Source organism: Gordonia tangerina (assembly GCF_021556435.1).
Lineage (GTDB): Bacteria > Actinomycetota > Actinomycetes > Mycobacteriales > Mycobacteriaceae > Gordonia > Gordonia tangerina.
In genome coordinates this window covers 1-57,671 of record NZ_JAKGCU010000017.1, presented here as the reverse complement: position 1 = coordinate 57,671, position 57,671 = coordinate 1, and the positions used below count along the sequence as shown (strand labels likewise).

General features: G+C 67.0%; 47 protein-coding genes and 3 pseudogenes (1 of these 50 running past the window's edge). 33 read left to right on the top strand and 17 right to left on the bottom strand.

Features of this window, described 5'->3' with window-relative positions; all coding sequences use genetic code 11:
- The 9 genes from prcB to L1892_RS17010 all read left to right on the top strand — a co-directional run.
- Window positions 1-279 carry the end of a proteasome subunit beta gene (prcB, locus tag L1892_RS17050; protein WP_235724817.1) on the top strand. It extends 603 nt beyond the left edge of the window, so the window shows 279 of its 882 coding nt (coding positions 604-882); its start codon lies off the left edge, out of view; the stop codon is at window positions 277-279.
- Complete coding sequence (gene prcA, locus L1892_RS17045; protein ID WP_235724815.1) at window positions 276-1,109, top strand: proteasome subunit alpha; 834 nt, start codon at window positions 276-278, stop codon at window positions 1,107-1,109. The genes prcB and prcA overlap by 4 nt, the downstream gene beginning before the upstream one ends.
- Before the next feature lie 91 nt (window positions 1,110-1,200).
- Window positions 1,201-2,559, top strand: a complete 1,359-nt coding sequence (pafA, locus tag L1892_RS17040; RefSeq protein ID WP_235724813.1) for a Pup--protein ligase — start codon at window positions 1,201-1,203, stop codon at window positions 2,557-2,559.
- Window positions 2,560-2,574: 15 nt separating this feature from the next.
- On the top strand, window positions 2,575-3,570 hold the full coding sequence (locus tag L1892_RS17035; RefSeq protein ID WP_235724812.1) for a helix-turn-helix transcriptional regulator: 996 nt from the start codon (window positions 2,575-2,577) through the stop codon (window positions 3,568-3,570).
- Window positions 3,567-4,526: a helix-turn-helix transcriptional regulator gene (locus L1892_RS17030; protein ID WP_235724811.1), complete on the top strand. Its 960-nt coding sequence runs from the start codon at window positions 3,567-3,569 to the stop codon at window positions 4,524-4,526. The genes L1892_RS17035 and L1892_RS17030 overlap by 4 nt, the downstream gene beginning before the upstream one ends.
- 73 nt (window positions 4,527-4,599) lie before the next feature.
- Window positions 4,600-4,857: a Sec-independent protein translocase subunit TatA gene (gene tatA / locus L1892_RS17025; protein ID WP_235724810.1), complete on the top strand. Its 258-nt coding sequence runs from the start codon at window positions 4,600-4,602 to the stop codon at window positions 4,855-4,857.
- Between the two features lie 33 nt (window positions 4,858-4,890).
- Window positions 4,891-5,895 carry a twin-arginine translocase subunit TatC gene (gene tatC, locus L1892_RS17020; RefSeq protein ID WP_235724808.1) on the top strand — a complete coding sequence of 335 codons (1,005 nt, stop codon included), beginning with the start codon at window positions 4,891-4,893 and terminating at the stop codon, window positions 5,893-5,895.
- Window positions 5,892-8,747, top strand: a complete 2,856-nt coding sequence (locus L1892_RS17015; protein ID WP_235724807.1) for a DEAD/DEAH box helicase — start codon at window positions 5,892-5,894, stop codon at window positions 8,745-8,747. The genes tatC and L1892_RS17015 overlap by 4 nt, the downstream gene beginning before the upstream one ends.
- Before the next feature lie 230 nt (window positions 8,748-8,977).
- The gene (locus tag L1892_RS17010) at window positions 8,978-9,892 is read left to right on the top strand and encodes a DUF4333 domain-containing protein (protein ID WP_235724806.1); all 915 of its coding nucleotides are present in this window, start codon (window positions 8,978-8,980) and stop codon (window positions 9,890-9,892) included.
- Between the two features lie 82 nt (window positions 9,893-9,974).
- On the opposite strand, the gene L1892_RS17005 is transcribed toward L1892_RS17010, so the two are convergent.
- Complete coding sequence (locus L1892_RS17005; RefSeq protein WP_235724883.1) at window positions 9,975-10,961, bottom strand: 5'-3' exonuclease; 987 nt, start codon at window positions 10,959-10,961, stop codon at window positions 9,975-9,977.
- Between the two features lie 95 nt (window positions 10,962-11,056).
- Between L1892_RS17005 and L1892_RS17000 the strand changes: the two genes are divergently transcribed.
- Window positions 11,057-12,169: a M24 family metallopeptidase gene (locus L1892_RS17000; protein WP_235724805.1), complete on the top strand. Its 1,113-nt coding sequence runs from the start codon at window positions 11,057-11,059 to the stop codon at window positions 12,167-12,169.
- A gap of 20 nt (window positions 12,170-12,189) precedes the next feature.
- On the opposite strand, the gene L1892_RS16995 is transcribed toward L1892_RS17000, so the two are convergent.
- Window positions 12,190-12,591: a PPOX class F420-dependent oxidoreductase gene (locus L1892_RS16995; protein ID WP_235724804.1), complete on the bottom strand. Its 402-nt coding sequence runs from the start codon at window positions 12,589-12,591 to the stop codon at window positions 12,190-12,192.
- 37 nt (window positions 12,592-12,628) lie between these two features.
- On the opposite strand from L1892_RS16995, the gene dprE2 reads away from it, so the two are divergent.
- Genes dprE2 through L1892_RS16975 form a run of 4 tightly spaced genes read left to right on the top strand, consistent with a single transcriptional unit; the run spans window position 12,629 to window position 16,143 of the window.
- Complete coding sequence (gene dprE2, locus L1892_RS16990; RefSeq protein ID WP_235724802.1) at window positions 12,629-13,396, top strand: decaprenylphospho-beta-D-erythro-pentofuranosid-2-ulose 2-reductase; 768 nt, start codon at window positions 12,629-12,631, stop codon at window positions 13,394-13,396.
- Window positions 13,375-14,586, top strand: a complete 1,212-nt coding sequence (cbiE, locus tag L1892_RS16985; RefSeq protein ID WP_235724801.1) for a precorrin-6y C5,15-methyltransferase (decarboxylating) subunit CbiE — start codon at window positions 13,375-13,377, stop codon at window positions 14,584-14,586. Before dprE2 ends, cbiE begins: the two co-directional genes overlap by 22 nt.
- On the top strand, window positions 14,583-15,350 hold the full coding sequence (locus L1892_RS16980; protein ID WP_235724799.1) for a cobalt-precorrin-4/precorrin-4 C(11)-methyltransferase: 768 nt from the start codon (window positions 14,583-14,585) through the stop codon (window positions 15,348-15,350). The genes cbiE and L1892_RS16980 overlap by 4 nt, the downstream gene beginning before the upstream one ends.
- Complete coding sequence (locus L1892_RS16975; RefSeq protein WP_235724798.1) at window positions 15,343-16,143, top strand: cobalt-precorrin-6A reductase; 801 nt, start codon at window positions 15,343-15,345, stop codon at window positions 16,141-16,143. Before L1892_RS16980 ends, L1892_RS16975 begins: the two co-directional genes overlap by 8 nt.
- A gap of 125 nt (window positions 16,144-16,268) precedes the next feature.
- On the opposite strand, the gene L1892_RS16970 is transcribed toward L1892_RS16975, so the two are convergent.
- Genes L1892_RS16970 through L1892_RS16960 form a run of 3 tightly spaced genes read right to left on the bottom strand, consistent with a single transcriptional unit; the run spans window position 16,269 to window position 19,631 of the window.
- A complete protein-coding gene (locus tag L1892_RS16970; RefSeq protein ID WP_235724797.1) occupies window positions 16,269-17,756 on the bottom strand; it encodes a precorrin-2 C(20)-methyltransferase in 1,488 nt (495 codons plus the stop codon).
- 2 nt (window positions 17,757-17,758) lie between these two features.
- The gene (locus tag L1892_RS16965) at window positions 17,759-18,382 is read right to left on the bottom strand and encodes a precorrin-8X methylmutase (protein WP_235724795.1); all 624 of its coding nucleotides are present in this window, start codon (window positions 18,380-18,382) and stop codon (window positions 17,759-17,761) included.
- A 13-nt stretch (window positions 18,383-18,395) separates the two neighbouring features.
- Window positions 18,396-19,631: a ferredoxin-like domain-containing protein gene (locus L1892_RS16960; RefSeq protein ID WP_235724794.1), complete on the bottom strand. Its 1,236-nt coding sequence runs from the start codon at window positions 19,629-19,631 to the stop codon at window positions 18,396-18,398.
- Between the two features lie 217 nt (window positions 19,632-19,848).
- Here L1892_RS16960 and cobN point away from each other — a divergent pair, with 217 nt between their 5' ends.
- From cobN to L1892_RS16935, 5 genes are all read left to right on the top strand, one after another.
- Window positions 19,849-23,469 (top strand): cobaltochelatase subunit CobN, encoded by a 3,621-nt coding sequence (gene cobN, locus L1892_RS16955; RefSeq protein WP_235724793.1) that lies wholly within the window; start codon window positions 19,849-19,851, stop codon window positions 23,467-23,469.
- Window positions 23,470-23,602: 133 nt separating this feature from the next.
- Window positions 23,603-24,106 (top strand): FxsA family protein, encoded by a 504-nt coding sequence (locus L1892_RS16950; RefSeq protein ID WP_235724791.1) that lies wholly within the window; start codon window positions 23,603-23,605, stop codon window positions 24,104-24,106.
- Between the two features lie 36 nt (window positions 24,107-24,142).
- Window positions 24,143-25,783 carry an amidohydrolase gene (locus L1892_RS16945; RefSeq protein WP_235724790.1) on the top strand — a complete coding sequence of 547 codons (1,641 nt, stop codon included), beginning with the start codon at window positions 24,143-24,145 and terminating at the stop codon, window positions 25,781-25,783.
- Window positions 25,784-25,815: 32 nt separating this feature from the next.
- Window positions 25,816-27,462 carry an apolipoprotein N-acyltransferase gene (lnt, locus tag L1892_RS16940; RefSeq protein ID WP_235724882.1) on the top strand — a complete coding sequence of 549 codons (1,647 nt, stop codon included), beginning with the start codon at window positions 25,816-25,818 and terminating at the stop codon, window positions 27,460-27,462.
- A gap of 87 nt (window positions 27,463-27,549) precedes the next feature.
- Entirely contained in the window at window positions 27,550-28,374 is an 825-nt protein-coding gene (locus L1892_RS16935) for a polyprenol monophosphomannose synthase (protein ID WP_372475154.1), read from the top strand.
- Window positions 28,375-28,477: 103 nt separating this feature from the next.
- On the opposite strand, the gene ltrA is transcribed toward L1892_RS16935, so the two are convergent.
- Window positions 28,478-29,860 carry a group II intron reverse transcriptase/maturase gene (ltrA, locus tag L1892_RS16930; protein ID WP_235724789.1) on the bottom strand — a complete coding sequence of 461 codons (1,383 nt, stop codon included), beginning with the start codon at window positions 29,858-29,860 and terminating at the stop codon, window positions 28,478-28,480.
- A gap of 495 nt (window positions 29,861-30,355) precedes the next feature.
- On the bottom strand, window positions 30,356-30,700 hold the full coding sequence (locus L1892_RS16925) for an RNA polymerase-binding protein RbpA (RefSeq protein ID WP_160902307.1): 345 nt from the start codon (window positions 30,698-30,700) through the stop codon (window positions 30,356-30,358).
- A 176-nt stretch (window positions 30,701-30,876) separates the two neighbouring features.
- Here L1892_RS16925 and L1892_RS16920 point away from each other — a divergent pair, with 176 nt between their 5' ends.
- The 8 genes from L1892_RS16920 (at window position 30,877) to L1892_RS16885 (ending at window position 37,775) form a co-directional block, all read left to right on the top strand.
- Window positions 30,877-31,209 carry a hypothetical protein gene (locus tag L1892_RS16920; RefSeq protein WP_372475152.1) on the top strand — a complete coding sequence of 111 codons (333 nt, stop codon included), beginning with the start codon at window positions 30,877-30,879 and terminating at the stop codon, window positions 31,207-31,209.
- Complete coding sequence (locus L1892_RS16915; RefSeq protein WP_235724788.1) at window positions 31,206-32,372, top strand: DUF475 domain-containing protein; 1,167 nt, start codon at window positions 31,206-31,208, stop codon at window positions 32,370-32,372. The genes L1892_RS16920 and L1892_RS16915 overlap by 4 nt, the downstream gene beginning before the upstream one ends.
- 57 nt (window positions 32,373-32,429) lie before the next feature.
- Complete coding sequence (locus L1892_RS16910; RefSeq protein ID WP_372475151.1) at window positions 32,430-33,284, top strand: adenylate/guanylate cyclase domain-containing protein; 855 nt, start codon at window positions 32,430-32,432, stop codon at window positions 33,282-33,284.
- Window positions 33,285-33,520: 236 nt separating this feature from the next.
- The gene (locus tag L1892_RS16905; protein WP_372475150.1) at window positions 33,521-33,769 is read left to right on the top strand and encodes a DUF3263 domain-containing protein; all 249 of its coding nucleotides are present in this window, start codon (window positions 33,521-33,523) and stop codon (window positions 33,767-33,769) included.
- Between the two features lie 130 nt (window positions 33,770-33,899).
- Entirely contained in the window at window positions 33,900-34,865 is a 966-nt protein-coding gene (locus L1892_RS16900) for an oxygenase MpaB family protein (protein ID WP_235724787.1), read from the top strand.
- A 97-nt stretch (window positions 34,866-34,962) separates the two neighbouring features.
- Entirely contained in the window at window positions 34,963-35,370 is a 408-nt protein-coding gene (locus L1892_RS16895) for a hypothetical protein (RefSeq protein ID WP_235724786.1), read from the top strand.
- Window positions 35,367-36,026, top strand: coding sequence for a VOC family protein (locus tag L1892_RS16890; RefSeq protein ID WP_235724784.1), 660 nt, complete (start codon window positions 35,367-35,369; stop codon window positions 36,024-36,026). The genes L1892_RS16895 and L1892_RS16890 overlap by 4 nt, the downstream gene beginning before the upstream one ends.
- A 102-nt stretch (window positions 36,027-36,128) precedes the next feature.
- Complete coding sequence (locus tag L1892_RS16885) at window positions 36,129-37,775, top strand: NAD(P)/FAD-dependent oxidoreductase (protein ID WP_235724877.1); 1,647 nt, start codon at window positions 36,129-36,131, stop codon at window positions 37,773-37,775.
- On the opposite strand, the gene L1892_RS16880 is transcribed toward L1892_RS16885, so the two are convergent.
- The 7 genes and pseudogenes from L1892_RS16880 to L1892_RS16850 form a co-directional block, all read right to left on the bottom strand.
- Window positions 37,772-38,950: an FAD-dependent oxidoreductase gene (locus L1892_RS16880; protein ID WP_235724783.1), complete on the bottom strand. Its 1,179-nt coding sequence runs from the start codon at window positions 38,948-38,950 to the stop codon at window positions 37,772-37,774. The genes L1892_RS16885 and L1892_RS16880 overlap by 4 nt on opposite strands.
- On the bottom strand, window positions 38,947-39,861 hold the full coding sequence (locus L1892_RS16875) for a DUF1295 domain-containing protein (RefSeq protein ID WP_235724782.1): 915 nt from the start codon (window positions 39,859-39,861) through the stop codon (window positions 38,947-38,949). Before L1892_RS16875 ends, L1892_RS16880 begins: the two co-directional genes overlap by 4 nt.
- Before the next feature lie 8 nt (window positions 39,862-39,869).
- Window positions 39,870-40,901 carry an LLM class F420-dependent oxidoreductase gene (locus L1892_RS16870; RefSeq protein WP_235724781.1) on the bottom strand — a complete coding sequence of 344 codons (1,032 nt, stop codon included), beginning with the start codon at window positions 40,899-40,901 and terminating at the stop codon, window positions 39,870-39,872.
- A 44-nt stretch (window positions 40,902-40,945) separates the two neighbouring features.
- Window positions 40,946-42,064, bottom strand: coding sequence for an NAD(P)/FAD-dependent oxidoreductase (locus tag L1892_RS16865; protein ID WP_235724780.1), 1,119 nt, complete (start codon window positions 42,062-42,064; stop codon window positions 40,946-40,948).
- Window positions 42,065-42,182: 118 nt separating this feature from the next.
- Window positions 42,183-44,635 (bottom strand): annotated as a pseudogene (locus tag L1892_RS16860) (LuxR C-terminal-related transcriptional regulator).
- A gap of 172 nt (window positions 44,636-44,807) precedes the next feature.
- Entirely contained in the window at window positions 44,808-45,926 is a 1,119-nt protein-coding gene (locus L1892_RS16855) for a catalase family protein (RefSeq protein ID WP_235724779.1), read from the bottom strand.
- Window positions 45,923-47,658: pseudogene (locus L1892_RS16850) on the bottom strand (peroxidase family protein). The gene L1892_RS16855 and the pseudogene L1892_RS16850 overlap by 4 nt, the downstream one beginning before the upstream one ends.
- Window positions 47,659-47,983: 325 nt before the next feature.
- On the opposite strand from L1892_RS16850, the gene L1892_RS16845 reads away from it, so the two are divergent.
- The gene (locus L1892_RS16845; protein WP_235724778.1) at window positions 47,984-48,727 is read left to right on the top strand and encodes a hypothetical protein; all 744 of its coding nucleotides are present in this window, start codon (window positions 47,984-47,986) and stop codon (window positions 48,725-48,727) included.
- Between the two features lie 51 nt (window positions 48,728-48,778).
- Here the strand turns inward: L1892_RS16845 and L1892_RS16840 are convergent, their stop codons facing one another.
- Together L1892_RS16840 and L1892_RS16835 are read right to left on the bottom strand one after the other, a co-directional pair.
- Complete coding sequence (locus L1892_RS16840) at window positions 48,779-50,302, bottom strand: catalase (protein ID WP_235724777.1); 1,524 nt, start codon at window positions 50,300-50,302, stop codon at window positions 48,779-48,781.
- Between the two features lie 185 nt (window positions 50,303-50,487).
- The gene (locus L1892_RS16835) at window positions 50,488-51,489 is read right to left on the bottom strand and encodes a TIGR03557 family F420-dependent LLM class oxidoreductase (protein ID WP_235724775.1); all 1,002 of its coding nucleotides are present in this window, start codon (window positions 51,487-51,489) and stop codon (window positions 50,488-50,490) included.
- Window positions 51,490-51,596: 107 nt separating this feature from the next.
- On the opposite strand from L1892_RS16835, the gene L1892_RS16830 reads away from it, so the two are divergent.
- The 5 genes from L1892_RS16830 to L1892_RS16810 all read left to right on the top strand — a co-directional run bounded on the left by L1892_RS16830 (window position 51,597) and on the right by L1892_RS16810 (window position 57,371).
- Window positions 51,597-52,289, top strand: a complete 693-nt coding sequence (locus tag L1892_RS16830; RefSeq protein WP_235724774.1) for an HAD family hydrolase — start codon at window positions 51,597-51,599, stop codon at window positions 52,287-52,289.
- A gap of 52 nt (window positions 52,290-52,341) precedes the next feature.
- Window positions 52,342-52,794: a helix-turn-helix transcriptional regulator gene (locus L1892_RS16825; protein WP_235724773.1), complete on the top strand. Its 453-nt coding sequence runs from the start codon at window positions 52,342-52,344 to the stop codon at window positions 52,792-52,794.
- 5 nt (window positions 52,795-52,799) lie between these two features.
- Complete coding sequence (locus tag L1892_RS16820; protein ID WP_235724771.1) at window positions 52,800-53,210, top strand: VOC family protein; 411 nt, start codon at window positions 52,800-52,802, stop codon at window positions 53,208-53,210.
- A 164-nt stretch (window positions 53,211-53,374) separates the two neighbouring features.
- Entirely contained in the window at window positions 53,375-55,777 is a 2,403-nt protein-coding gene (locus L1892_RS16815) for an ATP-binding cassette domain-containing protein (protein ID WP_235724770.1), read from the top strand.
- 178 nt (window positions 55,778-55,955) lie between these two features.
- A complete protein-coding gene (locus tag L1892_RS16810; RefSeq protein WP_235724876.1) occupies window positions 55,956-57,371 on the top strand; it encodes a cytochrome P450 in 1,416 nt (471 codons plus the stop codon).
- A gap of 60 nt (window positions 57,372-57,431) precedes the next feature.
- On the opposite strand, the pseudogene L1892_RS16805 reads toward L1892_RS16810, so the two are convergent.
- Window positions 57,432-57,671 (bottom strand): annotated as a pseudogene (locus L1892_RS16805) (IS607 family element RNA-guided endonuclease TnpB); the annotation flags it as partial.

Here is a 57,671-nt window from a genome sequence, read left to right as displayed (position 1 = left end):
ATCGGCTCTGGATCGGTATTCGCGAAGTCGTCGCTGAAGAAGCTCTACCGGCCCGACCTCGACACCGGTTCGGCGCTGGCGATCGCCATCGAGTCGCTATACGACGCCGCCGACGACGACTCGGCCACCGGTGGTCCGGACCTGGTGCGCAAGATCTTCCCGATGGCAGTCGTCGTGACCGCCGAGGGCGCGCGAGAGGTGGACACCGCCGAGATCGAGGCGGCGGCCCGCGTCATCATCGAACGGCGTGCCGCAGAGCATGAAGGGGGCTCGCGATGACGTTCCCGTATTACGCCAGTGCCGAACAGATCATGCGCGATCGGTCGGAGCTGGCGCGTAAAGGCATCGCCCGGGGCCGCAGCGTCATCGCCCTGACCTATGCCGACGGCGTGCTGTTCGTGGCCGAGAATCCGTCGAACACTCTGCGCAAGACCAGCGAGATCTACGATCGGATCGGTTTCGCCGCAGTCGGCAAGTACAACGAGTTCGAGAGCCTGCGCAAGGCCGGCATCCAGCTCGCCGACATGCGCGGATACAGCTACGACCGCGCCGATGTCACGGCACTGTCGTTGGCCAACACCTATGCCAACGCACTCGGCTCGGTGTTCACCGAACAGGCCAAGCCCTATGAGGTCGAACTGTGCGTGGCGGAGGTGGCCAAGTACGGCAAGCCGCGGCCGTCACAGCTGTATCGCATCTCCTACGACGGGTCCATCGCCGACGAGACGCGTTTTCTGGTGATGGGCGGTGCGAACGAGGCGATCACGGCCGCACTGCGCGAGAGTTACGCACCCGATCTGGACCTGCCGGCGGCGCTCGCGCTGGCGGTGGCTGCACTGACGACCCCACCGGACACCAATGGATCCTCGACCGGATCGTCCACGTCGGCACCGTCGACTCCGCGCGAACTCGCCGCCACCGACCTCGAGGTCGCGATTCTCGATCGCAATCGGCCCCGCCGCGCATTCCGCCGACTCAGCGCAGCGGCCGTGGCCGAGCTGATGCCGTCCGCCACGACATCAGCGTCACCGTCGAACGAATCGGATGGCTCGGGGTCAGACGGCACGTCCGCTGCCGATGGTGACACATCGTCGAATCCGGATACCTGAGTCGAATACCGGCACATCACCGCAGACCCGGCCACGCGAGCACCCGTCGCGTCGCCGGGTCTGTGGCGTTGTTCGCGGGTAGGGTTGACCTGTGCAGCGTCGAATCATGGGTATCGAGACCGAATTCGGTGTCACGTGTACCTTCCATGGCCATCGCCGACTGAGCCCGGACGAGGTCGCCCGGTATCTGTTTCGGCGGGTCGTCTCGTGGGGTCGATCGTCCAACGTCTTCCTGCAGAACGGCGCGCGGCTCTACCTCGATGTCGGTTCGCATCCCGAGTACGCGACCGCCGAGTGTGACAGTCTCATCCAGCTGATCAACCATGATCGAGCCGGGGAACTCGTCCTCGAGGATCTGCTCGTCGACGCCGAGCAGCGGCTCGCCGATGAGGGGATCGGCGGTGACATCTACCTGTTCAAGAACAACACCGATTCGGCGGGCAATTCCTATGGCTGCCACGAGAACTATCTGGTGGTGCGCGCTGGCGAGTTCTCCCGGATCTCCGACGTCTTGCTGCCGTTCCTGGTGACCCGGCAGCTGATCTGCGGCGCCGGAAAGGTCCTGCAGACCCCCAAGGCGGCCACGTTCTGCCTGTCGCAGCGTGCCGAGCACATCTGGGAAGGAGTGTCGTCGGCGACCACCCGCTCGCGGCCCATCATCAACACGCGCGACGAACCGCATGCCGATGCCGAGAAGTATCGGCGTCTGCACGTCATCGTCGGCGACTCCAACATGTCGGAGATGACGACCCTGCTCAAGGTCGGCTCGGCGGCGCTGGTGCTGGAGATGATCGAGGCCGGCGTGGTGTTTCGTGACTTCGCCCTCGACAACCCGATCCGCGCCATCCGCGAGGTCAGCCACGATCCGACCGGGCGTCGGCCCGTGCGACTGGCCGGTGGCCGACAGGCCAGCGCCTTGGACATCCAGCGCGAGTACCACGCGCGTGCGGTCGAACACATGGCCAACCGTCGCCCGGACCCGGAGATGGATCAAGTCGTCGACCTGTGGGGGCGGATGCTCGACGCGGTGGAGAGCGGCGACTTCTCCACGGTGGACACCGAGGTCGACTGGGTGATCAAACGCAAGCTGTTCCAGCGGTACCAGGACCGCTACTCGATGGATCTCTCGGACCCGAAGATCGCCCAACTCGATCTGGCCTTCCACGACATCAAGCGTGGTCGGGGCGTGTTCGACGTGATGCTGCGCAAAGGCCTGATCGCGCGCGCGACCACCGACGAGGCGATCAAGACCGCGGTCAACGAACCGCCTCAGACCACCCGTGCCAAACTGCGCGGCGACTTCATCTCCGCGGCGCAGAAGGCCGGGCGGGATTTCACCGTGGACTGGGTCCATCTGAAACTCAACGACCAGGCACAGCGCACCGTCCTGTGCAAGGACCCATTCCGCAGTGTCGATGAGCGAGTCGATCGGCTGATCGCGTCCATGTGATCGTAAGCTGGCGGGGTGGCAACGCAGAAAGTCGAGCGCCTGCTCAATCTGGTGATCTGCCTGCTGTCGACACGCCAGTTCCTGACCGCCGACTACATCCGCCGACATGTCGCCGGTTACAACGACGATGGCCAGTCCGACGAGGCGTTCAACCGGATGTTCGAGCGGGACAAGAACCAGCTCCGGGATCTCGGGATACCGCTGATCACCGGCCGGGACCGGATGTCGGGCAACGCCGAGGGCTATCGCATCAACCGCGACGTCTACGAATTGCCCGACATCGAACTCGACCGCGCCGAGGCAGCGGTGGTGGCGATGGCGGCGGCGCTGTGGGAGGCCCCGGAGATCGCTGCGACCGCGCAGAACGCGGTCCTCAAGCTGCGCGCCGCCGGGCTCGATGTCCGCGCAGACGATGAACTGGTGGTTTCCGCCAGTCTCTCGCCCAAGACGGTCGGGTCGGAGGCCGCACTGGCAGCGTTGCTCGCCGCGATCGACGCTGCCACGGCGGTCACCTTCGATTACCGTCCCGGCGCTGCGGCATCGACGACCCGCCGCACGCTGGAACCGTGGGGCATCGTCACCCATCGCGGGCGGTGGTATGTCACCGGCCACGACCGTGACCGGCAGGACACCCGTACCTTTCGGCTGTCCCGGATCTCGGAGGTGACACCGACGGGGACGCACGGGGAGGTCGTGGTTCCGGACGGAACCGACATCCAGCAGATCGTGGCGACCGCCGTCGACTCCGCGGCGGGCGCCGACACCGGCACCGCGCGCATCTGGCTGGCCCACGACCGAGCCGCCGGACTGCGTCGGATCGCGACGCGCATCGAGTCCGAGTCACTCGACGGCGAGCCGGGAGATGTGGTCACCATCGAGATCCGGTCGCTGACCACGCTGGCCCGGATGGTGCTCGGCGCCGGGGCCGACGCCGTGGTCCTGTCGCCGCCGGAGTTGCGTGACAACGTGATCGGTGCGCTCGACCAGCTGAGCGGGGTGACCAGCCGATGACACCACGACCGGACCGACTGAGCCGCCTGCTCGCGTTGGTGCCCTACTTCGCGACCCGCGACGGGATCGCACTGGATCAGGCCGCTCGCGACCTGGGTATCTCGCAGACGCAACTCACCAAAGACCTCGAGTTGCTGTTCGTCTGTGGGTTGCCGGGCTACTTCCCACACCAGCTGATCGACCTGCAGTTCGAGCACGGCTTCGTCGACGTGATCTTCACCGCCGGGATGGATCGGCCGCTGCGCCTGACGAGCGCGGAGGCCAGCACCATGCTGGTCGCGCTGCAAGCGCTTCTCGATCTGCCGGGCGCGGTCGACCAGGAGGCCGCGCGACGCGCCATCGCCAAGATCGAGGCCGCCGTCGGTTCGTCGGACACCGCGGTGCGCATGCCTGCGGGATCCACAGACTCCGACAACCCGACATTTGCGAGCATCCGGGAAGCCGTGACGGCGCGGCGGGCCCTGCGGATCCGGTACTACTCGGCCACCCGGGACAGCGTCAGTGATCGCATCGTCGACCCGATCGGGCTGCAGACGATGGACAATCACACCTATCTCGAGGCGTGGTGCCGGATGAGTGAGGGTGTGCGCCTGTTCCGTTTCGACCGGGTCGACGAGGCCGAGAAGCTCGACGAACCGGCGTCACCTCCGGAGGAAGCGAAGGCCCACCCCCAACGCGCGGTGTTGTCGGAGAATCCCGACCTGCCCTCGGTGCAGATCGAGATCGACCCGGGCGAACTGTGGGTTCTGGACTACTACCTCATCGAGCCGTTGGAATCGCTCGAGACGCGGGTGGACCCGCAGGCACCTGTACGTGCCCGGCTGGTGTACGGGTCGCCGGAGTGGTTGACCCGGTTCCTACTCGGCTTCGGTGGCCGGGTGCGCGTGATCTCCGACTCGGCGATCGCCGATTCGGTCATCTCCTCAGCGGCCGCGGCCCGAGCACGGTATACCTAGGGGCGCCCGCTGGGCGCTGCCGTCGGGGTGGCTCGGGTAGCATTGGCAACGTCGGAATTCGGAGGTGGAGAATATGGGTGCTCTGTCCTGGTGGCACTGGGTGATCGTCCTGCTCGTCGTGGTGATCCTGTTCGGCTCCAAGAAGCTTCCCGACGCAGCTCGGGGACTGGGCCAGTCGCTGCGGATCTTCAAGAGCGAGGTCAAGGAAATGCAGAACGACGGCAAGGACTCCGCAGATGCGGGCGAGTCCGCCAAACGTGAACTGCCGCCCGGTGAAGCGTCGCCCACGTCGGCGCCGACCTCGACCGACGATGTCAAGAAATCTGCCTGATCATCTGTCGTCGACCTGAGGCCAGGCCCCCGCGTGCGCATTTCTCTGGACCCGAGGCGCCGTAAGCGCAAGGTCAATCCCGACGGCACGATGTCGTTGGTCGAACATCTCTACGAACTGCGGACCCGAGTGGTCATCTCGGCGATTGCGATCGTCGTGACAACCATCTTCGGGTTCGTCTGGTACACCCACGGCTTCCTCGGTATCCCGTCGCTGGGCGACCTGCTCCGCGGGCCCTACTGCGATCTGCCGCCGGAGTCGCGGGCAGTACTGACCGAAGACGACTCGTGCCGCCTGCTGGCCACAGGGCCGTTCGACCAGTTCATGCTGCGGCTCAAGGTTGCGCTCACCGCCGGAGTGGTGTTCGCGTGTCCGGTCTGGCTCTACCAGCTGTGGCAGTTCATCACCCCAGGTCTGCACTCGAATGAGCGGCGGTACGCGGTCGGCTTCGTCTCGAGCGCGGCCGTGCTGTTCGTCGGCGGTGCGGTGCTCGCTTATCTGGTGGTCGCCAAGGCGTTCCATTTCCTGCTCACGGTCGGCAACGACGTGCAGGTCACCGCGCTGGCCGGCGACCAGTACTTCAACTTCATGCTGCACTTGCTGATCATCTTCGGTGTCAGCTTCGAACTGCCGTTGCTGATCGTGGCGTTGAACATCATCGGTGTCCTCACCTACGAGAAGCTCAAGAGCTGGCGGCGTGGTCTGATCTTCGCACTCTTCGTGTTCTGCGCCATCGTCACGCCAGGTCAGGATCCGTTCACCATGCTGGCACTGGCGTTGGCGCTGACGGTGCTGATGGAACTGGCCATCCAATTCGCCCGGTTCAACGACCGGCGCCGCAAACGCTCCACACCCGATTGGGCGGCGATCCCCGACGATCAGGCCAGCCCGTTGCCCGCCACCGGACCATCGCCGATGGCGTCGCGACTCGACCGCACCACCACATCACCGACCGGTCACGGCGCATCGAAGAACGCACAGGCCCCGTCGGCGCGCACCTCCGTCCGTGAACGCGACACCTTCGACGACATCCTGTGACTCGACTCGACGAGTTCAGTGGGCGGTTGGCGTTCGCCCTCGACGATTTTCAGCAGCGTGCATGCGTGGCGCTCGAGGCCGGGCACGGCGTATTGGTGTGCGCCCCGACCGGCGCCGGCAAGACCATCGTCGGCGAGTTCGCCGTCCATCTTGCGCTCACCTCGGGCACGAAGTGTTTTTACACGACGCCCATCAAGGCGCTGTCCAATCAGAAGTACGCCGATCTGGTGGCGGTATACGGTTCGGACTCCGTGGGCCTGCTCACCGGCGACAACTCGATCAATCCGCATGCGCCGGTCGTGGTGATGACCACCGAGGTCGTGCGGAACATGATCTACGCGAACTCGCGGGCGCTGGACGGGCTGTCCTACGTCGTGATGGACGAGGTGCACTTTCTGGCCGACCGATTCCGTGGCGCGGTGTGGGAGGAGGTGATCCTGCATCTGGATCCGTCGGTCCGCGTGGTGAGCCTGTCGGCCACCGTGAGCAATGCCGAGGAGTTCGGCGACTGGATTCAGGCGGTGCGCGGCGACACCACGGTCATCGTCGACGAACATCGCCCGGTGCCGCTCTCACAACACATGCTGGTTGGCACCCGGATGTTCGACCTGTTCGAGCCAGCTCACCCGTCCGTCACCCGGTCGGCTGCAAAGAGGCCGGCCCGGCGGGAGGTCAATCCGGAACTGAAGCGCTACATCCGGCATCGGATGCTGCTTGCCGACGACTCCGACGGACGGTCCCGGGGTGGTGGCCGCCGCGGTGGCGGCCCGCGCGGCCACCGGCGCGGTGGTGCGCGCGGGCCGTCGCGACCGGACCTGGTGTCCAGGCTCGATCGCGAAGGGCTGCTGCCGGCCATCGGGTTCATCTTCTCGCGGGTGGGTTGCGACGCCGCGTTGACTCAGTGCCTGCGGTCGGGCATTCACCTGTTGACCCCCGATGAGGCGCAGACGGTGGACGCCGTCGTCGATCGTCACCTAGAAGAACTGTCGCCCACCGACGAGGAGATACTCGGCGTCGAGGAATGGCGTGCCGGACTGCGGCGCGGTTTCGCCGCGCACCACGCCGGACTGCTTCCGACCTTTCGGCATGCGGTCGAAGAACTCTTTGTGCACGGCTTGGTCAAGATGGTCTTCGCCACCGAAACGCTCGCGCTGGGCATCAACATGCCGGCCCGCACGGTGGTCCTCGAACGGCTGGTGAAGTTCAACGGCGAGGCGCACGTCGACCTGACTCCCGGCGAGTTCACCCAACTGACCGGGCGCGCCGGTCGCCGCGGGATCGACATCGAGGGACATGCCGTCGTGGTGTGGACGGCGGAAACGGTTCCGGATCAGGTCGCCGGCCTCGCCGGCGCGCGGACGTTCCCGTTGCGCAGTTCGTTCCAACCCGAGTACAACATGGCCGTCAACCTGTTGGGTCGTCTGGGACTCGCCGGATCGCGTGAACTGCTGAACCGATCGTTCGCCCAGTTCCAGGCCGATCGTTCGGTGGTGGGGCAGGCCCGCAAGGTCGATGACGCGCAGCGGCGACTGCGCAAACTGGATCTGGAATTGATCCGGGCCGCCGAGGACCGCGGCCTCGAGCCCGGTGGCGCACTCGCAGAAGACCCTTCGGGCAACGACGAGGATTTCGATGAGGCCGACGCGGCGGACGCGCAACCCTACGGCGGGTTTCTCGGGTATGTGCAACTGCGCGAGGACATCCGACGCCGCGAACGAGATCTCAAGTTCGAGCGGCGGGCCGCGCACAATCAGTCGACGGTCGCCGATCTCGCCGCGCTCAAACGGGGGCATGTGATCGGCCTGCACGGCGGGCGGCACCGAGGTATCGCAGTCGTCCTCGAACCGGCTGCCCAATCGGTGGATCCCAAACCGCTCGTCCTTGCGCAAGACGCCTGGTGTGGGCGAGTCGGCAGCCGCGATTTCGTCAATCCGCCCCAGGTCCTGGGGAACATGCGGCTACCCAAACACGTCGACCGTCGCACGGGGCGGGGCCGCCGCGATCTGGCGTCGGCGCTGCGCTCCACCGGGATCGAGATGCCGCGCGGTCGATCCAAGAAACGTGCTGCGGCTGCCGACGACCGCGAACTCGGCCGGCTTCGATCGACGCTGCGGGCACATCCGGCGCACCGTCTCGACGGGTCCGATGACCTCTTTCGGCTCGCCGAACGACGCAACCGGGTGGTCCGTGAGATCGTGTCTGCCGAACGGGTCATCACCGAGCGGACCTCGACCCTCGGTGTGCAGTTCGACCGCATCGTTGCCGTGCTGGCTGAACTCGGCTACATCGAGATCGCATCCGACCGGTCCGGCACCGAGCAGGTGACCGTCACCGCATCCGGCGAATTGCTCAGCAGAATCTACAGCGAGAGTGACCTGCTGGTCGTCGAATGCATCCGGGCCGGGGTGTGGGATCGCTTGGCCCCGCACGAACTCGCGGCCGTGGTCGCCGCGATGGTGTTCGAGGCACGGCGGGAGAGCTTCGCAGGTGCCGACGCGATGCCCGGCAATGCGGCTTTGCGCCGTGCGCTCGCCGACACGGTCGACATCTGGCGGGCGCTGACGGCGCTGGAATCACGTCATCGGGTCGATGCGACGCGCGAACCCGACACCGGATTCTCTGTCGCGGTCTCATTGTGGGCGTCGGGTCGCACGCTGACCGAATCGTTGGCGGCGGCTGGTGAGCGCGGCCAACTGTTGTCACCGGGAGACTTCGTGCGATGGAATCGGCAGGTCGTCGATCTGTTGGAGCAGATCCGGCTCTGCGTCGGACCCGGCACCCGGCTCGCCGATTCGGCGCGAGCCGCGGTTGCCGGCATCCGTCGCGGCGTCGTGGCAGCCGAGCTGGGCTGAGTTCGGGGTCTTCGACGTCGCACGCCGCGCACATGGCGGGCCAGTTCACTGATCCCGCCCCCGGAGTGGGGTAACGTTCACGTCGCGGTCGTGAAGCGGGGCGGACCGTTCCGGCGCGGATCCGGTGAGCTGCGGGAACAGTGCTGCGGGAACACGGTTGCGGCCCGCTTCGGCGGACCGGTGTCCTGGCGTTGCGGTGCCCTTGTCGCGGGCGGAGCGGGAGATCGAACATGAGCGAGCCGAGCGATCCGAGTCGACCGGACCTACAGACGTCGGACCCCCACGGTCCGGTGTCCGATGACGCCACCGCCTCGGCTGCGCCAGACGGCCCCACGGCACCGGCACCGGCACCGGGCGCAGCGAACACCCCTGGTGGCCACGACGCCCCGGCGCAGGACGCCTCAGGAGCCCCCGGGACATACCCCCCCTACGGGGCAGGCGGCCAGACCGCACCTCCGGGTCAATACGGTGCTCCCCAGTACGGAAGTGAGCAGCCCGGCGGCCCGCAGTATGGGGGTCCGCAGTATGCCGCTCCGCAATACGGGGGTCCGCAGTACGGGGGCTCGCAGTATGGCGCACCACAGTACGGCAGCCCGCAGTACGGCGCACCCCAGTACGGGGGCTCGCAGTATGCCGCACCGCAGTACGGGGGCTCGCAGTATGGCGCACCCCAGTACGAGAGCCCGCAGTATGGCGCACCCCAGGCTGGAACCGTGCAGCCCGGCGGCCATGCGGGGTACCCGACCACCGCCGAACAGCCGACCCAGGCCGGCGGCCAGTTCGGGGGGGATCAGTTCAGTGCCATGGCCACTCCGCGCGCCAAGCACGGCCGGCGCACCGTCCTGCTCATCGGCGTTGGCGCCGTGGTGCTCATCGCCGCGATCCTGTTGTTCACGGCTTTCGTGATCCCCGGCTGGGCTCCCAAGACGATCTCGCAGGACGCCGTCCAGGACGGCGTCCGACAGGTGTTGACCGAGGACTATCAGGCCAGCGACGTATCTGCCGTCTCGTGTCCGTCGGGTCAGCTCGTCGAGGAGGGCAGTTCCTTCGACTGCACCGCGACGGTCGGCGGGCAGGAGCAGACCGTCACGGTCACATTCCTCGACGATGACGGGACATACGAGGTGTCGCGGCCCACGAACTGAACGGAATCCACATGGCCGACGGTACGATCCGTCGGCCCCCGGTGGGGTTCGGCGAGATCTTCACGCCGGGCACTGTTCGCCTTCATGTCGCACGCGGCGTGGTCGGCCACCCGAGTGCCTTGGCCAACCTCGACACCGAGGCGCCGATGCCGAGTTCGTCGACGAGATCGGCCAGTCCGTTCGCGTCGGCCGGTTCGGTGGGCAGGCTGTCGGCACCGCTGTCGATGGTCTCCGCGTCGGTCCGCACCAGGACCACGGTCCGGGCGGCTCGGAGATACTCCGTCGCGGCCGTCAACGCCTTGCGATTTCGTGGCGTCAACGACGACGTCGAGTCGCCGACCGCGGCCTCCAGCGCATCGAGCGAACCGAACTCCGTGATGAGCTTTGCTGCGGTCTTCTCGCCGATCCCGCTGACCCCCGGGAGCCCATCGGACGGGTCTCCGCGCAGCATCGACATCTCGGCATAGGCCATACCCGCCCGATCGACGGGCAGGGAGTATTTCTCGGCCACCTCGACGGGGCCCATCATCTCCGCCTTCGACAGACCGCGTCCCACGTAGAGCACCCGAACCGCGACCGGGTCGTCGGCGACCACCTGCAACAGGTCGCGGTCACCGCTGACCACGACCACCGGATCCACCGACTCGTCGTAGGCGAGGGTGCCGATCACATCGTCGGCCTCACAACCGAGCGCCCCCGAGGTCGCGATGCCGGCGCAGCGCAGTACGTCGAGAATCATGTCGACCTGCGGTGTGAGGGTGTCTGGGACCTCTTCGATGTCGACGGTTCGCTCACCGGTGGGCCCGCCTTCGGTTGCATCCGCGGTGGGCGGCGCCTCCTCGGCGACCCGGTGCGCCTTGTAGGACGGGATCAGGTCGGTCCGGAACGCCGGACGCCAATCCAGATCCAGACACACCACGAGCCGTGTGGGTTGCTCCCGCGTGACCAGCGCGGCGATGGTGTCCACGAATCCGCGGACGGCGTTCACCGGCCTGCCATCGGGTGACGTCATCTTCTCCGGCAGGGCGAAGTAGGACCGGAACCACAGACTCGCGCCGTCGAGCAGCATCAGAGATCCAGACATACTCCAACTCTGTCATGGTCGGATGCGCCGTGGCCCGGCATGCGTGACGTGACACCGACCGGCGCCGGTAGGCTGCGCCCATGGCCTACCGCTTTGCTTCGGATGTGTACCGACACCGGCTCGATCGCGCCCGCACCCTCACCCGGGCCGCCGGTCTCGATGCGCTGGTCGTGTCCACCGGACCGGATCTGCGCTACCTCACCGGTTCGCGCGCCGACACCTTCGAACGCCTCACCGCACTGGTGGTGCCGGCCGATGCGGACCCGCGACTCGTCGTCGCGCGACTCGAGTTGGCATCGGTGCGGGATTCGGCGCTGGCCGACCTCAACATCGAGATGGCAGCCTGGGTCGACGGCGAGGACCCCTATGCGATGGCTCTGGCGGGACTGCCCGCAGCCGCCCGCGTCGCGGTCTGCGACACCATGCCGGCATTGCATGTCGTGCCGATCGCCGCTCGCACCGGTGCCATACCCGCCCTGGCCACTGACGTGCTGCGAGAGCTGCGAATGACCAAGGACACCAGCGAGATCGACGCGTTGCGACACGCGGGCGCAGCCATCGACCGGGTGCACGCCCGCATGGGGGAGTGGCTCATTCCCGGGCGCACCGAACGCGCCGTGGCCGACGACATCCGCGCCGCGATCCTCGACGAGGGGCACAGCGAGGCGGCGTTCATCATCGTCGGTTCGGGGCCGCATGGCGCAGATCCGCACCACGAGTTCTCCGACCGGGTGATCGAGGGTGACGACATCGTGGTCATCGACATCGGCGGACCGGTCGACCCGGGCTACAACTCGGACTCCACCCGCACCTACTGTTTCCGCGCACCCGCCGCCGATGTGGCGGATGCGTATGCGGCGCTTCAGGAGGCCCAGCGCAAGGCTGTCGAGGCGGTGCGGCCCGGCGTCACCGCCGAGGCGATCGATGCCGTTGCCCGTGACCATCTGCGCGACCACGGTCTCGGCGACGCCTTCATTCACCGGACTGGCCACGGGATCGGGTTGTCGGTGCACGAGGAGCCGTACATCGTGCGCGGCAACGACATCGAACTGCGGGCCGGGATGGCGTTCAGCGTGGAGCCGGGAATCTACTTCGACGGACGCTGGGGAGCGCGCATCGAGGACATCGTCGTGGTGACCGAGGACGGCTGCGAACCGATGAACACCCGGCCGCACGACCTCCAGGTGCTGTGAGGCTCGCGAAAGCGGTCACATCACGCGAACATCCGCGAGGAGCCCAGCACCTTCGTCACCGTGATCTCGATGACCACGCGGCGCGGATTGGGCTTCGGCTCGCGATAGCGCTCGGCATAGCGTCGCTCGGCCTCCCGAACGCGATCCGGCTCGCGTCGAACCACCGCCTCGCCCTCCAACGTCAGCCAGCGCGGCCCTTCGATGTTGGTCACCGCGACCCGGCGGGTGCGTTCGACGTTGCGCACCTTCTGGTTGCCGTCGGAGGTGATGACGCGCGCCAGCCCGTGCTCGCCGTCCCAGGTGAACCCCACCGCCACCACATGCGGTGAACCGTCGGCGCGCAGCGTCGCCAACGTCGCGAGGTGACGTTCGGCGAGGAACTCGGTGGCGGCGATTCCCAGGTCTGCAGCGGAGCGGGTCATGGCTGCAACGCTAGCGGGCGATGCGATACTGACAGCCATGGCCCCGACTTCGACGCCCGCGACGATCGTCTTGTTCGGTGGCCGCAGTGAGATCGGGGTGGCGCTGGCCCGCGAACTCGGCGCCGGCCGGCAGGTCGTGCTCGCCGCCCGCCGCCCCGACGATCTAGAGCCCCAGACAGCGCAACTGCTCGCTGCCGGCGCCGCCGCCGTGCACACCGTCGCCTTCGACGCCGATGACACCGACGCGCATCCGGAGCTCGTCGGCGAGATCGCCGCCCGATACGGTCCCATCGAGGCCGCGATCATCGCGTTCGGCATTCTCGGAGATCAGGCACGTGCGGAGACCGACACCGCGCACGCGCTGCAGATCGCGCACACCGACTACTTCGCGCAGATCAGCGTGCTCACCCCCCTCGCTCAGGTGCTACGAGCGCAGGCCTCCGGGACGCTCATCGTGTTCTCGTCGGTCGCCGGAATCCGTACTCGCCGAGCCAACTACGTGTACGGATCCACCAAGGCGGGGCTCGACGGCTTCGCGAGCGGGCTGGCAGATGCGCTACACGGCAGCGGTGCCCGCCTGCTGTTGGCCCGGCCGGGCTTCGTCATCGGGGAGATGACCAAGGACTTGATGGCCGCCGGCGTCAAGCCGGCACCGTTCTCGGTCGACGCCGAACGGGTGGCCGTCGACGTCGCCCGCGCCTATCGGCGCGGCCGCGGGGAAGTGTGGATTCCGGCGATCCTGCGTCCGGTGTTCGTGGGCATGCGACTGTTGCCGCGCGCGATATGGCGGAGGCTGCCCCGGTGACCGGCACGTTTGTGGTGGTCGGCATCGGCGCCGACGGATGGGAGGGCCTCGGACGCCGCGCGCGCGACGAACTCGCCGGCGCCGAGATCATCATCGGGTCGCACCGACAGCTGGACCTGTTACCCGACCTGCCGGCGCGTACCGAGGCGTGGACATCGCCGATGAGCACCCACCTGAACCGGTTGATCACCGACGAAGACGACGGTGTGCGGCATATCCTGGCCAGCGGCGATCCGATGTTTCACGGCGTGGGCACCACCCTCGTGCGCGCTGTCGGCTCCGATCGTGTCCGGGTGCTGCCCACGGTGTCGAGTGCCGCGCTCGCCTGCGCACGGCTGGGCTGGGATCTGACCGACGTGCAGGTGGTCAGCCTCGTCACCCACGACGTGGCGACCCTGAGCGCCGAACTCGACGACGATCGAGAACTACTCATCCTCAGCCGAGACGACACCACCCCGCACGAGGTGGCGAAACTGTTGACCGCCAACGGCTTCGGCTGGTCATCGATGACAGTTCTGGAGCAGCTCGGCGGACCCGACGAGCGAGTCATGCGTGGCGTCGCCCGCACGTGGGTCGAACCGCCCGGAGATCGCCTGAACATCATCGCGATCGGCTGCGTCGGCCCCCACCGGTCGCGGGCTCCCGGGCGACCCGACGACGGCTACGACCACGACGGTCAGATCACCAAACAACCCATCCGCGCCCTCACCGTCTCGGCCCTCGCACCCAGTCGGCGACAACTGCTGTGGGATATCGGTTCAGGGTCGGGCAGCGTGGCCATCGAATGGCTCAGGGCCGAACCGACCGGGCGAGCGATGGCCTTCGAGATCGATGCCGAACGCCGACAGCGACTTCACGACAACGCCGTCCGGCACGGTGTGCACGAGCGGCTCACGGTCCGTGGTGCCGCGCCATCGGACTGCGCCACCGCCCCGGAGCCCGATGCCGTCTTCATCGGCGGCGGACTCGACGACGACCTGCTCACCGCAGTGTGGGAACTGGCCCCGAGCGGGGGGCGGCTCGTCGCCAATGCTGTGACGCTGGAAAATCAAACGCTGCTCACCGAATGGTATGCGCGACATGGTGGATCGCTGCGACGCCACATGGTGGAGACGGCCGCGGCACTGGGCTCGATGACCACCTGGCGGCCCGCCCTGCCGATCGTGCAGTGGGTGGTGGACCGCCCGTGACCCTCTACGTCATCGGCGCCGGTCCCGGCGCCGCCGATCTCATCACGGTCCGCGGCGCGGAAGTCCTCGGCCGGTGTCAGACCTGCCTGTATGCCGGTTCGTTGGTCCCCACCGAACTGCTCGACCGGTGCCCACCGGGCGCCGACCTCATCGACACCGCACGAATGCCCCTGTCACAGATCGTGTCCCACATCGTCGACGCGCACACAGCCGGTCACGACGTCGCCCGTCTACACTCCGGCGACCCGTCGTTGTATTCGGCGATGACCGAGCAGCGACGTGCGCTCGCCGCGCACCGGATACCCGTGGAGGTCGTGCCCGGCGTACCCGCTTTCGCCGCCGCCGCGGCAGCCCTCGACGCCGAACTCACCGTCCCAGGGGTGGGCCAGAGCCTGCTCATCACGCGGGTGTCGACATTGTCGACCGACATGCCACCGGGGGAGGAACTCGACCGCCTCGCGGCAACCGGCGTCACCCTGGCTCTGCATCTCGCCGCGCACCGTGCAACGGAGATCGCCGATATCCTGGCTGTCCACTACGGCAAGCACTGTCCCACGGCCACCGTGGCCTTCGCCAGCCGCCCGGACCAGCAGATCGTGCGGTGCCCGCTCGACGAGTTGCCGGATGCGCTGGCGGCCGCGGGGATCCGGCGGACCGCGGTGATCTTCGTCGGCAACATCCTCGACCCGGACTCGCAGCCTGGCCTCAGCGAGAGCTACCTCTACTCACAAGCCCGGATGACCAAGCTGCGCACCGATGGCTGACCGGCCCGTCCTGCTTCTGGGCGGGACCGCCGAGGCGCGTTCGCTCGCCGCGGACCTGCACGCCGCCGGCATCCCGGTCGTGAGTTCCCTGGCGGGTCGGGTGCGTGACCCGCGGCTTCCGGTCGGGCCGGTGCGGATCGGCGGGTTCGGCGGAGTCGAGGGCCTCGTCGGATGGCTACGTGAGCACGACGTCGCCGCCGTCGTCGATGCCACGCATCCGTTCGCCCGGACCATGTCCGAGCATGCGGCGGGTGCTGCCGAACAACTGGGCACACCGTTGCTGCGGCTGCGCCGGCCGGCATGGCAGCCATCCGAGAGTGACCGGTGGGAGCAGGTGGCCGACATCGGCGAAGCCGCACGCGCGGTCGCCGACCGCACAGTCGCCCATCTCGCGGGGGTGGACCCGTCTGGGATGGACTCGGCTGGGCGGCGTCTTCGGGTCTTGCTCACCACCGGACGTCAGGACGTGGGCGTATTCGCCGACAATGCCGACGCCTGGTTTCTCATCCGGGTGGTCGATCCGCCGACCTGCCCACTTCCGCCGCGCCATCAGATTGTCCGGTCGCGGGGCCCCTACGACCTGAGCGGCGAGCTGACGTTGTTGCGCGAGAATTCGATCGACGTCCTGGTCGCCAAGAACAGCGGAGGAGATCTGACCCGAGCGAAGCTCACCGCGGCCGCCGAGCTCGGTGTGCCGGTGGTGATGGTGCAGCGGCCACCCGAACCGGCTCTGGGCACCGCGGTGCACACTGCGGCGGCGGCCAAGGAGTGGATCGCGCACCTGAATGCATGATCCCGCTCCGCGGACGGTCGGCGACAAGCCGTCTGCAATTGCGTGTATACCCAGTCGACGGAAAACAGCGCCCAGTCAACGGAAAACGGCACCCACTCGACGAGGCAGGAGCGGGGCGAGGTGGGTCAGGCGTCGTGGCGCCGTGGGGTGTAGGTCAGATCGCCACCGGAGCGGCTGACCACCGTGGTGGCCGGCGACCCGATGATCAGCAACGTGCGCATGTCGACGACCGCCGGGTCGAGTGCTCCGACCGTGGTGGTGCACAACGATTCCTCCGGCCCGCCGACGTCGCGTCCGAGTACCACGACCCGGTCATCGGACACCATTTCCCGCAGCACCTCGCGCAGCCGAGCGACCTGCCAGGTGCGGGCGGCCGAACCGGGGTTGTAGATCGCCACCACGAGGTCGGCACCCACCGCAGCACGAAGCCGATGCTCGATCATGTCCCACGGTTTGAGGCGATCGGACAGGGAGATCACCGCGTAGTCATGACCGAGCGGGGCGCCCACCGCCGCCGCGACCGCGTTCGCGGCCGTGACACCTGGTTGGACGCGGACCGGCACGTCATGCCAGCGGGACTCGGCCGCGACCTCCGCGACGGCGCTGGCCATCGCGAACACCCCGGGATCGCCCGAGGACACCACGGCAACGCGCGCGCCGCGGGCGGCGAGATCGAGCGCGAATTCCGCGCGTTCGGCTTCCACCCGGTTGTCGCTGGCGTGAATCCGCTGGCCCGGTCGCGGGGTGACCCGCGCGAGATAGGTCTTGTATCCGACGAGGTCGGTTGCCAGCGCCAGTTCCACCTGCACTGCCGGTGTGGTGTGTTCGTCGGCGCCGGGACCGAGTCCCACCACCACGACCTCACCGCGCCCCGAGGCTTCGTCGTGGCGTGGGTTGTTGCGTGGCCCGGGCACCACGATCATCGAGAAGTACGGCACCTCTTCAGGGTTCACCTCCGAGACCGGAAGTACACGTTGCACCCGGGTGGAGGCACGTTCGACGTACCACGCCTCGTCGAGCCGACCGGCCGACTCGAGGGCATCGCGCACCCGCGTGAACGTCCGGCCCAGCTTCATCACCGCGATCGCCTCGGCCGTGCGGAACCGGGAGATCAGCGCCTGCGAACCCAGCGTGCCCGGCACCACGGTCAGCGTCTCCTCGCCCTCCACCAACGGGATGCCCACCGCGGCCGACGAGGCACTGACCGAGGTCACGCCGGGGATGATCTCCGCGTCGAACTCACCGGCGAGCCGCTTGTGCATATGCATGTACGAACTGAAGAACAACGGATCCCCCTCGGCGAGGAGGACCACATCACGACCGGCCCGCAGGTGGCCGGCGAGCCGTTCGGCACTGGCCGTGTAGAAGTCGCGCAGCGCCCCGTCATAGCCGCCGGGATGGTCCGTGCCCTCGGTGGTCACCGGGTACATCAGACGTTCCTCGAGCTGCCCGTCACGCAGATAGGGCTGCGCCACCGAGCGGGCGATGCTGTTGCCGTGACGTGCGCAGTGATAGGCGACGACATCCGCGGATTCGATCACCCGGGCGGCCTTGACGGTCACCAGTTCGCTGTCGCCGGGGCCCAGTCCGATGCCCCAGAGTTTTCCGCTCATCGTCACTCCTCGGGACTCGCGAGCGCATTGACCGCCGCGGCGGTGATGGCCGAGCCACCGCGCCGGCCGGTCACCGTGATGAATTCGAGGTCCTCGCGCGCTGCCAGCGCCCCGCAGGATTCTGCGGCGCCGACGAATCCGACCGGCGCACCCACGATCGCGGCCGGCCGGGGCGCACCGGCGTCGATCATGTCGAGCAATGCGAACAGTGCGGTGGGCGCATTGCCGATCGCAACCACCGCGCCCGCCAGGCTGGGCCGCCAGAACTCCAGGGCGGCTGCGGTTCGGGTGGTTCCGAGCTGTTCGGCGAGGCTCGGCAGCGTCGGTTCGGACAGATGGCACCGAACGTCGTTGTCGGCGGGCAGACGCTTGCGGGTGATCCCGGAGGCGACCATCGATGCGTCGCAGAGGATGGGCGCCCCACCGCGCAACGCCGTTCGCGCTGCGGGGACCACGCCGTCGGTCGCGACCACGTTGTCGGTGAGGTCGGTCTGGCCGCAGGCATGGATCATCCGGACCACCACGCCCGCCACGTCGGGGGAGAACGCGGACAGATCAGACTCCGCACGAATGGTGGCAAAGGACTGGCGATAGATCGCGGGGCCGTCACGCAGGTAGTCGGTCATGGTGCGCTAGAGCCTATCGACGGGCGGAGCGGTACTCGCCGTCGGGACCGGCCTGAACGTACTCGTGCGGCCCGGTGGGCGAACCGCAGCCACGCGGGCAACCCACCCAGTGCTCGCGGTCGTCGACGGGGTCGCCGGACCGCACTCGGGCCAGTAGGTCATCTCGCACCGGGGCGTGCGACTTCGCGCAACCCGGCGAACCCACACAGCAGGTCACCCGCACCCACGGCGAGGACGCGTCGAAGATCAACCCCATCGGCGCGAGCACGCGGACCACCGTCTCCGCCACCCCCTCACCGAGATCACACAACAGGATCTCGCGATCGGGGGTGAGCACGATCGGGGCGTCGACGGCGGCCAGGAATTCAGCCAATCGGGCCGGCAATCGACCCAGTTCCACCACTGCGCCCAACAGGACCTGACCGTCGTCCTGGTCGAACCATCCGACGACTGGCGCCGCCGGTTCGTGGTCGAGTGAGCCACCGACGGGCGGAGCCAACCGGGCACGCGCCCGGCTCTCGAGGCGGGTGCGCTCATCTACGGCGAGGTCACCGACCCGCCAGGCGTTCGGATCGATGTCACGCATGTCGAGCGCGATCTCACACATCGCCGCCACGATAGGATCGATGCCGCGTGCCGAACCGACCGGTACGCCGCCCACGACCAGGTCCGCCCCGATCAGGTCGGCAGGGTTCGGGTCGGCCGGGTTCGGATCTGTAGGGCTTTGATCTGCAGACGGTACGTGCGCTCCGGCGTCCGGTGTCGCGGTTTCGCGCACCACCGCGCAGACGTCGGGCCGACGCCCGACGACGTCGCCGCGGCCGTCGTCGACGCCGAACAGGAAACGACCCGAGAGGCTCGTCGCACGTGCGTCGGCCCGCAGTCGCGCATCGAGTGCGTCGGCGACCGGCACAGCGTCCACCAACCCGCCGATCCGGCCCGTCAATGGGCTCAGGGCGATGTTGCGGATCCTGTCATGGGCACCACTGGGTGCCAGACCCGCCGCGACGACCTCGCCGGCCACGCCGTCGACATCGTTGATGCCCCGGATCTGCAGGTTCGCGCGCGCGGTGAGCTCGAGAAAACCATCACCGAACTCGGCTGCGGAATGTGCGAGTCGCTGCAACTGGTCGGGACGCAGCCGTCCACCCGGTAGCCGGATCCGGGCGACGGCGCCATCTGCCGCCGCGTGGGTGTCGAACACCCCGGGGCAGCGGTCGGCGGCGGTACGACGGTCGGCTTCGGGCACATCCTCCAGGGTAGGCGCCTGCACCGCGGGTCACTGTCCTAGGCTGAACGCATCGAGGGCGGCAGAAGCCGGTGGGAGTCCGGCACGGTCGCGCCACTGTGACGGCCGGAAGGCCGGAGTCAGACCTACCCCCTCGCCGCACCACACGCCAACACCCCACAGAGCCCGAATCGGGGCTCCACGACGCACCGGGCGCGCCTCCCGGCGAGGAGATCTGATGATCCTGCTGCTCTCGACCTCGGACACCGACCTCATCACTGCTGCCGCGAGCGGCGCGGAGCTGCGCGGTGCCAACCCCTCCCGGATCCTCGTAGATGACATCGACGAGCTCGCGGCCGGGACCGATCTCATCGTCGTCCGGATTCTCGGGGGTGTCCGGGCGTGGGAGGACGGCCTGGCCGCGGTCGCGGCAACAGGAAAACCACTGGTGGTGTGCTCGGGTGAACAGCAGCCCGATCCCGACCTGATGGCGCGATCGACGGTGCCTGCCGGGGTGGTGGCGCAAGCACACAACTATCTGGCCGCCGGGGGCGTGGCGAACTTCGTCAACCTGCACAACTTCCTGTCCGACACAGTGCTCCTGACCGGCATCGGTTTCGAGTCGCCCGCGCAGACACCGGCCTGGGGCGTGCTCGATCGCGCCGCGGCGACACCCGATACGAGCGCGCCGACCGTTGCCGTGCTGTACTACCGCGCCCAGCACCTCGCCGGGAACACGAAATACGTCGATGCCCTCTGCGCAGCGATCGAGGCCAAGGGCGCGCGGGCGCTGCCGATCTTCTGTGCGTCGCTGCGAACCGCACCCGACGATCTGATCGAGCTGCTCGGTACCGCCGACGCGCTGGTCGTCACCGTGCTCGCTGCGGGCGGTGCCACCCCCGCGACCGCAGCCGCCGGTGGAGACGACGACGCCTGGAACATCGAGCGCCTGGCCGCGCTGGACGTCCCGATCCTGCAGGGCTTGTGTTTGACGAGTTCGCGCGCCGACTGGGCGGCCACGGACGACGGCTTGTCGCCGCTGGACGTGGCCACTCAGGTCGCGGTACCCGAGTTCGACGGCCGCATCATCACCGTGCCGTTCTCGTTCAAGGAGTTCGACGACGACGGGCTGCCCTGGTACCAGCCCGACCACGAGCGGTGCGCGCGGGTGGCCGGTATCGCGGTCGCCCATGCCCGACTACGCCACACGGCACCCGCCGACCGCCGCATCGCCCTGATGCTGTCGGCCTATCCGACCAAACACGCGCGGATCGGCAACGCGGTGGGACTTGACACCCCACGCAGCCTGCTGCATCTGCTGGACGCCTTGCGCTCCGCGGGATACGACATCGGGCCGGGTCAGGGACCCGACGCTATCCCGGGCCTCGCCGAGGCCGACTCCGACGCACTGATCCACGCGATCATCGAGGCCGGGGGACAGGATTCGGACTGGCTCACCGAGGAAACCCTGGCCGCCAACCCGATCCGGGTGTCGGCCGCGGACTATCGCCGGTGGTTCGCCACGCTCGGAGAGCCATTGCGTTCCGCGGTCGAGGAGCATTGGGGTCCGGCCCCGGGCGAACTGTTCGTCGACCGCTCGGTCAACCCGGACGGCGACATCGTCGTCGCGGCGATGCGGTTCGGCAACATCGTGCTGATGGTGCAGCCGCCCCGCGGATTCGGCGAGAATCCGGTGGCGATCTACCACGACCCGGATCTTCCTCCGTCGCACCACTACCTGGCGTCGTACCGGTGGCTCACCGGCCGAGCACCCGGCGAGATCGACGGCTTCGGCGCAGACGCCATCGTGCACGTGGGCAAGCACGGCAACCTGGAGTGGCTGCCCGGCAAGACGCTGGGCATGTCGGCCGACTGCGGTACCGACGCCGCACTCGGTGACGTCCCGATGATCTATCCGTTCCTCGTCAACGATCCCGGCGAGGGCACCCAGGCCAAGCGCCGCGCGCACGCCGTGCTCGTCGACCACCTCATCCCGCCGATGGCGCGGGCCGAAACGTATGGCGACATCGCCCGCCTCGAGCAGCTGCTCGACGAACACGCCAACATCTCCGCACTCGATCCGGCCAAGCTCCCGGCGATCCGTCAGCAGATCTGGACCCTGCTCACCGCCGCCAAGATGGATCATGACCTCGGACTGACCGAACGCCCCGACGAGGAGGTGTTCGACGACATGCTGCTGCACGTGGACGGCTGGTTGTGTGAGATCAAGGACGTCCAGATCCGCGACGGCCTGCATGTGCTCGGGCAGGCACCGACCGATGACAACGAGGTCGACCTGGTGCTCGCGATGCTGCGGGCCCGTCAGATCTGGGGCGGCGCCCAGTCATTGCCGGGATTGCGTGAGGCACTCGGACTCGCCGAAGACGGCTCGGCCGCCCGGGGCAGCGTCGACGACATCGAGACCACCGCGCGCACGCTGGTCGCCACGTGCGCCAAGGATGACTGGTCACCGGCGTCGGTCGCCGATGCTGCTGCCGAGCACCCGGCCGCGGTCGCCGACGTCCTGTCGTTTGCAGCCACCGAGGTGGTTCCGCGGCTGCGTCAGACCCGCCGCGAAATCGATCAGGTGCTGCGGGCACTCGACGGCCGCTTCATCGAAGCCGGTCCCAGCGGTTCACCGCTGCGAGGTCTGATCAACGTCTTGCCGACCGGTCGCAATTTCTACTCGGTCGATCCCAAGGCGGTGCCCTCCCGGCTGGCGTGGGAGACCGGCCGCGCGCTGGCCGACTCGCTGCTGACGCGCTACCTCGACGATCACGGCACCTATCCGGCCTCGGTGGGCCTGTCGGTGTGGGGTACCAGCGCGATGCGCACCTCCGGCGACGACATCGCCGAGGTGCTCGCCCTGCTCGGCGTGATGCCGGTCTGGGATGAGGCGTCGCGCCGGGTGTCGGACCTGGAGCTGATCGGGCTCGAGGAACTCGGTCGGCCGCGTATCGACGTCACCGTCCGCATCTCGGGCTTCTTCCGCGATGCCTTCCCGCACGTGGTCACCATGCTCGACGACGCAGTCGCGCTGGCCGCGGCCGCCGACGAACCCGACGAGCAGAACTTCGTCGCGGCCCACGTGCGCTCGGCCACCGCCGAACACGGTGACCGGCGACGGGCGCAGACCCGCATCTTCGGGTCCAAGCCGGGTACCTATGGGGCCGGTCTGCTCCAGCTGATCGACTCCCGCGAATGGCGTAGCGACGCCGACCTCGCCCAGGTCTACACGGAGTGGGGTGGCTACGCCTACGGGCGTGACCTGGCGGGAGTCCCGGCAGTCGAGGACATGCGCGCCGCCTACCGCCGCATCGCGGTGGCCGCCAAGAACACCGACACCCGCGAACACGACATCGCCGATTCCGACGATTACTTCCAGTACCACGGCGGCATGGTCGCCACGGTACGCGCGCTGACGGGCAACGATCCGGACGCCTACATCGGTGACAGCACGCGGCCGGACTCGGTGCGCACGCGCACGCTGTCGGAGGAGACCAGCCGCGTCTTCCGGGCCCGCGTGATCAATCCCCGCTGGATCTCGGCCATGCAGCGCCACGGCTACAAGGGTGCGTTCGAGATGGCGGCGACCGTGGACTACCTGTTCGGATACGACGCCACCACCAATGTGGTCGCCGACTGGATGTACGAGAAGCTCACCGAGTCCTACGTCCTTGACGAGGACAATCAGCGGTTCATGCAGCAGTCGAATCCGTGGGCTCTGCACGGCATCGCCGAACGACTCCTCGAGGCGGTGGAACGGGATCTCTGGGAGGCGCCACCGGCAGAGATGCTCGATCGGTTGCGGCAGGTGTACCTGCAGACCGAAGGTGATATCGAGGGCCGCGACGGCTGAGGCCGACCGCTCCGGATCGAGAAAATCGGTCGAATCGGGAGAGAACCACCGCACTGCGTCGTTGTACCCATCAGAGAGACACCCACCGACGGGTGGTCGGTGTGCGGATGGTCCCGGGAAGGCAGTGCTGAAGATGCGAATGCTGTTAGTGATCGCCTATATCGCGATCGAGATCGGCGCATTCGTCGCGATGACCCACTTCCTCGGTTTCGGCTGGGCAGTGCTCATCACGGTGGGCGCAGTCGCGGCGGGCCTGCTGCTCCTGCGGCAGCAGGGACGTAAGGTCTTCGCTCAACTGCGACGGGCCTCGCGCAACGAGGTCGACCCACGTGGGCCGCTCACCGACACCGCGCTGCTGGCCGGGGCGACGATGCTGATGGTGATCCCGGGCGTCGTCTCGACGGCGGCGGGCCTGCTGCTCCTGATTCCGCCCGTGCGGCGGGCCCTGCGCCCGGTGGTGGCCGCGGCGGGCGCCAAGAGTTTCGCCGCGAGCATGGATCGAGCCGGGCTGTATGCCTCGGGTATCTATGTGCGCGGTGGCACTGTCGTCGACGGAACCGTGGTGGACTCCGAGGCGACGGTTTCGACACCGCCGAGGACCAACCCCGATGACCGTCGGCTGCCGCGGGGCCACTGACCCGTCCCGACCCGTGGCAGGGCACACTGGACGACCGTGACCACGGAATTGCTTCTCGGTGGAGCTGTGTATTCGCCGTCCGCTCCCGATGCGACGGCAATGGCCGTCACCGACGGCGTCGTCGTCTGGGTGGGCAGTGACGAAGTCGGCCGGGCGTTGCATCCCGATGCACAGATCATCGACCTCGGCGGCCGCTTCGTGTCCCCGGGTTTCGTCGACTCCCACGTGCACCTGACCTCCACCGGACTCGCATTGGCGGGGCTGGCCCTCAGCGGCACCACTGACCGATCGGATTGTCTGCGCCGGGTTGCCGAGTACGCCGCCGGCACCGACGAGGGCGATTTGATCTGGGGTCTCGGGTGGGACGATTCGTCGTGGTCGGGCACCGATCCCGATGATCGCCGGTTTCCGACGACGACCGAGATCGACGCGGTGGTCGGCAACCTCCCCACCTATCTCGCACGGATCGACGAGCACTCGGCAGTCGCGTCGAGCGCGCTGCGACGCCTGGTGCCCGATCTGGCCGATGCTGCCGGTTATCACCCCGAAGAGCCGCTGGTCGCCGAAGCCCACCATCTGGTCCGTGGCGCTGCTCGCCAGTTGGTGACGGCCGCGCAGCGCGCCCGCGCGCAACGGCGTGCGCTCGACCATGCCGCGGCACACGGGGTGGTGGCCGTTCACGAGAACGGCGGTCCCGACATCAGTGGGCTCGACGACTTCCTCGCCCTCGCCGATCTCGATCACCCGATGGAGGTGCGCCGATACTGGGGTCAGCCGGTCGGCAGCGCCGATCATGCCCGCGAGCTCCTGGCCATCAGTCGTGCCGACGCGCTGGCCGGTGACCTCTTCATCGACGGGGCGTTCGGCTCGCACACCGCATGGCTGACCGAGCCCTATCACGATGAACCCGGGCAGACCGGTATCAGCTATCTCGACTACGCGACGATCCGCGACCACATCCGGGCCTGCACCGACATCGGCATCCAAGCCGGTTTCCACGTGATCGGGGACGCCGCCACTGCGTCGGTGGTGGCGGCATTTGACGAACTCGCCGCCGAACTGGGCACTCCGGCGCTGGCGCGATGTGCGCACCGCATCGAGCACGCCGAGATGGTCTCTGACCAGCAGGCCGCGGTCCTCGCGCGCTGTGGCGTCGTCGCGAGCATGCAGCCGCAGTTCGATGCGGCCTGGGGCGGCAGTGGTGACCTGTATGAACAGCGGCTGGGACGTGCGCGGGCGGTGGGGCTGAACAACTTCGCCGGACACGCCCGGCAGGGCGTCGTCCTGTCGTTCTCCTCCGACGCACCGGTCACCCCGATCGACCCGTGGTCGTCGATCCGCGCGGCGGTCCATCATCATCAACCGCACAATGCGATCTCGGCACGCGGCGCGTTTGCCGCGGCGACCCGGGGCGGCTGGCGCGCCGCAGGGGTCAACGACGGGCTCACCGGCACCCTGGTGCCTGGGGCTCCGGCGAGCTACGCGGTGTGGGATATCGACGATCTCGTGGTCGCGGGGTCGCGTGCGAGTGTGCAGCGGTGGTCCACCGACCCGCGATCGCGGGTCCCGGCACTGCCCGACATCGCGCCCGATGCGCGCCTGCCCCGCTGCGTGCGGACCGTGCACCGCGACGACGTGCTGTTCGACATCGGGGTCCTCGACGGCGGCGGGACGTGACCGGCGGCCGGTGGCGACCCGGCTCCGATCGGATGATCCTGCTGCTGCGGACACTGGTCGCCGTGGTCGCCGGTATCGCGATGTGGGCGGCCTTCCCACCGCGCAACCTCTGGTTCCTGGCCGTCGTCGGCCTCGGACTGCTCGCCGCTGTTCTCGGTACCGGACGTCCGCGCGCCCGTACCGGACTGTGGCTCGGCTTCGTGTTCGGAGCGGCATTCTTCGTGCCATTGCTGCCCTGGATCGGCGTGTATGTCGGGCCGCTGCCGTGGCTCGCGCTCGCCGCCGCCCTGGCCGTCTACACCGCCCTGTTCGGACTCATCGCCGTGGTCAGCATGCGGCTACCCGTGCCTCCGGTCTGGTTCACCCTGTCGTGGCTACTGGTGGAGGCATTACGGTCGGCGTTCCCGTTCGGCGGCTTTCCCTGGGGGAGGACTGCGTTCAGCCAGGTCGACGGCCCGCTGCTGCCGTTGGCCTCGGTTGCGGGCGCGCCGGGGCTCTCGGCCGCCGTCGCGTTGTTGGGTGCCTCGATCGTCTGGTTGTGTCAGGTGATGATCCGGGCGGTCCGCGACGGTGAGCATCATGGCCGCCGCACCGTCCGCACCGCGGCGATCGCCGTGGTGTTGGCCCTTGTCGGTCCGGTGGCCGCCATCGCGCTGACACCGGACACCGTCGATCGCAATGTGGCATCGGCATCGGTGCGTGTCGCGGCGGTGCAGGGCAACGTCCCGCGCCTCGGTCTGGATTTCAACGCCCAGCGTCGCGCGGTCCTCGACAATCACGTCCGGCAAACCGAGATGCTCGCGGCGGCGGTCCGCGCAGGCACCGCCGATCAACCTGATTTCGTGGCGTGGCCGGAGAACGCATCCGACATCTCTCCGCTCACCAACCCGGACGCGGCGGCAGAGATCACCGCGGCGTCGGTGTCGGTGGGCGCACCGATCCTGGTCGGCACTCTGGTCATGAACCCCGACGGCCATTACACGAACACGGTGCTGGTGTGGGATCAACAACGCGGTCCGGTCGACCGGTACGACAAACACATCATCCAGCCGTTCGGCGAGTACCTGCCGTGGCGTGGCTTCTTCCGCCTGTTCTCGTCTTATGCGGACCTCGCGGGTGATTTTCGGCCGGGTTCGGGGTCCTCGAGTCTCACCGTGCCGGGACGGTCGGGATCGGTGCAGGTAGGAGTGTCGACATGTTGGGAGGTGGCCTTCGACCGGTCGGCGCGCAAGGCGGTCGATGACGGCGCGCAGATTCTCTACATCCCGACCAACAACGCGACCTTCGGACGCACCGAGATGACCTACCAGCAGTTGGCCATGTCCCAGGTGCGTGCGGTCGAACACGGCCGCGCCGCCGTCGTGGCCGCGACGAGCGGCGTCAGCGCGATCATCGACCCCGACGGGATGATCATCGCAGAGAGCGGGATCTTCACGCCGGCGGTGTTGTCGAGTCGGCTTCCGTTGCACAACGACCGCACGCTCGCGACGCGGCTGGGGGACTGGCCTCTCACCGTGGCCATCGTGATCGCGGTCATCGGGTTTTTGTTCGCGGTGAGACGGCATACTAGGTTCTCTCTGAGGTGGTTCACGGCGGGCGCACGCCGCGCGCGTGGACGAGCACCCGAGGCGACGCAAACGGAATCGACAGCGACGCAGAATTGGACGGCACAGGGTTGAACGCCCCACGGTCGAACACCACAGGATCAACCACCGCAGGATCGACCACCACAGGATCGACCACTGCGGGACTGAACGAGGAGCTCGGTGGCATTGGGTGAACCGACAGCCGGTGATGGACAACCGGAGAACGGCGCGGACGCGACGGCGCCCGGCGTCGTCGGCCCGTACGGCGAACGCGCGCTGGTGGTGATCCCGACTTTCAACGAGCGGGAGAACCTACCCGTCATCGTCGAACGCCTGCACGCGGCCCTGCCCGGCATCCACCTCCTGGTGGTCGACGATTCCAGTCCCGACGGTACCGGCGAGGTGGCCGACGGTCTCGCCGCCGAGGATGCGCGCAACCGAGTCCACGTGCTGCACCGGGTCGAGAAGGACGGCCTCGGCAAGGCCTACCTGGCCGGCTTCGCGTGGGGTCTCGACCGTGACTACGCCACGATCATCGAGATGGATGCCGACGGGAGTCACGCTCCCGAGCAGCTCCACCGCCTGCTCGACGCCGTCAACGACGGTGCCGATCTGGTGATCGGGTCACGCTATGTTCCCGGTGGCCAGTTGGTGAACTGGCCACGTCATCGTGAGATGTTGTCCCGAGGAGCCAACACCTACGCGCGACTGGCGCTCGGTGCCAGGGTGCACGACATCACCGCCGGCTTCCGTGCCTACCGCCGCCAGGTGCTCGACAAGATCGAACTCGACACCGTCGAGTCGGCCGGTTACTGCTTCCAGATCGACTTGGCCTGGCGGGCCGTCCGCGCGGGGTTCGACGTCCGAGAGGTACCGATCACCTTCACCGAACGCGAGATCGGGGAGTCGAAGATGAGCGGTGGTGTGATGGGCGAGGCGTTCGTGATGGTAGCCCGGTGGGGGATCGAGAGCCGGATCGAACGGTTGCGCGGTCTGCGCCGCTGACCGAACCAACCGAGTGCACAGAAATCGAGTAGGAGGGCCGGGTTTCCCGGCCCTCCTCTCACACCACCGTACGTGCGGACCTCGCATACGGCGGTTCGCTGAGTCAGTGAAACCTGGCCCAGGCAGAGTGAAAGAAGATCAGGCCCAAGCCCTCCCAGTACTTCGTCGGGAGAGCCCGGTGCAGGATGGGCGACTTCGCGATCCGCCAGTAGCCACGACTAGTCATGCCCCACTGCCAGGCCAGATCAGCCCGAATCCCGAGGTCACGCAGATTCGCGACCCGTGTACGGCCACGTTTCCATTCCTTCCACCGGATTTGGCGCAGCCTGCGGCGATACCATTCATCGAGGTCGGAGAGCTTGCGTGGCGTGTCCGCCAAGCGGAAATACCCCATCCAACCCCGCACATACTGGTTGAGCCGCATGATGCGATACGACATCGACACACTCCACCGCCGAGACGTCAACACCCGGAGACGGGCCCTGGCCCGCGACCACGCCTTCGGCGCCACCCTGATCTTGACTCCCGCCGTGGTGAAGAAGAACCCGAACCCCAGCAACACAGCTGTCGTTGCCGGAGCGATCGAGGACTTGTCTTTGTTCACCCTCAACTTCATCCGCCGCTCTAGGAACACGGTGCTCGTCTCGAGCACCCGTTCAGCGGCCCGCTTGGATTTCACGAAGACACGGATATCGTCGGCATACCGGACAAACCGATGCCCACGCGCCCACATCTCCTGATCGAAATCGTCGAGCATGATGTTGGACAACAACGGCGACAACGGCGACCCCTGCGGGGTTCCCTCCGCCGTCGGCTGTCGCACCCCATCGACCATAATCCCCGCCTCAAGATAGGCGCGGATCAGCTTCAGCAGCCGCTTGTCCTTCACTTTCCGCGCAACCCGGGACATGAGGATGTCGTGGTTGACCCGATCAAAGAACGCATCGAGATCGACCTCGACCACCCACCGATACCCCTGCTCGATCACCGTACGGGCGACCTTGACCGCAGAGTGGGCGCTCTTGCCCGGCCGGAACCCATAAGAGACCGGCACGAACCCCGGATCAAAGATCGGGGTCAATACTTGCGCGATAGCCTGCTGGATCAGCCGATCCAGCACCGTAGGCACCCCCAATTTCCGTTGCCCACCATCAGGTTTGGGAATCAACACCTGACGCACCGGCGACGGACGATACGTGCCCGCATCCAACGCCACCGTGACCTCACCCCAATGCTCCCGACACCACCCACGCAACTGCTCCGTGGTCATGCCATCCACACCGGGCGCGCCCCGATTACGTTCGACACGTTTCACCGCAACACCCAGGTTCTGTGGGCTAAACACCTGCTCCCACAGCCCCTGGCCATCCCTGACATCGTTCCCAGCACCCGCCGAACGACCACTACGCACAGCCGAGGGCCCTTCCGGATTCACCGGTACCTCCTCATCGGTCTGCCCCGCCAGAAGCGGGTTGGCGGCGATCATCGTCGTCGTCGCGAGAAATGCTGGTCACAACCGTCAATTCTCAGCGTTCAGCCCTTCCCAGCACTCACCTGATTCCCGCTGGTACTACGACCTCTGCTTACTTCTGCCCCGTCAGCACCACCCTCCCGAGCAGTACCGCGTCGACACGAATCGTCGACGCACCAGGACAGATCTCCCCAGATAAGAACATTCACTGTCCTCCTGCCGCCGCCGCATTTACACACCGACCGTTTCGGTGGAACGGGCTTCACCATCTCGTGCTGGCTTACCCCGATCGACATGCCTCATATGCGGTTCGTGTCCCTCGGTGCAGGATTTCGTCTCCGGCTTCCTTCCCACCCCACCTCGCAGTGACGCAGTTGCCATCGACTAGGAGTTAAACCACCTTCCCCTCCAGAGGACTTCCACCTCCAAGCGAATGCCCATGCTGGGCGTACACGACAGAGGGCCGGGTGAACATCACCCGGCCCTGTGTCGCGCGTCGTCTGTACCGAATCAGTTCGTGACGCCCTTGCGCCGCTGCTTGAGCAGTTCGAGACGCTCGTTGAGCAGCACCTCGAGCTCTTCTTCCGAACGACGCTCGAGCAACATGTCCCAGTGCGTGCGCGGCGGCTTGGTCTTCTTCTCCTCGGGCTCGGCACCTTCCAGGATGGTGCCCTCCATGCCGTTCTTGCACGGCCACTTAGACGGCACCTCGGCGTCGTCGGCGAACGGGACGTCGAAGATCTCACCGTTGTCGGTCCGGTACTGGACGATGCGTCGTGGGGCGAGGTCGTGATCGCGATCGGTCTCGTAGCTCACCGCACCGAGTCGGCTACCCCGTAGCACTCGATCTGCCATTGACTTTCCTCTCAACATCTCGTCGGTCCGGGCGCAGCCGGACCCCCGCGCGTGACATTCACGCACGGCGATCCGGGCTGAACCGGCGCTGAACACGACCATTCTACGCGTTCGGCCCCGATCGGCGGGGACGCCACGTCCCACACCCGCCCACGGGCCCCGGTACGGTCTACTCCGTGGACGACCCCCGCCGACGGCCCTATTCCTGCGCGTGGTGCGGTCGCAGCATGATCGACTCCGACCTCGGTCGTCGCCGCAAGTACTGCAAACGTTCGTGTAGGCAACGTGCCTACGAACAAAGAGCGCTCACACAGGGCACTTCTATTCCCGACGACGCGGTCATCCTCACCTCGGCCGAGGCGGACGCATTCGGTGACCGCATGTTCGCGCTACGCTGCGCCGCCGAGGACCTGGTGACCGCTGTGGCCGAATGCGCCGACACCCCGACGCTGCAATCGCTGACCGACGACCTGCTCGGCCTGGCCCGCGAAGCCGAGCGCCTGCGGTGATCGTCCGGGTCTTCGGGCTGTCGGTTCTCGTCAGTCTCGCCGCATTGGCTGCCGCCTTCCTGTACCGGGGCTGGACCGGACTGGCGTTGTGCGCCATCCTCGGCATCCTCGAAGTGTCGTTGTCCTTCGACAACGCCGTGATCAACGCGACGGTGCTGGAACGGATGAGTCTGTTCTGGCAACGGATGTTCTTGACGGTGGGCATAGTGATCGCCGTGTTCGGCATGCGTCTGCTGTTCCCGCTGGCCATCGTCTGGATCACCGGGGGCCTCGCCCCGGCCGAGGCGTTCCGGCTCGCGATGAATCCGCCGCCCGATGGTGCCGACCATTTCCCTGATGGCAGCCCGAGCTATGAGGCGATTCTGTTGGAGGCCCACCCGCAGATCGCCGCATTCGGCGGCATGTTCCTGCTGCTGCTGTTCCTCAATTTCGTTCTCAGCAACCGTGACCTGACGTGGCTGTCGTGGATCGAGCGGCCACTGGGGCAGCTCGGTCGTCTCGATCAGCTCGCCGTCGTGATCGCGATGGTGGTTCTGGTGGTGGTGGCAGAGTATCTGTCACCTGACGACTCACGGGCCACCGTGCTGATCTCAGGTCTACTGGGAGCGGTCACCTACCTCCTCGTCGATGGCCTCAGCTCGTTGTTCCAACGTCGCCAACCCGGTGTGTTCGGCGGTTCGCCCGACGACGGGCCGGGCGACGCGTCTGCGATGGATACCGATACGTCGACACGTACGGGTCGCGATCCCCACCCCACCACGGTGGCAGTGGGCAAGGCCGGATTCTTCTTGTTCCTCTACCTCGAGGTACTCGATGCGTCGTTCTCGTTCGACGGAGTCATCGGCGCGTTCGCCATCACCCCGGACCCCATCCTGATCGCACTCGGGCTGGGGTTCATCGGCGCGATGTTCGTCCGCTCGATCACCATCTATCTCGTTCGGCAGGGCACATTGGGCCAGTACCGCTATCTGGAGCACGGCGCGCACTGGGCGATCGGGGCACTTGCGGTCATCCTTCTTCTCAGCATCCAGATCGAGGTCAACGAGGTGGTGACGGGCTTGGTCGGAGTGGCGTTCATCGGCGCTGCGATGGCGAGCAGTGTGCGCGCGAACCGCCGTGATGGCCGCCGCCGCTCCGATCACGAGGCTGCCGGCACCCACTGACCGCCCGTGACCCACATCCGGGCGGAGCCCTCCGGCCGGCGGAATACACTGGCCCACGTGACGCGGACCGACGATGCCGGCGACGAGCACGGCGATGCTGCCGACCCCACCGACGCGGTCACGCCCACCTCCTCGGCGCGGCATTCGGGCAACCTTGGGCCTGCACGCCGTGCCGCCGACGCACTGGCTCGTTCGGATGCCAACGCCCGAGCGGTTCGGGCGGCGCGTGCGGCACGCGGTCTGCTGCCCGGCTCGCCACCGCAGGTGGGGGGCCGGACCTCCGATCGCCTGGCCCGATTGATCAACGAGGCTCGTCCCGAGCAGCCCAGCGTCATTCGCGAACTGGGCCTGGGTGCGCTGCAGATGTGGCAGACGATGCTCGCCCGACGCGGCGGGCGGGGGCGCGAACCGGTGCCCGCAACCATCCTGTTCACCGATCTGGTCGGTTTCTCCACGTGGGCTCTCGGGGCGGGCGACGACCAGGTGTTGCGGCTGTTGTCCGAGGTGAACGCGGTGACCGAATCTGTCATCTCCGCGCGGGGTGGCAGTGTGGTGAAGTACCTCGGCGATGGGACGATGGCGGTGTTCCTGGACGGCACCGAGGCGATCGAAGCAGCCCACGAGGCCATCTGCGCAGTGAGCGCGCTGACCATCGACAGCTACCGGCCACAACTGCGCGCCGGGCTGCACACCGGAACCCCGCGCGCGGTGGGGGACGATTTCATCGGCGTCGATGTCAACATCGCGGCCCGGGTGGCCGATGCCGCGGGACCCGGCGAACTGTTCGCCAGTGATGCGACCCTGAACAACGCGGACGCCGAGCGCTACCACCGTCGCAAGCGGCGGTTCAAAGCCAAGGGCGTTCCATCGGATCTCGTCGTTTACGCGGTGGTCCCTCGCTACGAGCAGTGAGTGGAGCGAACGAAATATCCGGTGCGCGCGGACTTTTGGACGTTTCGGGGGAAATGTCCGACCCTGCGGCGACACGCCACGCGACATTCACGTCCCGTTGATTCCAGGCAGTGACACACGCCATCATCCGAGGGCACAATATGGGCGACAGGCGTCGAACGGCCGGTGTTGAACAGTCAGCGCGGGTGCCGGTTCCATCCGACGATTCTCGGCGACATCTCAGGGGCAGAGTGACAGTGCGCGACAAGCAGCGGCTCGACACACCGCACGACAAGCAGCAGAAAATGATCGACTTCGAGAAGCACTGGTATCAACTCGGCGGTGGCTCGTCGAGCGCCATCGCCGAACAGTTCGGACTCACCGATAGGGAGTTCTTCGATGAGGTCGACCGCATCGTCGCCGACGATCCGCCCGCGACGTTGACCTCCGGAGAGCTGCGTCGGATGCGCGGTGTCATCCGACGACGGCGCTGGATGGCCCGCTGACTTGACCGAGTAACGCGCAACCTTTTTCGCAAAGGTGTCGACGTGGGCGAGCTCACACGTTAATCTGACTACATAAGTCCTCAGAATGAGGTCGCTCGTTGAGACGAGTCAGAACGCGTGGAGGTCCGATATGACAATCACCCAACCGTCCCCGATGCTGGCCGACGAACCGGTGATATCGCACGGCGATGACGAGATCGAACTCATTTCTCCCGATTCACTGACCGCCGAACTCGTTGGCCGCTACACGTTCCTGCCGGTCAACGGTGCGGCGTTCGTGATGCAGGTGATGCATCCGGTCATCGGCGACGTCGTCGGCAAGTACTCGGTGTACCGCACGGACCCGATGGGTAGGGCCATCCGGTCGATCGACTCGGTCATGCGTTGGGTGTATGGCGGGCAGGAGGCCATCGAGGAGGGCAAACGGCTGCGGCGCATGCATCAGCCGCTACAGATGCGCAACGCGGAGGGCAAGCACATCAGCGCGCTCAACCCCGAGGCCTATCAGTGGGTCATCGCCACTGCCTTTCCGACGTCGGTGACGGCAGCACCGCTTGTCCTCGGTCGCGAGTTCACCCCGGTCGAAGAGGAGGAGGTGTACCGCGACAACGTCCGGATCGCGAAGATCGTGCAGGTGCCCATGAAGGGGTTCCCGCAGACGATCGAGGAGTTCACCCCCTACTTCGACAACATGATCGACAACGTGTTGGTCGCCCACCCGACGGCGGTGGAACTGGTCCGCCAGATGCAGACGGCGCCGCGGCTCGACGGCACAGTCCCCGCACCGTTGGTCCGGTTCGCCAACACCATCGCACGCTATGCCTCGGTGCCCGCCCAGAAGTTGAACTATCTGACCACCATCGGCGTGATGGACGCACGCATCCGAGAGATCCTCGGTGTCACCTGGACCGACGGCGAACAGCGCGAACTCGAGCGCCTCCACGCGGCGATTCGCGCCGCCTATCGCGTACTGCCCGAGCGGTTGACCTACTTCCCGCTGGCCTACCACGCGCGACGTCACCACGACGCGATCGTGAAGATGAAGCAGCGGGAAGGTGCCGGAGCGGCCTACAAGGTGGCGAAAGCCGCCGGCTGAGCCAACATGCGGGATCGCCTCGACCGGCAGCCACGGGCCGGGCGGCGGTGATCAGTTGACACGGTGCTCTGCGCGCGCGGTGCACTAAACTCGTGGGGTGCCGTTCTCCGACGACGATCTCGAGGCGTTCTATCGTGAGATCGAGCAGCGCACCGACGAGCGCCGTTCGGGTCGTCCAGTGCGACCCGAACCGTCGAAATCGCAGGACATCAACGGCCGGCAGCCCGAGTCCTCGTCGTTCACCGACGCCGAACTCGAGAACTTCTATCGCGCCATCGAAGCTCGAACCGCCGCGACTCCGGCTCGCAAGCGTCGGCGCGCCGGGGTCTCGAAAGCGGCCCCACCGCGATCGTGCCCCACCCCGGACAAGGTGGCCTTTGCCTCCGACGTACTCGCCCGCGAGAGCATCGTTGCCGTCCGCCGCCACACCGGCTCCGGGCCGACGCTGCGGTGCTACCGATGTGTCTGCGGCGCATGGCACATCACCAGTAAGCTGCGGCCGTGAACGGAGCACCGCCGACCGGCGTCGACGTCGACCTGATGTCACCGGACGTCGCTGCGACCCACGCCGTGTACACGTCCCTGTTGGGTCGTGGGTCCACGAACGGGGCGTTCGGGTTCGGTAACGCATTGCTGCGGTTTCACGGAGATGGGGCAGCAGGACACCGGGTGAGCTTCGGCGTCGACAATCTCGCCGACGCGCAGCGGCTGACCAAGCGCCGAGGCCTGGACCCTGACGAACCCGTCGGCGTGACCGATCGGATCGACCTACCGCTGTGGCCGGATGCCGACATCCCCAGGCTCGATCATCTCGTCTTCACAGCACCGACTCGTGATCATGCGCTCGCGCTTTTCGGCGCTACCCTGGACCTCGACTTCCGCCTGGATCGCCACATCGGCGGCGATACTCGCCAACTGTTCTTTCGCGCCGCCGATCTCGTCGTCGAGGTCGTGGTCGGAGCCGATCCGGCCCATGGGCCCACGTGCCGATTGTGGGGCCTCGCGTGGTCTGCCCCCGATATCGCGGTGACCCACGACCGGTTGACCTCGGTGGGCATGGCGATCAGTGAGATCCGGATCGGTCAGAAACCCGGCACGCGGTTGTTCACCGTCCGCGATCGCGCACTGGCCACCCGCACCGTGGTGATCGGCCCGACCTGACCGCCCCGTCGGTGGGAGACTGGTTCGGTGACCACGCCAGCTGCGGACAACTCACGTGCGCCATCGATCGTCGTGGTGGCCTCCGGCCATGCCGCGACCCTCATGGGCGAATTCGATCGCTACCGTCGTGACTACGACATCACCTGTGCGGCATCGGCAATCGAGGCGATCACACAGCTGAGCAGGCTGCGTAGCGACGGGCGGCCCATCGCGATGATCGTGGTCGAGTCTGAATTGCCCGACATGAACCTGCTCGAGGCACTCGCGACCTTCCGGAGTATCGTGCCGACCGCACGACGAGTGGTAGGCATCCACTGGTCGGTGTTCATGGAGCGATCCGAGACTCTGCGGCCCGCGCTGCAGAAGGGCAAGTTCGACACATTTCTGTTGATCCCGCGCGGCCCGCGCGACGAAGAATTCCACTACGCCATCACCGAACTGCTCTCCGACTGGGGAGCAACGGTCGCCGCACCGGAAGTGGAGGTCATCCGGATCGTCAGCACCGAACTCACGGCGCTCACCATGTCCATCCGAGACTTCCTCGACCGGATGGGGATGCCGTACCGCACGCACATGCCGGAAAGTCCGGAGGGCCGCGCCACCATCGACTTGTTCAGCCGGACCGATTCGCGCACACCAGTTCCCGACACCCTGGTCCATTCACTGCGCGGTGACACCACCTCGGTCATCGCGCCGACGTCGGTCCGTGACGTCGCGGTGCTGCTCTACGGCCGACCCTCCGACATCTCGGTTGACACCGTTGTCGACCTCGCCGTGGTGGGGGCCGGACCGGCCGGTCTCGCAGCCGCCGTGTACGCCGCCTCCGAGGGGTTGCGGACGGTCGTCATCGAGTCGGAGGCGGTGGGCGGGCAGGCAGGTACCAGCTCGATGATCCGCAACTATCTCGGGTTCCCACGCGGGATCTCCGGGATGCGACTCGCGCAGCGGGCACGGACGCAGGCGCTGCGTTTCGGCGCGCGGTTCCTGACCGGGTGGCCGGTGCAGCGTCTGCTGATCGAGGAGGCGCTGGCGCCCTATCGTCTCGTGACCGACGGCGGCGAGGTATGCGCTCGGTCGGTCCTCATCAGCACGGGCGTCGCCTATCGACGCCTCGGCGTGGCCGCGTTGGAGGAACTCGTCGGTGTCGGCGTGCATTACGGCGCCGCGATGAGCGCCGCACGCGAGATGGACGGGCAGGATGTCTTCGTGGTCGGCGGCGGCAACTCCGCCGGTCAGGCAGCCATCCACCTGGCGCGCCATGCGCGCTCGGTCACAATCGTGGTGCGGCGCCCGGATCTGAGTTCGACGATGTCGGACTACCTCGTCAGGGAGATCGCATTCAATCCACGCATCACCGTGCGCGGGTCAAGCGAGGTCGTCGACGGTGGTGGTTCCGGCAGGCTGGAGTGGGTGATGTTGCGCGACAATCGCACCGGACGCGAGCAACGATGCGCGGCCGGCGGACTGTTCCTGCTGCTGGGTGCCTCCCCACATTGCGACTGGCTGCCCGAGGTGGTGGAACGTGACGATGACGGGTTCGTGTTGACCGGCCGCGACGTACCCCGGCAGCGGTGGCCTGGCGACGTTCCGCCTGCCGAACTGACCACCAGCGAACCCGGCCTGTTCGCGGCCGGCGACATCCGTTCGGGGTCGATGAAGCGAGTCGCCGCCGCCAGTGGGGAAGGGGCCAGCGTCGTCCCGCTGGTGCACACCTGGCTGGCCACTCTGCGGGAAGCGCAGACGTCCTAGACTTCCCACTCCTGATCGCGCACCCCGCGATAGATTCCGCGGCGGACGATCCAAGGCTGCAGGACGGTGTCGATCGACCATGCGGGCAGCCGGAACCCTCGACCATCGGGGGTGAAGATCTCCAGTCCGTCGCGCTGGACACCGAGAACCGACCCCCAGCGATGCTGTCGAGGACGATAACGGCGCCGGTGGCCACCGCGCAGTGTGGCGCGCACATTGTGTGCGACCAGTCGGTCGGCCCGGTTACGCGCCGAGTTGCGCAGGGGATCGGTCGCCGCCACATCGCCGAGCGCGAAGATGCGCTCGTGCCCGGTCACGCCGAGATCGTCGTCGACGCGGACGAACCCGTGTTCATCCAGCAGATCGGCGGGCAGCCACTCGGTGTTCGGACGCACCGCTCCGACCGCCCAGACAACGGCGTCGGCATGTGCCGATGGCTGACCGGTGCTCCATTGAACGGGTCCGGTACCGATGTGGTCGATCCCGGAGCCGGCGGGAAGTCGGGCGCGATGCCCCGGGTGCAGCTCGACACCATAGCCCTCGAGGCGGGCCCGCACCTGTTGCCACACCCGCGGATGATGACCGGGTAACGCCCGGGAGCCCGGAAAGTACAGGTGCACGTTCTTGTTGGGCCATACCGCGGCCACGTTGGCCGCACTGCTGATCGCGGCCGCCCCACCGCCGATCACCGCAATGCTCGTCGCAGCGCGCAGACGTGCATGTGTCCGCCTGAGGTCGTCGGCGATGTCGGCCGCGGTCTGCAGCGTCGGCTGCCGCCAGAAGCCGTTGCGCACCCCAGTGGAGATCACCAGCACGTCGTAGGGTTCGGCGACGGTCGAGCAGTCGCTGCGCACAACCTCCACCCGCCGCTGACCGGTGTCGAGACCGACGAGTGTGCCGTGCACGGTCCGCACCCGGTCGAGTCCGCGAAAGCGGTCGAACCCGATCCAATAATCGCGGCTCCACACGTCGGGTCGCGCAATCCGGGTGCCCAGTTCCTGCCCGCTGAGAAGCCCGGGTTTCGACGAGATCCCGACGATGTCGATAGCCGCCCGAGAACCGGACCGAGACAACGGAACCGGCGATCTGCCACGCGCCAGATGGAGCGCGGTGAGCAACCCGCTGTCACCCATGCCGGCGATCACGACCCGCGGTCGCCGTCGGTGCGCGCTCATCGGCGAGTCCGCACGGCACCGCCCGCGCGCGGTGGCCGCGGCACGAACCGCGGTACCCGGTCGATCACCGACTGGTAGCCGGGTCGTCGGGCGAGGCTGCGCCGCTCCATCATCGGGATGCTCGCGCCCTCGAACAGAGCGAGCATCACCGCGGCGCCGATGAACAGCCACCAGGCGTCCGCCGGAGACGCCGCCACCCCGAACAGCGCGAGCGAGAACCAGAACGAGAACTCACCGAAATAGTTCGGGTGGCGCGACCATCCCCAGACGCCACGATCCATCACATCGCCGCCGCGAGCGGACCGGACGAACCGGCGCAGCTGCCCATCGGCGATCGTCTCGAGTCCGACAGCCGACAACCCCACCAGGAACGCCACGACGACCAACCAGGTCGGGCCCTGGGCCGGGTGGGTCACCGCAACATAGGCCGGCACCATCCCGGCGAACACCTGCAGGGTCGGGATCACATGGATGGCGAACAGGTCCACCGGCAGCTCCCACCGACCGGCGTCGGCGCGCAGCTGTGCGTAGCGCCAATCTTCGTGGTGCAGACCGGGGTACGTACCGACCCAGTTCGCGGTCAAGCGGACCGCCCACACCGCAACCACGATGAACAACAGCCAGGTACGGAGATCGTCGACGCCGAGGTCTGACTGCCACCACCAGTACCCGAGCAGCAGCGGCGGGATCACGCTCCAGTACGCGTCGTAGAAGCTGCTGTTGTGGTGGACCCGGCTGAAACCGAAGATGACGACCGTGGCCAGCAGGTCGGCGATCAACGTATCGAGCCACAACACACCGGTCGCGGGTCCCCACAGCAACCACAGCACCGCGACCGCGATGGCGAGCAGGTAGGCGAATGTGACCCGGACGAGTGCGGTGACCCGACCCGACGGCGATTGGCGCGACATCTGGCTGCTCAGATGAGCGTCGCCAGCTGCTCGATCTCGGGCACGCTGCCGGGCGACACCAGCATCATGGTGACGCCGGCGGCCTCCCACCGCTTGACCTCCGACCGCACGTGCTCGATGTCACCGACGATGGCCGAATCGGCCACGACTTCGTCGGGTATCACCTGTGCGGCCTCGTCTTTGCGGTTGCTGCGGAACAACGCGGTCACCTCGTCGACGACGTCGGCGTAGCCCATCCGCCGATACACCTCGGCGTGGAAATTCGTGTCCTCGCTGCCCATCCCGCCCATGTAGAGCGCGAGGAACGGTTTGATCGCCTCGTAGGTGGCGGCCCGGTCGTCGGTGATGACGATCTGGGCGGTGGCGCAGATCTCGAAGTCGGCGCGCGTGCGCCGGGCCCCCGGCCGTGCGAATCCCTCGTCAAGCCACTCGTTGTAGGTGTCGGCGAGTCGGGGCGTGTAGAACAGTGGCAGCCAGCCGTCGGCGATCTCGGCTGCCAGGGCGATGTTCTTGGGGCCTTCGGCGCCCAGCATCACCGGGATGTCGGCACGCAGCGGGTGCGTGATCGGCTTGAGTGGTTTACCCAGTCCGGTGGCGTCGTCCCCGGTCAGCGGCAACCGATAGTGTGGGCCCGTGCTGGTGACCGGCGCCTCGCGGGCCCACACCTGCCGCATGATGTCGATGTACTCACGGGTTCGCGCGAGCGGCTTGGCGAATCGTTGACCGTACCAACCTTCGACAACCTGCGGACCCGACACACCGAGCCCGACGATGTGGCGGCCGCCGGACAGGTGGTCGAGGGTGAGTGCGGCCATCGCGCACGCGGTCGGGGTACGTGCCGACAGCTGCAGCACCGACGTGCCGAGCCGGACGCGTTCGGTTGACGATCCCCACCACGCCAAGGGGGTATAGGCATCCGATCCCCACGCCTCGGCGGTGAAGACGGCGTCGAATCCGGCGGCCTCGGCCGCCCGGACCAGCTCGGCATGGTTCGTTGCCGGCTGTGCACCCCAATATCCCAGCTGTAACCCGAGTTTCATGCTGCTCCCCACATCAGACCGCCGTCGCGACGGCTCCGTGCAGTTCACCGTAGCCGGTCACGGTCGATCGTCGCGGCAACATGGGCAGCCAGCGCCAGACAGGACGTCAGGCCCGGACTCTCGATGCCGAACAGGTTGACGACACCGGCGACGCCATGGTCGGTCGGCCCCTGCACCAGGAAGTCGGTGGCCGGTTCTCCCGGGCCGGTCAGCTTCGGTCGGACGCCGGCGAAGTCCGGCTGCAGGGCGTCGTCGGGCAATCCGGGCCAGTAGCGGCGGATGGCGGCGTAGAACGCATCGGCCCGGGCCGGATCGACGACATGCTCAGCGTGGGCGACCCATTCCACATCGGGACCGAAACGTGCGATGCCGTCGAGGTCGACGGTCAGATGGACGCCGAGGCCACCGTCCACTGGCACCGGATAGATCAACCGCTCGAATGGTGCTCGACCGGCTCGCAAGCCGAAGTAGCTCCCCTTGGCGAGGTGCCGGAGCGGCACCCGCTCGGCCGGGAACCCGGTCAGCGATCGCGCGAGCCCCCAGGCGCCCAGACCCGCGCAGTTGACCACCGTCGCGCAGACGATGGCACCGATGTCGCGGACCGTGAGTTCGATCCGACCATCCGGTCGAACGCGGCCCCCTGTCACGTCGCTGCGCAAGGAGATCACCGCCCCTGCCTGCTCGGCGTCGCGGCGAAGCGCACCCATCAGACCATGGGCGTCGACGATTCCGGTCGACGGCGACCACAACGCAGCCACGCCGCTCACTTCGGGCTCCATCTCCGCCAGTTCGGTCCGACCGATCCGTCGCAGATCGTCGACGCCGTTCTCGCGCGCACGCTGGGCGATACCGTCGAGTGCGGCGAGCTGATCGGTGTCGGTGGCGACGATCAGTTTGCCGGTCCGACGGTGCGCGACATCGTGATCGGCGCAGTAGCGATACAGGAGTTCGCGGCCGGCCACGCACATCCGTGCCTTCAGGCTGCCCGACGGATAGTAGATCCCGGCGTGGATGATCTCGGAGTTGCGGGAACTGGTCTGGGTGCCGATCGCGTCCTCACGCTCGAGGACCACCACGCTGAGACCGTCCCGGGCAAGCCGGCGCGCCACGGCTAGACCGATCACACCTGCACCCACCACCACGACGTCCACGGACTCTGTCACGGTGTGCCAGCCTAGTGTCCCGCGAGCCGCCTGATGCGTAACCCACTGGCTCGTGACGCGAGCGGCCGCCGGTTCGGTGAGGAGCCCCGGTGCCTGCCCAGCGGCGTCGCGAAGGACCCTAATTCCACACGATGCGGGCCAAGGCGTCCCGATCCGCGACGTCGAGTTTGATGCAGGCGCGGTAGATGTGCCCCTCCACGGTTCGGATCGACACGGTGAGGCGCTCGGCGATCTCTCGGTTGCTGAGCCCCTGCGCCACCAGCGCGGTGATCTCCCGCTCCCGCGCGGTGACCGGCAGCGGCCGCGCGGCAGCACGGATGGCCGGTGTCGTCGCCGAGTCGCAGCGTGCGGCCAGCCGTGCGGAGCGCGCGGTCGCCTCGGCACACTCGCGTCGTCGTCCGGCCCGGTCGTACAACGGAACCGCCTGCGCGGCCGCATCGGCGGCCGAGAGCATCAGACCGATCTGTTCAAACCGCCCACTTACCACGCAGAGCGCGGCCGGGTCCGCATTCGCGACCGCGGCCGCATGCTGCACATAGAGGCCGACCACCGGACCCTGGACCAACCGGCCGACGTCGGTGAGACGCTGCGCGATCTGGCGGTCGCCGAACCGAGCCGCATGGTGCAACGCCTCGACGGCTACCGCATACTGCCCCGAGCTCTGGGCCGATTCCGCAGCCTCACCACACAACTCGATCGCCTCCCGAGGGCTCCCGGTCGATGCCGCGATCCAGGCACGCGAGATCGTGCGTTGCGGTTCGTGAAGGCGCAGGTGCGGTCCGGAGTGTTCCTCCGCGTCGTCGATCACCTGCTGCGCCTTCGCCACCTCACCGAGCGCAGCGTAGGCCCGGACCAGGATCAGCCGCGCGGGCAGCTGCCACGGCAGGGATGTCTCGGCGTTGAGCGCCGCCAGTGCCTGCTCGATCGCCTTCGCCGCAGTGCGGAAGGCACCGCGGTGGGTCGCGACGAGACCCGGCATGATCTTGGCGATCGCCCAGCCGACGAACTGGCCGGACGACGAGAACTCGGCGTACTCTACGGTGCGGCGGTCGGCCGCATCGAGGTCACCGACAGTCGCCAGCGCGAGCACATCGCCGTAGCGGATCATCACTTTGATCATGCCGTCGGTGGCCTTCTGCTCCGGACGGCATCGCGCCGCGATCGGCTCGAAATTCAGTCCACGACCGGCGACCGGCATCGCCAAACCTGCGCCGAATGCCGCGAAGTCTATTGCCTGAGAGGGTGATTCGGCGTCTGCGAGAACCTTCTCGGCCGCCTCGATGCCCTCGTCGATGCGGTTTTCGTGTACCGCCATGGCAGCGCCGGCCGCATCGACGACCAAGCGCAGCGCCCGATGGCCCACCCTGTCACGCATCAGCTGCAACAGCCGGCCACTCTGCGCAACGTCGCCGATCGACCAGAACAGCCGGCTCATCCGCGGAACGCCCCACTGCACCAACTGCAGTTCGTCGAGATCGTCCGGGTCGTAGCCGGCCAGCACTTCATCGGAGTCGGCGATCCGACCCTGCCACAGCAGTGCCCGCGACAACAGTTCGGCTGCTGCGACACCGCCGCCGCGTTCGTGGGCGGCGCGGGCCAGCTGTTCACCGAGCGGGAGATTGGTCAGTGCCACCGCATCTTTGGCGGCCGAGATCAACAGCTTGGGCTCGATGTCCTGATCACCGTCGACGCAGAGCCGGACGAGCCGGATCCGCTCGGCGGCCGAGGTGATCGGACGATCACGCAGGACCGCCACGATCCGTGAACGCAGGGTCCGAGTTCGACCAGCGTGTCGAGATCGAGTGGTTCGTACAATGCGAGCAACTTCAACGCATCCACCACGGCGTCACCGGCCCGATCGAGTCGCTCGTCGATCAATGCCACGAGTCCCGACGGCACGGCGGTGGGGCCACGAAGCTGCCAGACTTCGTTGTTCTCCGTGAGGTTTCCGGCCGCCAGCGCACCCTCGACCATGTTCCGCAGGAAGAGGGGATTACCACCCGACGATTCCCAGATCACGTCGGCGCTGAGACCTTCGAGAGTCCCGCCGAGCACCTTCTCGACCAGCTCGGTGCACTGCTCCTTGGTCAGCGGGTCGAGCTCGATCCGGGTGAGATACCCGTCCTTCCACAGCGTCGTGATGGCGTCGGGGACGGTCTCGCGGCTGCGGGCGGTGGCCACCACACGAGCCGCGTGTTCGATGGTGATCTGGTGTAGCAGCGTTGCCGAGAGCTGGTCGAGCAGGTGAGCATCGTCGACGCCGATCACGGTGTTCGGCTCGGCGATCAATGCCTCTCGCGCCGACACGAGTGCGGCGATCGGATCGCGGGAGGTGCTCGGCGACAGACGGACCCACGGCGCAAAAGCACCCAGTGGAATCGCCCGGGAGGACTCCGTGCAGGCTGCCCAGTGCACCGGGGCACGCAGCGAATCGGTCACCGTTCGTGCCGATGTCGTCTTGCCGACCCCAGGGGGTCCGACCAGCATGACGCCGCTTCCCCCGTCGGTCAGGGCGGAAAGGATCGCCTGATGTTCGGAGGGCCGGCCGAGCAGCTGCCAACCGCCGTCCATGCGTCCTGAGTATAGGTGCCGCGCGCCGCTGCGGCGTCGTGAACGACCACTGTGATGAACGCGGAAGCGCCGCACGACTGGTTGTGACCTGGCACGGCAGATCGGGACACGGATCGGTCGCCAGGTGTTGGTCGTCGGGTCACGGCGTCGTCGGCGGTCGGTCACCGGCTGGTCAGATCGGCAGCTCCGATTCGTCGGCGGGTTCGAGCATCGGGGCGTGATTGACGCGATGACGATACTGACTCGACGCGTCGTACACACGCCGCTTGAGCCGGTTGATCGATCCGAGCGGGCGGTGTGCGTCGAGACCCCGCCACGAGTTGAACGACAGCACCTCGTCGCCGAACGCCCGGCGCTGCGGGGTATAGGTGTCCTGCACGGGATATCGGAGGAGCGCGACGGTACGATACGGCGAGCGCGCGGCGTCCCATTCCTTTGTCGCATCCTCGATCGGCATCTCCGCGAGGTCTGTGCACAACTGCACTTGTAGTTCGTATTCGGCCCCGTGGCAGGCGAAGAAGTCGATCACCGACTCGGCGAAGGCATTGACCTCACCGTTGGGCGGCATCGGCGCGCCCGCGAGCGCACGCACCTCCGGTGACCGTGGGATCAGACGCATCTTGGCGATGTGGTCACCATGGCGCAGCGGCGCCGACGTGTGGAAGGTGTCACCGAGGATATGGGTGTTCGGTTGCACGAACACCGCCAGGTTGTCGGGCAGCCTGCGCCCGAACCGGGGCAACACGTGCTTGTTCAGCGCGTCGAGTGCCTCACTGCCGAGTCGCAGTGCCGGATCGGACAGCCGGGCCAGTGCCCACGCCGTCCACATCCCACTGCGGCTGTATGCGTGCGCGTCGGCGAACAGGAATTCGCGATGGGTGACCATGATGAAGTCCTGGGTCCGCGCGGTGTCGTCGGGAAGCGCGCGCGGCCCCGATACGCCGATCACCTTGATGCCGAGTCCCCGAACTCCACGCAGTTGGTCGCTGCGGATCGGCCCGGACGTGCTCGACAGTCGTGCGATCACCGAGTAGGTCCCAGGCGCGGCGAACATTCCCTGCGCGAGCTCCGGGTCCAGTTCGTCGAGTACCTCCAGTGTGCCGCGCAGGATGCCGTGACCCTTCGCGTGCGCGTCGCGCAACCCTCGCTTGTACACGCGATATGCGCGCTCGTTGTTCGCGCGCAGCACGCGCACGATCTTCTCGATGTCGTCGGCCTCGTCGGCCCGCGGGGATTCGATGTCCTCGTGGAAACGCACATACGTCCGGCCGCCGGAGACGATGTCGGTCATGGGGATCGGTCCTCTCTCGATGCCGCTGCGGATCTCCAGGGGGCGAATGGATTGGCAACTGAGCGCAACGCAGGTGTCAGGATCGGATGATGACGCAGCAGGACCGAGCGCATCGACGAGTTCCGGACCCATGCCATACCGACCTCGGTGTACACCTCGGGGCGGAAATCGCTGGTGAAGAAGCGATCACAGGACAGGCGGCGCGAAGCCATCAGGATGAAGATCCGGAAGGCGGTGTCGCTGAAGCCGAATCCGGGCGGCTTGGCTTCGGCGTAGAGCCCGATCATCAGATCCAGCGGCTCGATGTCGCCGTAGATCTCCGCCAATTCGGTGGCGGTCGCGTCGTCACCGTCAGTTCACGGAACGTCGTCACCGGTGCCATCCGCAGGGCGCGGCGAAAATCGTTGTAACGCGGCACTCCGCGTTCGCGGACCCGCATGATGTCCACGGTGGCGAGGTCGATCGGCGTCCCGTCGGGTCGTGCCAGGTTCTGCAGGGAACGCGGGAAGTTGTGCAACGACAGTTCACCCGGGTGTGCGCGCCCGAACGAGTAGAGCAGATCGGCGGCGGTGTTCGACGTCAGATGTCGTCGTACGTCCGCGGCGAGCAGATCGGCCATCGCGTGCCGCGCCACGACGCGGTCGTCGAGTCCACTGCGGAACTCCACCGTGTCGGGTAGCAGCGGATGCATGCGGTAGACGGCGACGAACTCCTCGGTGAGGGCGAACGGCACGCCGTTGTCGGCGGTCGCCGAGCCGGGGATGCCGGAGAGGATCTCGTTGTCGGTGAAACGTGCGATGCGTCCCGACATCCGTTCGCCGAGAAGTCCGAACCAGTTGCCGCGCATCGCCGCAACCGTGGTCGGATGCGCGATGATCGCCGGGGTCCAGTCCACGGTGTGGATCTTGGCCATCGACGCTGCGTTCACCAATCGGGCGGAGTCGTATAGTTGTTGATCGGTCATGGCGGGGTAGGCGGACGCCAACCGGTTGGCGATCGCGTTGTGCTCGCGCAAGAACAACGAGTGCAACAGGGCAAGACCCACCCAGAAATTGGCGGCCTGCCCATTCGGGTCGAGCAGTGCCTCGGTCTCCGCGGGCGGCAACCCGACGTCGTCGAGCGCGATCCGTCCACCGTCGTGGGTGCGGATGCTCTCCGCGTAGTCGGCCGTCTCACCGTAGATCTGCGAGCCGTCCCACCAATGCGACACCGTCGAGGCGAACACGGGCGGTTGATCGTCTGGTCCGGTCGGGTCGACCGCGGTACGCGCGAATGTCATCGGGTCATGCGGCCAGTCGTCACCGTCGGGTAGCCGGATGTGCCACGGATTTCCGGCCTGTGGCGCGTGGTTGAACCAATCGTGCACCTCGAACTGAATCCAGGCTGCTGCCAGCAGATTGAGCGTGGTGGCCGGGCGGAACTCGCGACGGGTCAACAGCCTTCGGCTGACCAGTCGGGGATTTGGTTCGCAGATGTCATCAGCGTTCTCGGGTGCGGTGCGCGGTAACGGCACGTTGCGGCCGAAGCGGCTCCCGGCCGAACCCGCACGAGGCTCGCCGAGATCGTTGTAGGTGCCGTCCACGCTCCGCGCCCGGTGCTCGTCCGGCGTGCCGACCGGCAGCCGGGCGCCCGGTCGGCCCGTGTCGACGAGGTTGTACGCGCGCAGCTGGCTGCGCAGTCCCACCAGCACGGCGAGCCCGACCGGCGACCACAATCGTGACCAACCGACCACGCGATCGACACGTTCTGCAGTCTGCGCGAGTCCACGAGCGGTGGCGCTCCGTCGACGGGGTGTCGGTTCCGCACCCGCGGTGCGACGCGCGCGGATGTGCGTACCGAGCGAATCATCCCGACCATGACCACCTCCGACTCGTCCGGTTCCGAGTATGCGGGCACGTCGACCGAACGGCACGAGTAATCGACTACTCGAAGTACTCGCACCCGGCCCGCGGATCGGTGCCGCACCCAGGTAGCGACGTACTCGTGTCGTCACCGACACCGCCGACGACGATGAAGGAGGTCGCGGCCACGCGGCCTGCTGGGAGAAAGGTGCTCTGGTGATCGCACCCGTCGAGATCAAGGTGAACGTGGCGTCCCCGGTGACCGATTCGCTGGTGGCGCTGGATCTGCTCGACTCGCCACCGCTGTGGCGTGACATGTGGTTCGCCGAGGCGCGGGCACGTGACGATGTGGGTGCACTCCCGCTGCTGGCCGGTCGTCTCACGATCCGCCTGCGCAGCGGCGATCGGGACGACGTCACCGTCGGGGTGCGGCCATGTGACACCGATCGTCTGGTCGGACGGTGGCGTGCCCCGTTCGAGGAGACACATTTCTCCTATCGACTCGAACGGGACTGGTGTGGGGAGCGTCGAGAGGTCGCGGCCGCGGCGATCAGTCGTCGTCCGCCGGGCTCGGTGGCGACCGCGCTGCGCGACGGCGCGGATCCGGCACACATCCTCGACGCGGCGCAGCGACAATTCGTGGTCACCTGTACTCCGCGCGGGATACCCATCGACCATCTGGGAACGCTGGGACCGGTGACCTGCCAGACCTGGCCCGAGGTGGACCTCGACGGTTGCTCGGTTCAGGTGGAGAGGTGGTCGGTCGCCGACGTCGACCTGCTCGAACTCGCGGTGCGTCTGCAGCCGCACCCTGGCGAGACCGCAGCGCAGTTCGAGGTCCGCGCGATGTCCGCGCACCGAGCGATCCGCGCGACGGTGACCCGGCGCGCCCTGTCGATCGCGGATTTCCGGGAATCCAAGACCCACCGCGTGATGACGGCGCTGAGGGCGACCTCCTGATACGAAACGGGTGGTGTGGCCTGCTGCCACACCACCCGTTCGACTAGTCCGTCAGACCTTGGCCTGCATCGAGCTACGGGCGGGGTTGCCCTGCTCGTCGACCTTGGGGTCGGGCTGGTCCTTCTTCTCGGTCACGCCGGACTTGATGCGAGCACCGATGTCGGAGTCGATTCGGGACCAGTATTCGAACGCTCGGGCCAGGACCGGCTCGGACACACCGTTGAGCAGATGGCCCACGACGTTGTCGACCAGGCGTTCGCGTGCCGCATCGTCGAGCACCTCGCGCACCATCGTGCCCGCCTGCCCCCAATCGTCGTCCTCGGGGTGGTCCACATATGCACTACGGACGATGTCGCCGTCCGCTGCCCACTGCGGCTCGCCCTGGCCTGCGTAGCTCGCGGCCGGCCCGCCCTTGGAGTTCGGCGCATACACCGGATCGGACACGGGGGTGATCCGCATGTGGCCGTCCTTGGTGTAGCTGTGCACCTCGTTGCGCGGCCGATTGACCGGGATCTCCTTGTAGTTACCGCCGAGACGCGCACGATGTGCGTCGGCGTAAGAGAACACCCGGCCCAGCAGCATCCGGTCCGGGCTGAAGCCGATTCCCGGCACCACGTTGTTCGGCTCGAACGCGACCTGCTCGATCTGGGCGTGGTTGTCGGTGGGATTGGTGTGCAACGTCATCTTTCCCACCTCGTGCAGTGGGTAATCGCCGTGCGGCCACACCTTGGTCAGATCGAAGGGATTGAACCGGTAACCGGTGGCGTCCTCATACGGCATCAACTGCACCTTGAGGGTCCAACTCGGGTGATCGCCCGCGGCGATCGACTCGAACAGATCCCGTGTGTGGAAGTCGGTGTCGGCCGCGGCCATTTGGTCGCCTTCGTGCTGCGTGAAGAACTCCACACCCTGATCGGAGATGAAGTGGTACTTCACCCAGTGCTTCACACCTTCGGCGTTGACCCACAGGTAGGTGTGCGATGAATAACCGTTCATGTGCCGCCACGTCTTGGGGATACCCCGGTCACCCATCAACCAGGTGACCTGATGCGCCGACTCCGGCGACAGCGTCCAGAAGTCCCACTGCATGTCGTGGTCGCGCAGATTGTTGTCTGCGCGACGCTTCTGTGAGCGGATGAAGTGCTGGAACTTCATCGGGTCCTTGACGAAGAAGATCGGCGTGTTGTTGCCGACCATGTCGTAGATTCCTTCGTCGGTGTAGAACTTCAGTGCGAATCCGCGAGGGTCGCGCCAGGTGTCGGGGCTGCCGCGTTCACCGGCAACGGTGGAGAAGCGAGCCACCATCTCGGTCTTGACACCGGGTTGGAACAACCCCGCGCAGGTGTACTGCGACACGTCCGCGGTGGTCTCGAATGTGCCGAACGCACCGCTGCCCTTGGCGTGGGGCTGGCGTTCGGGGATGCGCTCACGATTGAACTGTGCCATCTGCTCGATCAGATAGTGATCGTGCAGGACGATGGGCCCACCGGCGCCGACGGTCAGCGAATGCTCGTCGCTGCCGGCCGGTGCCCCGGAATCCCGGGTTGTGTAGATCGACGTGTTGTCGTCGGACATATCGCCTCCGAGAAGGTCTCATCCGTCTAAGGGCTGTGCAGTTGTGCGGACCCGAGCTGTTTGAGGTCCTTGGCCGATGCTACCCCGGCCGCGTGTCGCGCGGTCGTGGGTTGCCGGGCCCGTCGACGGATTGGGTGTGAATGATGTTGCAATCGAACCGCTTTGTTTGCCGTCGTGTGATCACACTACTGGGCCCCACCTCCCGACGCGGCGGAACGGAGCTTGTCCAGCAACGGTTTTGCGGCCGTCTCGAGGAACTCGGCTTGCGATTCGCCACCGATCTGGACAAGTGCGATATCGGTGAATCCCGCTTCCCAGAAAGGTCGCACGGCGTCGACGACGGCGTCGAGATCGGGCCCGCACGGAATCGATTCGGCCACATCCGCGGGTCGAACGTATTGGGTCGCCGCGGCGAACCCGGCGGTGGTCCGCAGGTCTGCGTTGACATCCCACCCGCCGCTGAACCAGCGGAACTGATCGTGGGCTCGGGCGACCGCGGCATCGCGATCACGATCCCAGCACATGGGGATCTGACCGATCGCGCGGCTGTCGATGCCGATCGTCCCGGTGCCGTCCGTCGCGTTCCAGGTGTCGACAAGACCCGGATTCGGTTCGACCGCAATCAGGTGGTCGGCGAGCGGACCGAACTCCTCGATGCCCTGCGCGCCGGACACGGCCACGCCCAGCGGCACCGTCTCGGGCAGATCCCAGATGCGCGCGGCGTCCACCTGGAAGTAGTCGCCACGGAAGTCGACGAGGTCCCCGGTGTGCAACGCGCGGATGATCTCGATCGCCTCGGCGAGCATCGCCTGACGGTCGCCGACGGCCGGCCAGCCTTCCCCGACGACGTGCTCGTTGAGGTTCTCACCGGCTCCGAGGCCGAGGGTGAACCGCCCGTCGGCGAGCAACTGCAGGGTGGCCGCCTTTTGCGCGACGACGGCGGGGTGGTAGCGAATGGTGGGGCAGGTGACATACGTCATGAGGTCCACGCGTTCGGTCGCATGTGCGACCGCCCCGAGCACACTCCACGCGTAGGGCGCATGGCCCTGCGCCGACAGCCACGGGAAGTAGTGGTCGCTGGACACCTCGAAGTCGAAGCCCACCTCCTCGGCGCCTACCGCGTACCGGACGAGTTCTTTGGGTCCGGCCTGCTCGGTCATCAATGTGTAGCCGAAGCGTGTGGGCATGGGGTGCGCTCCTTCGTCGAGCATCGGAGGAATCAGTCGTCCTCCGTGATTGCCTGCAGTACCGACGGGGTAACACCTCGAGTCGACATCCAAACCCAGGGGAGAGCATGACGAACGCATCCGGACACCGCGAATCACCCGACCGCGATGAGTCCCTCGCCGACACCGTGCTGCTCGACGTCGACGGCACCCTCATTGATTCCACCTACTTTCATGCGCTGGCTTGGATACGCGCTTTCGCAGCCCACGACCTGACCCCGGATTGGTGGCGGGTGCATCGAACCGTCGGCATGGGCGGTGACCTCCTGGTCGGCGAGGTCTGCGGCCGCGAGGTCGAGGACCGGCTCGGCGACGAGTTGCGGGCGGACTGGGCCGATCGCTACCGGCAATTGCTCCCCGAGGTCAGGGTGTTTCCGGGTGCCCGCGCGTTGATCGATCAGCTACAGCAGGCCGGCCACCGGGTGGCGCTTGCCTCGTCCGGAGCCCAAGAGTTCACCGAGGCCGCGCTGCGGATGCTCGGCATGGCCGGCGACGAGTTCGCGGCCGTCACCTCGTCGGAGGATGTGGACCGATCCAAGCCCGAGCCGGACATTCTGGCGACGGCACTGCAGCGGGCCGGCGGCGCCGACGCGGTGGTGGTGGGCGACACAGTGTGGGATGTCGAATCGGCCAACCGGCTCGGCGCCAGGTGTGTGGCGGTCCGCAGCGGCGGTTTCTCTGAAGCCGAGTTGACGGCGGCCGGAGCGGTGGAAGTGGTCGACGACGTGGGTGAGCTGGCCACCCGCCGCTGGTTGCCCTGACGGAGGTTCGTTCGACCTGGGCAACAGGCGGTGGGCATGGCACGATCACAACGTGTCCGAGTCGTCTGAAGCCGATCGCCTGCGCGACCTCGCGCGGCTGCGACGCGTTCGCGATCGCATCGATCGCGACTACGGCGAGCCGTTGAACGTCGAAGCATTGGCCCGTGGCGCCCACATGTCCGCCGGACACCTCAGCCGCGAGTTCCGACGGGTCTACGGCGAGTCCCCGTACTCGTACCTGATGACACGGCGCATCGAACGTGCCATGGCACTGCTGCGGCGGGGCGATCTGACCGTGACCGACGTCTGCTTCGCGGTCGGCTGTTCGTCGCTGGGCACGTTCAGTACCCGATTCACCGAACTCGTCGGTGTGCCCCCGAGTGTCTACCGGGAACGGGAGAGCGGGGCCGAATCCACCGCGGGGATACCGGCGTGTCTGGCCAAACAGGTCACCAGACCGGTCAGGAATCGAGAAGCCGCGAGCCGTTCTCCGCGTCTAGCGTGAGTCCCATGAGCATCGTCATCCAGTACACTTTCCTGCCGCAGACCGATCCGGACGCCGCCCTCGGGTTCTATCGGGACATCCTCGGATTCGAGGTTCGCAAAGACGTCGGATACGAGGGGATGCGGTGGCTGACCGTAGGACCACCGGATCAACCGCAGACCTCGATCGTGCTGCACCCACCTGCCGCGGATCCCGGGATCACCGACGACGAACGGCGGGTGATTCTCGACCTCATCGCCAAGGGCAGCTTCGGCGCGGTCACCCTGGCCACAGATGACCTCGACGGACTGTTCGAGAAGCTCGAGGCCGCCGGCGCCGAGGTGCTGCAGGAACCCACCGATCAGCCGTACGGAGTCCGCGACTGCGCGTTCCGCGATCCGGCGGGCAACCTGATCCGTATCGACCAACTGCAGTGACCACAGTCCCGCCGCCACGAAGATGTGTGGATACCGAACCGGGCATGCCGTCGTCGAACACCTGTCGACGCCAAGCCACCAGACGCCACCGGAGACCCTGACCGACAGTGCATCACAACGAGTTGCCCTGACCACGTGCGCCGACCCGACCAGATGGAGATCCTGTGAGCGCCCCCAGCACGACGTCACGATCCACACCCACGTCGCCTGACACCCACGTCGCCGACACCCACGACCTGATCCGGGTCACCGGAGCGCGCGAGAACAACCTCAAAGACGTCAGCCTGGAGATCCCCAAGCGTCGACTGACCGTGTTCACCGGCGTCTCCGGGTCGGGGAAGAGTTCGCTGGTCTTCAGCACGATCGCCGCCGAATCACAACGGATGATCAACGAGACCTACAGCGCGTTCGTCCAGGGTTTCATGCCGAATCTGGGGCGGCCCGACGTCGACGTCCTCGAGGGACTGACCACCGCGATCATCGTCGATCAGGAACGAATGGGCGCCAACCCGCGTTCGACTGTCGGGACCGCGACCGATGCGAACGCGATGCTGCGCATCCTTTTCAGCCGATTGGGCACACCGCACATCGGCTCACCGCAGGCCTTCTCGTTCAATGTGGCGTCCATCAGCGGGGCCGGCGCGGTGACGGTCGAGAAGGCCGGTCGAAAGGTCAAGGAGCGCCGCAGCTTCTCGATCACCGGCGGCATGTGTCCGCGCTGCGAGGGACGGGGCTCGGTCTCGGATTTCGACCTGACCGCGTTGTACGACGACTCCAAGTCGCTCAACGAAGGCGCACTCACCATCCCCGGCTACAGCATGGACGGTTGGTACGGGCGCATCTTCCGGGGTTGTGGCTGGTTCGATCCGGACAAGCCGATCCGCAAGTTCACCAAGCGCCAACTCGACGACCTGCTCTACAAAGAGGCCACCAAGATCAAGGTGGACGGGATCAATCTGACCTACCTCGGCCTCATCCCGCAGATCCAGAAGTCGTTCCTGTCCAAAGACCGTGAGGCGATGCAGCCGCACATCCGTGCCTTCGTTGATCGCGCGATCACCTTCACCACCTGCCCCGAATGTGACGGGACCCGGCTGACCGCGGAGGCCCGCAGCTCCACCATCGCCGGAAAGAGCATCGCCGACCTGTGTGCCATGCAGATCAGCGACCTCGCCGAATGGGTGCGTCAGCTCGACGAACCCTCGGTGAAACCCCTGCTCGGTACGTTGAGCCAGACGCTGGACTCGTTCGTGGACATCGGCCTGGGCTATCTGTCCCTGGAACGCCCGGCGGGCACGCTATCCGGGGGAGAAGCACAGCGCACCAAGCTGATCCGTCATCTGGGATCCTCGCTGACCGACGTGACCTACGTGTTCGACGAACCGACGATCGGTCTGCACCCGCACGACATCGCACGGATGAACGACCTGCTCCGGCAATTGCGCGACAAGGGCAACACCGTGCTGGTGGTGGAACACAAACCGGAGGCCATCGCGATCGCCGACCACGTGGTCGATCTCGGTCCCGGCGCCGGACGGGACGGCGGCGAGATCGTCTTCGAGGGGACAGTCGAGCAGTTGCGTCAGGCCGACACGCGAACGGGCCGGCACCTCGACGACCGAGCCCGGATCAAGGAGTCGGTGCGGACGTCCGACGGCGCCCTGGAGATTCGCGGCGCCGATATGCACAACCTGCGCGGCGTCGACGTCGACATCCCGCTCGGGGTACTGGTTGTGGTGACCGGGGTGGCCGGCTCGGGCAAGAGTTCGCTGATCGACGGGTCGCTGGCCACTCGCGACGGAGTGGTGTCGATCGATCAAGGCGCCATCCGCGGGTCGCGACGCAGCAACCCGGCCACGTACACGGGGTTGCTCGATCCGATTCGCAAGGCGTTCGCCAAGGCCAACGGGGTGAAACCAGGACTGTTCAGCGCCAACTCCGAAGGTGCCTGCCCGAACTGCAACGGCGCAGGGGTCATCTACTCGGACCTGGCGATGATGGCCGGTGTCGCCACACCCTGCGAGGTGTGCGAAAGCAAACGGTTCTCCGCCGACGTGCTGGAGTACACATTCGGCGGTAAGGACATCAGCGAGGTCCTCACCATGTCCGTAACGCAGGCCGAGGAGTTCTTCGGGTCGGCCGACGCCAAGATCCCGGCGGCGCACAAGATCCTCGTCCGGCTGCGGGACGTCGGGCTGGGCTACCTCACCATCGGTCAACCGCTCACCACACTGTCTGGTGGCGAGCGGCAACGGCTGAAGCTCGCCGCTCAGATGGGAGACAAGGGCGACATCTACATCCTCGACGAGCCCACCACCGGCCTGCACCTGGCCGACGTGCAACAGCTGCTCGAGTTGCTCGATCGACTGGTCGACGGCGGGAAGTCGGTCATCGTGATCGAGCACCACCAGGCGGTCATGGCGCACGCCGACTGGATCGTCGATCTCGGCCCCGGTGCGGGTCATGACGGCGGCCGGATCGTCTTCGAGGGCACCCCGGCCGACTTGATCGCCGATCCGAAAACGCTGACCGGCACACACCTCGCCGACTACGTCGCGACGCAGTAGTTCGGTGTGCTTCGCAGATTTCGGTGACGTGGCCGGATACCCGTCGTAGACTACTTTTGAAACATCTGTAGCGATTCGTTCCTTTGGTGCTCCGTTCCTGCGCTACTCGGTCCGGAGGGATCGGAGCACCGGGGGTGATGACATGGGCGGGAGCGCTGGAGTGAACGCGAAGAAGACGATGCAGTCGACGCTGGGCAAGGTCAGCAAGGCCTACCCGAGTAAGCCGCGGCCGCTGGCCGAACCGCCGGCCGGTTCGGGCCTCAAGCCGGTGATGGGTGATGCGGGCATGCCGTTTCTCGGCAACACACTCGAAGCGCTCGCCGACCCGCTCGCGAGCGCGATGGAGCGGTACGAGAAGTACGGCCCGGTTTCGTGGTCGGGTTCGCTCAACATGAACATCGTGACGCTCATCGGCCCCGAGGCCATCGAATGCGGATGGATGAACCGCGAGAAGGCATTTTCCAGCGAGCAGGGCTGGGAACCGATGATCGGCCCCTTCTTCCGTCGCGGCATCATGTTGATGGATTTCGAGGAGCACATGCATCACCGTCGAATCCTGCAGCAGGCCTTCACCAGGCCTCGACTCAACGGATATCTCGACATGATGACACCGCACATCGAGAAGACCCTGGCGAACTGGGACGTGGGCGCCGGGTTCCCCATGTACTCACGTACCAAGGACCTCACTCTGTCGTTGGCCACCGAAGTCTTCATGGGTGCGTCACTCAACGAGAGCGAAACGCATCGCCTCGAGAGCGCCTTCGAGGCCGCGGTCCGCGGCGGACAGGCAATGGTGCGCGCGGACGTCCGCGACTGGACCTGGGCGCGGGGGCTGCGTGGACGAGAAGCGTTGCAGCACTACTTCCGTTCGGAGATCGCCGCTCGTCGCGCCGGTGACGGCGACGACCTGTTCAGCGTGCTCTGCCACAGCCAGGACGAGGACGGCAATTCGTTCAGCGACGAGGACGTCGTCAACCACATGATCTTCGTGATGATGGCCGCCCACGACACCAGCACCATCGCCTTGTCGATGATGACCTATTTCCTGGGTCGCCACCCGCAGTGGCAGCAGCGACTCCGCGACGAATCGCTGGCGCTGGGCAAATCAACCATCGACTACGACGACCTCGACAAACTGCCCAGCCTCGACCTGGCCTTCAAGGAGACGCTCCGCATCAACGCGCCGGTGGGCATGTTGTTCCGAAAGACGGTGGCCGACACCGACATCCTCGGGCACTACGTGCCCAAGGGCACCCTGGTCAGCATCCATCCGTGGGCATCGATGCTGCGCGAGGAGTGGTGGCCCAACCCGACCCACTGGGATCCGGACCGGTTCTCCCCAGAGCGCCGCGAGGACAAGGTCCATCGATTCGCGTGGGCACCGTTCGGTGGCGGCGCCCACAAGTGCATCGGCCTCTACTTCGGTGGCATGGAGGTCAAGGCGATCATGCACCAGCTGCTGCAGCGTTTCGAGTGGTCCGTCCCGGCCGATTACCGACTCGATCTGACCTACGGCACCGGACCGACCCCCGCAGACGGATTGCCGATCGACATGCGTCGTCGGGTGATGCACGAGGTGCCGCCGCGCGCCTGAGCTGGTGCCGTTGCCTTCTGGTGAGCAAACGTGAGCATTGCTGCTGTGTCTGCGGTGTCATCAGGCAGCCTCGCCTTGCGGTGAGGCGGTCCCCGTCTGACCAACACTGGTGGTGTTGTGCGGGGTTGACGTTTCATCGCCTCCTGCGTCGCCCGCTTGCGCGGGGTCGGTCTCCTGGCTGGCTCCACGTCCTGCCACCGAGCCACTCTCGGTGGGACTCTGTTCACCCAGGGTGTGGGTGTCGCCGAGTCGGGCGAGGTTGATCGCGGCGTTGCGATCACGATCGATCCGCACGCCGCA

Bases quoted from the DNA above. Each gene is read 5' to 3' on its own strand.
- prcA (WP_235724815.1), top strand. From the start codon at position 276: ATGACGTTCCCGTATTACGCCAGTGCCGAACAGATCATGCGCGATCGG.
- L1892_RS17030 (WP_235724811.1), top strand. From the start codon at position 3,567: ATGACACCACGACCGGACCGACTGAGCCGCCTGCTCGCGTTGGTGCCC.
- tatA (WP_235724810.1), top strand. From the start codon at position 4,600: ATGGGTGCTCTGTCCTGGTGGCACTGGGTGATCGTCCTGCTCGTCGTG.
- L1892_RS17010 (WP_235724806.1), top strand. From the start codon at position 8,978: ATGAGCGAGCCGAGCGATCCGAGTCGACCGGACCTACAGACGTCGGAC.
- L1892_RS17005 (WP_235724883.1), bottom strand. From the start codon at position 10,961: ATGCTGCTCGACGGCGCGAGTCTGTGGTTCCGGTCCTACTTCGCCCTG.
- L1892_RS17000 (WP_235724805.1), top strand. From the start codon at position 11,057: ATGGCCTACCGCTTTGCTTCGGATGTGTACCGACACCGGCTCGATCGC.
- L1892_RS16995 (WP_235724804.1), bottom strand. From the start codon at position 12,591: ATGACCCGCTCCGCTGCAGACCTGGGAATCGCCGCCACCGAGTTCCTC.
- dprE2 (WP_235724802.1), top strand. From the start codon at position 12,629: ATGGCCCCGACTTCGACGCCCGCGACGATCGTCTTGTTCGGTGGCCGC.
- cbiE (WP_235724801.1), top strand. From the start codon at position 13,375: ATGGCGGAGGCTGCCCCGGTGACCGGCACGTTTGTGGTGGTCGGCATC.
- L1892_RS16975 (WP_235724798.1), top strand. From the start codon at position 15,343: ATGGCTGACCGGCCCGTCCTGCTTCTGGGCGGGACCGCCGAGGCGCGT.
- L1892_RS16970 (WP_235724797.1), bottom strand. From the start codon at position 17,756: ATGAGCGGAAAACTCTGGGGCATCGGACTGGGCCCCGGCGACAGCGAA.
- L1892_RS16965 (WP_235724795.1), bottom strand. From the start codon at position 18,382: ATGACCGACTACCTGCGTGACGGCCCCGCGATCTATCGCCAGTCCTTT.
- cobN (WP_235724793.1), top strand. From the start codon at position 19,849: ATGATCCTGCTGCTCTCGACCTCGGACACCGACCTCATCACTGCTGCC.
- L1892_RS16950 (WP_235724791.1), top strand. From the start codon at position 23,603: ATGCGAATGCTGTTAGTGATCGCCTATATCGCGATCGAGATCGGCGCA.
- lnt (WP_235724882.1), top strand. From the start codon at position 25,816: ATGATCCTGCTGCTGCGGACACTGGTCGCCGTGGTCGCCGGTATCGCG.
- ltrA (WP_235724789.1), bottom strand. From the start codon at position 29,860: ATGATCGCCGCCAACCCGCTTCTGGCGGGGCAGACCGATGAGGAGGTA.
- L1892_RS16925 (WP_160902307.1), bottom strand. From the start codon at position 30,700: ATGGCAGATCGAGTGCTACGGGGTAGCCGACTCGGTGCGGTGAGCTAC.
- L1892_RS16900 (WP_235724787.1), top strand. From the start codon at position 33,900: ATGACAATCACCCAACCGTCCCCGATGCTGGCCGACGAACCGGTGATA.
- L1892_RS16885 (WP_235724877.1), top strand. From the start codon at position 36,129: ATGGGCGAATTCGATCGCTACCGTCGTGACTACGACATCACCTGTGCG.
- L1892_RS16880 (WP_235724783.1), bottom strand. From the start codon at position 38,950: ATGAGCGCGCACCGACGGCGACCGCGGGTCGTGATCGCCGGCATGGGT.
- L1892_RS16875 (WP_235724782.1), bottom strand. From the start codon at position 39,861: ATGTCGCGCCAATCGCCGTCGGGTCGGGTCACCGCACTCGTCCGGGTC.
- L1892_RS16870 (WP_235724781.1), bottom strand. From the start codon at position 40,901: ATGAAACTCGGGTTACAGCTGGGATATTGGGGTGCACAGCCGGCAACG.
- L1892_RS16855 (WP_235724779.1), bottom strand. From the start codon at position 45,926: ATGACCGACATCGTCTCCGGCGGCCGGACGTATGTGCGTTTCCACGAG.
- L1892_RS16840 (WP_235724777.1), bottom strand. From the start codon at position 50,302: ATGTCCGACGACAACACGTCGATCTACACAACCCGGGATTCCGGGGCA.
- L1892_RS16835 (WP_235724775.1), bottom strand. From the start codon at position 51,489: ATGCCCACACGCTTCGGCTACACATTGATGACCGAGCAGGCCGGACCC.
- L1892_RS16830 (WP_235724774.1), top strand. From the start codon at position 51,597: ATGACGAACGCATCCGGACACCGCGAATCACCCGACCGCGATGAGTCC.
- L1892_RS16820 (WP_235724771.1), top strand. From the start codon at position 52,800: ATGAGCATCGTCATCCAGTACACTTTCCTGCCGCAGACCGATCCGGAC.
- L1892_RS16810 (WP_235724876.1), top strand. From the start codon at position 55,956: ATGCAGTCGACGCTGGGCAAGGTCAGCAAGGCCTACCCGAGTAAGCCG.